Below are 55,951 nucleotides of genomic sequence, written 5' to 3'. Positions count from 1 at the left end.
GGTGGTCTTCGTGCACGAGGGTGCTGTCGCCGGGACCGGCCCGCACCGTGAGCTGCTCCACGGCGACGCCCGGTACCGCGCGGTCGTCACCCGCAATCCCGACGAAGGAGCGGATGACGGCGCGGACAAGTCACCAGGTGCCGCCTCCCCCACCCCAACAGCCCCCACCGCCCCGCAAGCTTTCGCAGACATCGAGGAGTCGGCATGATCGGCGTCGCGCCCCCGGCCTACGACCCGGCGGCACCGGAGACGGCGACCACACTGCCGGTCGGCACGCCCACGACGGTACGGACGTACGTACGCGAGCTGCTGGGGCGCCACCGGCGGGCGTTCGCCGTGCTCATCGGGGCCAATGCCATCGCCGTGATCGCCTCGCTGGTCGGCCCGTACCTCCTGGGCGGTCTCGTGGAGGACCTGTCGAACGGCAGGCACGACCTCCATCTCGGCCGCGTCGCATTGGTGTTCGCGGTCGCCCTGGCCGTCCAGACCCTTTTCGTACGGTTGGTGGGGCTGCGCGGCGCGATGCTCGGCGAGGAGATGCTGGCCGACCTGCGCGAGGACTATCTCGTACGGTCGGTCGCGCTGCCGCCTGGCGTCCTGGAACGGGCCGGTACCGGTGACCTGCTCTCGCGTATCACCACCGACATCGACCGGCTCGCGAACGCGATGCGCGAGGCGGTGCCCCAGCTGGCGATCGGCGTGGTGTGGGCGGGGCTGCTGATCGGCGCGCTGGCCGTGACCGCGCCGCCCCTCGCGCTCTCCGTGCTGGTCGCGCTGCCGGTGCTGCTTGCGGGGTGCCGCTGGTACTTCAAGCGGGCGCCGTCCGCCTACCATTCGGAGGCCGCCGGGTACGCGGCGGTCGCCGCGATGCTCGCCGAGACCGTGGACGCGGGCAGGACCATCGAGGCGCACCGCCTCGGCGGGCGCCGGGTGGCGCTCTCCGAGCAGCGGGTCAGGGAGTGGACCGCCTGGGAGCGGTACACGCTCTGGCTCCGGTCGGTTCTCTTCCCGGTCATCAACGTCACCTACGTGACCATCCTCGGCGCGGTGCTGATGCTCGGCGGCGTCTTCGTGCTCCAGGGCTGGATCAGCGTCGGCCAGCTCACCACGGGGGCGCTCCTCGCCCAGATGATGGTCGACCCGGTCGGGCTCATCCTGCGCTGGTACGACGAACTCCAGGTCGCCCAGGTGTCGTTGGCCCGGCTCGTGGGTGTGCGAGAGATCGAGCCGGACGCGGGTGACGGGGCGATCGGTCCGGACGGGCGTGCGGTGCGCGCCGACACGGTGCACTTCGGGTACCGGGAGGGTGTCGACGTACTGCACCGGGTGACCCTTGATGTGGCTCCCGGCACCCGGATGGCACTGGTCGGGCCGTCCGGCGCCGGCAAGTCCACACTGGGGCGGCTGCTGGCCGGGATCTACGCGCCGCGCACCGGCGAGGTCACACTGGGCGGCGCCGAGTTGTCCAGGATGCCCGCGGAGCGCGTACGGGAACATGTGGCACTGGTCAATCAGGAGCACCACGTCTTCGTGGGTTCCCTGCGCGACAATCTGCTGCTGGCCAGGGCGGGTGCGGACGACGCGGAGCTGTGGAATGCGCTCGGCGCGGTCGACGCGGACGGCTGGGCCGCCGCGCTGGACGGGGAACTGGACACCGAGGTCGGCTCGGGGGGTCTGGCCCTCACCCCGGCGCAGGCCCAGCAGATCGCGCTGGCCCGGCTGGTGCTCGCCGATCCGCACACCTTGGTGCTGGACGAGGCGACGTCGCTGCTGGACCCACGGGCTGCCCGCCATCTGGAGCGTTCGCTCGCCCGGGTGCTCGACGGGCGCACCGTGGTGGCGATCGCGCACCGGCTGCACACCGCGCACGACGCGGACGTGATCGCGGTGGTCGAGGAGGGCCGTATCAGCGAGCTGGGCAGCCATGACGAGCTGGTCGCGGCGGACGGCGCGTATGCGGCGCTGTGGCGGTCCTGGCACGGGTGAGCGCGGGGGCCGGGGGCGGAGAAGCCCCCGGCCCCGGTTCACGGCCCGCACCTCACGGCGCTCAGGGCACAGCCCGCGGACCGGGCTCGCGGCCCGCTCAGACGACGCCGAGCGCGAACGCGCAGCTGACTCCGCCCACCACCATGAACATCGGCATCAGCACCTTGAGTTCCACCCAGCTGCCCGCGCGGAACCTCATGAACTTGGGCGGGCCCACATGGCGCCAGTGCTTGCGGCCGAGCGGTATCGGCCAGAAGATCGGGCAGCCCGAGACCGTGATGGCGTCGCCGAGGTCGTGGATGATGGCGCCCAGCACGATCGGCAGGCCCAGCCACATGTACTGCTGGGGCTCCCCCAGCCACAGGAAGTGCTGGCCGGGGTCGGTGAAGAACCAGTCGGAACCGTTGCCCGGCTCGTTCAGTATCTCGGCCAGGATCCACGCACCGGCAGCGCCGAGCAGCCACACCAGTACGGTGCTGCTGGACGGACGTGAGGCCCGCCAGAGCAGTCCCTCGATGGCGAGTACCACATGGACGAAGAGAATGCCGAGCACGGCCCAGCGACCGCCGTAGATCGCCAGGGCGGAGGCTCCGATGCCCAGCAGGACCGCCCACACCCCGGTGTGTGTGAGGGTCCGGTGACCGCCGCCCTTGCGGGGGTCCCCCTTGCCCCTCGTCGCCTTGTACACGAGGGTCGCCAGCGCGTCCACGAGGACGCACAGCCCGTGCGACAGCGGGCCGAACGCGTTGGATATCGTCGCGGCCTTGTGATCAAGGTCCGGCGCCAGCGCCGCCCCGGCGCTGATCAGCGCTCCGACGACGAGGACCGGCCACGGCATCGGATGCCCGTACGCCGTCGCCGCCGCCCCCACCCCCAGCCAGGCTGCTGCTCCTGACAGCGAGTGCGCCGGTCCCATCATGGTTCGTTCCGCCCCGTTTTCCGTTGCGCTGAAGCCCAGTTGAGGGCTGTTCGAGAGGGAAGCGTATCGCTCGTGATCTTCACGCGGGCAGCCGGTTCCCCCTTGGCGGGGTAAGGCAGGCAAGATGGAGGCGTGACCCTTATCGATCAGCTCCCCACGACCGCCGATCCCGATGCTCTCTTCGAGGCTTTCTCGTCGTGGGCGGAGGGTCAGGGCATCACGCTCTATCCGGCTCAGGAGGAGGCGCTGATCGAGGTGGTGTCCGGGGCCAACGTGATCCTCTCCACCCCCACCGGCTCGGGAAAGAGTCTGGTGGCGGCCGCTGCGCACTTCACGGCGCTGGCCCACGACAAGGTCACCTTCTACACCGCGCCGATCAAGGCCCTGGTCTCGGAGAAGTTCTTCGACCTGTGCAAGCTCTTCGGCACCGAGAACGTCGGGATGCTCACCGGCGACGCGTCGGTGAACGCGGACGCCCCGGTCATCTGCTGTACGGCGGAGGTGCTGGCCTCGATCGCGCTGCGCGACGGCAAGTACGCCGACATCGGCCAGGTCGTGATGGACGAGTTCCACTTCTACGCGGAGCCCGACCGGGGCTGGGCCTGGCAGATCCCGATCCTGGAACTGCCGCAGGCGCAGTTCATCCTGATGTCCGCGACCCTCGGTGACGTCTCCCGGTTCGAGGAGGACCTGACGCGGCGCACCGGCCTCCCGACCTCCGTGGTCCGCTCCGCGACCCGCCCGGTCCCGCTCTCGTACGAGTACCGCCGGACGCCGATCACCGAGACGCTGACAGAACTGCTCGAAACCAAGCAGTCGCCCGTGTACATCGTGCACTTCACCCAGGCCGCGGCGGTCGAGCGCGCCCAGTCGCTGATGAGCATCAACATGTGCAGCCGGGAGGAGAAGGACCGGATCGCCGATCTCATCGGCAACTTCCGCTTCACCACCAAGTTCGGCCAGAACCTCTCGCGTTACGTGCGCCACGGCATCGGCGTCCACCACGCCGGCATGCTCCCCAAGTACCGCCGACTGGTCGAGAAGCTGGCGCAGGCGGGCCTGTTGAAGGTCATCTGCGGCACGGACACCCTTGGCGTGGGGGTCAACGTCCCGATCCGCACCGTGCTGTTCACGGCGCTGACGAAGTACGACGGGACACGTGTCCGCACGCTCCGAGCCCGTGAGTTCCACCAGATCGCGGGCCGCGCGGGCCGGGCCGGGTTCGACACGGCGGGCTTCGTCGTCGCGCAGGCACCCGAGCACGTCGTCGAGAACGAGAAGGCGCTCGCCAAGGCGGGCGACGACCCGAAGAAGCGCCGCAAGGTGGTCCGCAAGAAGGCGCCGGAAGGCTTCATCGCCTGGAGCGACACCACCTTCGAGAAGCTGATCGCCGCCGATCCCGAGCCCCTGACCTCGCGGTTCCGGGTCACCCACACCATGCTGCTGTCGGTGATCGCCCGGCCGGGCAACGCGTTCAAGGCGATGCGCCATCTCCTGGAGGATAACCACGAGCCGCGCAAGGCGCAGCTGCGGCACATCCGCCGCGCCATCGCGATCTACCGCTCGCTGCTCGACGGCGGTGTGGTGGAGCAGCTGGACACGCCGGACGCCGAGGGCCGCATCATCCGGCTCACCGTCGACCTCCAGCAGGACTTCGCGCTCAACCAGCCGCTGTCCACGTTCGCGCTGGCCGCGTTCGACCTGCTGGACGCCGAGTCCCCGTCGTACGCACTGGACATGGTCTCGGTGGTCGAGTCGACGCTGGACGACCCGCGGCAGATCCTCGCCGCCCAGCAGAACAAGGCGCGCGGCGAGGCGATCGGCCAGATGAAGGCCGACGGGATGGAGTACGAGGAGCGCATGGAGCGGCTCCAGGAGGTCACGTACCCCAAGCCGCTCGAAGAGCTGCTGGTGCACGCGTACAACGTCTACCGCACGAGCCACCCGTGGGTCGGCGACCACCCGGTGTCGCCGAAGTCGGTCATCCGTGACATGTACGAACGGGCCATGACCTTCACCGAGTTCACCTCGCACTATGAGCTCGCCCGTACCGAGGGCATCGTGCTGCGGTACCTCGCGGGCGCGTACAAGGCGCTCGACCACACCATCCCGGACGACCTGAAGTCCGAGGACCTCCAGGACCTCATCGCCTGGCTGGGCGAGCTGGTCCGCCAGGTGGACTCCAGCCTGCTCGACGAGTGGGAGCAGCTGGCCAACCCGGAGGTGGAGACCGCGGAGCAGGCCGCCGAGCGTGCCGACCAGGTCAAGCCGGTCACCGCCAACGCCCGGGCCTTCCGGGTGCTCGTGCGCAACGCCATGTTCCGCCGGGTCGAGCTGGCGGCGCTGGACAACGTGGCCGCGCTCGGCGAGCTGGACGGTGACGCGGGGTGGGACGAGGACGCCTGGGGCGAGGCGATGGACGCCTACTGGGACGAGTACGACGACCTGGGCACAGGACCGGACGCCCGCGGCCCGAAGCTGCTGATCATCGAGGCGGACGAGGAGGACACCTCGCACGGGCTGTGGCGCGTGCGGCAGATCTTCGCCGACCCGAACGGCGACCACGACTGGGGCATCAGCGCGGAGGTGGATCTCGCGGCCTCCGACGAGGAGGGCCGCGCGGTCGTCCGCGTCACCGCCGTCGGCCAGCTGTGAGCCGGGCGGCCACCGTGCCCCGGCAAGACACTGTGACCCGGGAAGCCCCTGTGACCTGGGAATCCGCCGTGACCTGGGAGGGCACCGTATGACGAACCCCACCGAGAAGCTCATCGATCTGCTCGACCTGGAGCAGATCGAGGTCGACATCTTCCGCGGCCGCAGCCCGCACGAGTCCCTGCAGCGGGTCTTCGGCGGGCAGGTCGCGGGGCAGGCCCTGGTGGCGGCGGGCCGTACCACCGACGGCGAGCGGCCGGTCCACTCGCTGCACGCGTACTTCCTGCGTCCCGGCAGGCCGGGGGTGCCGATCGTCTACCAGGTGGAACGTGTCAGGGACGGGCGCTCCTTCACCACCCGCCGGGTGACGGCGGTCCAGCAGGGCCGCACCATCTTCAACCTGACGGCGTCCTTCCACCGGCCGGAGGAGGGCAGCATCGAGCATCAGGCGCCACCGGCCCGCGACGTCCCGGACCCCGAGTCGCTGCCGACGATCTCCGACGAGCTCCGTGAGCATCTGGGCAAGCTGCCCGAGGCGCTGGAGCGGATGGCCCGCAGGCAGCCCTTCGAGATTCGTTACGTGGACCGGCTGCGCTGGACCCCTGACGAGATCAAGGGCGCCGATCCGCGCAGCGCGGTGTGGATGCGGGCGGTCGGCCCGCTCGGCGACGACCAGCTGATCCACACGTGCGCGCTCACCTACGCCAGCGACATGACGCTCCTGGACGCGGTCCGTATCCCGGTCGAGCCGCTGTGGGGGCCGCGCGGATTCGACATGGCTTCGCTGGACCACGCCATGTGGTTCCACCGCCCGTTCCGGACGGACGAGTGGTTCCTCTACGACCAGGAGTCGCCCATCGCGACGGGCGGCCGGGGACTGGCCCGCGGCCGGATCTTCGACCGCGCGGGGAATCTGCTGGTCTCGGTCGTGCAGGAGGGACTGTTCCGCAGGCTCGGCGCCTGACCGGGCCCCGGGGCCTGTCCGGTCGGGCTAAGCCACGGAGCGGACATTCCGGTCTTCTCCTACGGTGTGATCATGTCACAAGCGATGTGGTGTTCTGTCAGGATCCGTGCGGCCGTGGCCGTTTCCCTGCCCGCACTGGTACTCGCCTCTCTGTCGTCGGCCGCGCGGGCCGACAGCCCGCCCACGCCCCGACCGGCCGCGGACAGCGGGCAGTCCGCGCTGTACCGCACCGGCGTCCAGGTCTCCCCCGGAGCCGCCAGACCGCCCGCGGCGACAGCCCTGTCGTGGATGGTGACCGATCTGCGGACCGGCAAGGTACTGGCGGCCAGGAACGCGCACCGGCAGCTCCCGCCCGCCAGTACGCTCAAGACGCTCTTCGCGCTGGCCGTGCTGCCGAAGTTCCCGCCGAAGGAGGTGCACCGGGTGGCGGAGACCGACATCACCGGGCTCCAGCCGGGGAGCAGCATGGTCGGGGTGAAAGAGGGCACCCGGTACACGGTCGCCGATCTGTGGCGCGGTGTGTTCCTGGCGTCGGGCAACGACGCGGTGCACACCCTGGCGATGATGAACGGCGGTTTACCGGCCACCATCAAGGACATGCAGGCCGCCGCCCGCCGGATCGGGTTGCGGGACACCGTCGTGAAGTCCGCCGACGGATACGACACCCCGGGGCAGCACTCCTCCGCGTACGACCTGTCCGTGATCGCCCGTGCGGGTATGGCGAATCCGGAGTTCCGGCAGTTCGCCTCGACCAGGACGGCCCGGTTCCCGGCCTCGGGCGGCCCCGGCGCGTTCGGCATCCAGAACACCAACCGGCTGCTTGTGGGGTCGCACGGTGTCGAGCAGTACCCCGGCCTGCTCGGGGTGAAGAACGGGTACACGACCCAAGCGGGCAACACCCTGGTCACGGCCGCCCAGCGGAACGGGCGCACGCTCCTGGTGACCGTCATGAACCCGCAGTCGGGCCAGCCGAACGACGCCTACAACGAGACGCGGTCCCTGCTGGACTGGGGGTTCGCCACCTCGCCCACCGCGACCCCGGTGAGCGTGCTGCCCGGCGTCCGCCCGGCCCACCCCTCTGCACCCGCCGCCACGCCGGCGTCGGCCGAGCGCACGCCCCCGGTCGCGGCGTCGCAGAGTTCGCACATCTCGGTCTCCGGCTGGACGGCGTTCCTCTTCGCGGGCGGAGTGGCCGCCGCCGCGCTGGCCGGCGCCCTGCTGGTCGCGCGGCGCCGGGCGCGCAGGCAGGACGGGCCGGCCTGAGGCGGTGGTCGCCCGCAGGCCGGGGCCGTCGCCCGGGTGTCCGCAGGTCTCTGGAACAGTACGTACCACTGACCTACGACAGGAGCTGGCGATGAGCCTGTACGACATCCCCCTGCGCACCCTGACCGGCGACGCGACGTCCCTGGCCGACTACCGGGGCAAGGCGGTGCTGCTGGTGAACGTGGCGTCCAAGTGCGGCCTCACTCCGCAGTACGCCGGTCTGGAAAAGCTTCAGCAGCAGTACGGGGAGCGCGGTTTCGCCGTCATCGGCGTGCCGTGCAACCAGTTCGCCGGCCAGGAGCCGGGCAGCGCCGACGAGATCCAGACCTTCTGCTCGGCCACCTACGGCGTGACGTTCCCGATGCTGGAGAAGACCGACGTCAACGGTGCCGGGCGGCATCCGCTGTACGCGGAGCTGACGCGGGTGGCCGACGAAGCCGGTGAGGCCGGGGACGTCCAGTGGAACTTCGAGAAGTTCCTGATCTCTCCGGCGGGCGAGGTCGTCTCCCGGATCCGCCCGCGTACCGAGCCGGACGCGCCGGAGGTCGTGGCGGCCATCGAGGCGCAGCTCCCGGCCTGACACACCGGCACGGCCGGACACCGGAACAGGCCCGCGGGGTACGCCTCCGCGGGCCTGTTCCAATGTCCTGCCGGTCAGATCGGATCAGGTCAGGCCGGATCAGCGGATCGGCATCCCCGACAGGGTCCGGGCGATCACCAGGCGCTGGATCTCGCTGGTGCCCTCGAAGATGGTGTAGATCGCGGCGTCGCGGTGCATCCGCTCGACCGGGTACTCACGGGTGTAGCCGTTGCCCCCGAGGATCTGGATGGCCTGGGCCGTGACCTTCTTGGCAGTCTCGCTCGCGTACAGCTTGGACATGGAGCCCTCGGCCGCGGTGAACGGCTTGTTCGCCGATGCCATCCAGGAGGCGCGCCAGACCAGCAGGCGGGCCGCGTCGATCTGCGTCCGCATGTCGGCGAGCTGGAAGGCGACGCCCTGGTTGTCGATGATCGGGCGGCCGAACTGGCTGCGGGTCTTCGCGTAGTCCAGCGCGACCTCGTAGGCGGCCCGTGCGGTGCCGACCGCCATGGCGCCGACCGCGGGCCGGGATGCCTCGAAGGTGGCCATAGCCGCGTTCTTCACACGATCGCCGCCGCCCTGCTTCGCGCGCTCCCGGGCACGGGCCAGCCGCTCGTCGAGCTTCTCCTTGCCGCCGAGCAGGCAGTGGCCGGGCACCCGTACGTCCTCCAGGACGACCTCGGCCGTGTGGGAGGCGCGGATGCCGTGCTTCTTGAACTTCTGGCCCTGCGAAAGGCCCGGCGTCCCCGGCGGGACGATGAACGAGGCGTGCCCCTTGGAGCCTGCGGCGGGGTCGACCACGGCGACCACGACATGGACGTTGGCGATGCCGCCGTTGGTCGCCCATGTCTTGGTGCCGTTGAGCACCCACTCGTCCTTGGCCGCGTCGTACACCGCACGGGTCCGCATCGCCGCGACGTCCGAACCGGCGTCGGGCTCGGACGAGCAGAAGGCCGCGACCTTGACGTCGACGGCGTCGCCGTACATCTGCGGGATCCAGGTGCCGATCTGCTCCTCGGTGCCGTTGGCGAGGACACCGACGGCGGCCAGACCCGTACCGACGATCGACAGCGCGATGCCCGCGTCACCCCAGAAGAGCTCCTCCATCGCCATGGGGATTCCGAGACCGGTCGGGTCGAAGAACTGCTGGGCGTAGAAGTCGAGCGAGTAGATGCCGACCTTGGCGGCCTCCTGGATCACCGGCCAGGGCGTCTCCTCACGCTCGTCCCACTCGGCGGCAGCCGGGCGGATGACGTCCGCGGCGAATCCGTGGATCCAGTCGCGGACCTCCTTCTGGTCATCGTTGAGTTCGAGCGTGAACTCGGCCATGTCCCCTCCAGCACTGCGTTCCAGCGAATTGTTACTTGCGGTAACCACAGTCTGTTACTGGCAAGTAGGACCTGTCAACCTCCACGATCGCCCCCGGCGCCGGCCCCCGGCCGGGTGTTACGTTTTCGGCGGGGCCGGATCAATCGGCGGACGCAGCACGGGTCCGTGTCACAGAGCGAGAATCGCAGGGCGGGGAAGAGTTACTCATGGGGACCACACAGACCGCACAGCAGCGGTCGGCACACAATCGCCGCCGGGAACTGCTGGAGGCCGCCGACCGGGTCGTACTGCGGGACGGCCCGAAGGCGTCCATGAACGCCATCGCCGCCGAGGCGGGGATCACCAAGCCGATCCTCTACCGGCACTTCGGTGACAAGGGCGGCCTCTACCGGGCGCTCGCCAAGCGCCACACCGACGCGCTGCTGAGCGCGCTGCGGGCCGCGCTGGACGCTCCGGCCGGGCGCCGCGAGCGCGTCGAGGCCACGCTCGACACCTATCTCGCGGCGATCGAGGCCAGACCGCAGGTCTACCGCTTCCTGATGCACCCGGCCGACGACGGCCAGCAACCCGAGCAGGCCTTCGACGTGGGGCTGCACTCCGCGCCGCTGCTGCGCAGACTCGGCGAGGAGCTGGCCAAGGTCATCGCCGAACGCGTCGACCTCGGGCCCGACAGCGAGCAGCTGGCGCGGGTCTGGGGCCATGGCATCGTCGGCATGATGCATGCGGCGGGCGACTGGTGGCTCGGTGAACGCCCCTGCTCCCGGGCGCAGTTGGTCAGCAGCCTCGCCGATCTCCTCTGGGGGAGGCTCGCCCTGGCCAACGACCGTGTGGGCGGACCGGGCTTCTGAACAACGGGATGAAGTCCCGGACCGGCGCCGGAGCGGATGTTCCGAGGGGGCCTGACGGGCCTGTGGGACGCGGGGGCCTGCGCGACCCGTGGGCCTAGCGGACCTGTTCGGCTTTACGGGCCTGTTCGGCTTTACGGACTGCCCGCAGCGCCCTGCCGCGGCGCAGGCCCGACAGCCGGTCGGTGTACATCAGCCCTTGGAGGTGGTCGCACTCGTGCTGGAGACAGCGTGCGAAGAATCCGGTCCCGCTGACCGTGACCGGCTCGCCTGTCACGGAGAAGCCCTCCACGACGGCGTGGTCGAAGCGCGGGGTGCCCGCCTCGATGCCGGGCAGCGAGAGGCAGCCCTCGGCGCCGCGCACGGTGACCCCGTCCGCCTCCACCAGCCGGGGGTTGACCAGGTGCCCGAGATGGCGGACGTCCTCGTCGTCCGGGCAGTCGTAGACGAAGACCCGCGACCCGACGCCGATCTGATTCGCAGCGAGCCCGACACCCCGCGCCGCGTACATCGTCGCGAACATGTCCTCGACGAGCCGGGCGAGCGAGGCGTCGAAAGCGGCCACGGGCTCGCAGGGCGCGTGCAGCACGGGATCGCCGTGCGGACTCATCGTCCGCACGGCTCCGGAACTGCCGGGGATCGGGCGGTTTCGCATGGCGGCAAGCGTACGTTCCCACCGGAACGGCGCTCCCCCGGCGGTGCCGAGGTCCGGCGCACGGCCGGATCTCGATAGGCTGAGCCCCGCGCCGACGCAAGGAGGATCTAGGACGATGGACGGCAACACGGAGCCGCTGTCGCCGCGGGCCAAGCTGGCCGTGACGGCAGGCAAGGCCGCGGCAGCGGTATCGCGCGCCGCGGGGCGCGGCAGCGGGTCGGTGATCGGCGGCAAGGTCGCGCTGCGGCTCGACCCCGACCTGCTCGGGCGTCTCGCCCAGCATCTGGACGTGATCCTGGTCTCGGCGACGAACGGCAAGACGACCACGACCCGGCTCATCGCCGAGGCGCTGCGGGCCGCGGGACCGGTCGTGTCGAACGCCCTGGGTGCCAACATGCCGGCAGGCATCACCTCCGCGCTGGCCGGCGGTTCCGACGCGCGTTTCGGCGTGATCGAGGTCGACGAGAAGTACCTCGCCGGGGTCGCGCGCGACACGACGCCCAAGGCGATCGCCCTGCTGAACCTCTCCCGGGACCAGCTCGACCGGGCGGGCGAGACCCGCATGCTGGCCGAGAGGTGGCGCGAGGGGCTGGCCGGGACGAAGGCCGTGGTCATCGCCAACGCCGACGACCCGCTCGTCGTGTGGGCCGCCTCGTCCTCCCCCACCGTGGTCTGGGTCGCGGCCGGCCAGGAGTGGAAGGACGACGCCTGGTCGTGCCCGTCCTGCGGCGGTGTGCTCCAGTGGCCGAACGACGAGTGGTTCTGCGCAGACTGCGGTTTCCGCCGTCCGATGCCCAGTTGGGCGCTCTCCGGCGACTACGTACTCGACCCGCACGGCTCGGCCTGGCCGATCCACCTCCAGCTGCCGGGCCGCGCGAACAAGGCGAACGCGACGACGTCGGCGGCTGTCGCGGCGACCTTCGGCGTGCCGCCGCAGGTGGCCCTGGAGCGGATGTACGGGGTGCAGGCCGTCGCCGGGCGCTACGACGTGGTGTCGTTCCTCAACCGCGAGGTGCGGCTGCTGCTCGCCAAGAACCCGGCGGGCTGGCTGGAGACGTTCTCGCTGATCGACCCGCCGCCCACGCCGGTGATCCTCGCCGTCAACGCCCGCGGCGCCGACGGCACGGACACCTCCTGGCTCTGGGACGTCGACTACACCCGGCTGTCAGGCCACCCGATCTTCGTCATCGGCGACCGCAAGCTGGATCTCGCGGTACGGCTCGAAGTGGCCGGTCTCCAGTTCCAGGTCTGCGAGACCGTGGACGAGGCGGTCCAGTACGCGCCGCCCGGCCGGATCGAACTGATCGCCAACTACACCGCGTTCCAGGACGTGCGCCGCCGCGTCGGCAACTGACCTCAGAGGAAACGATGATGAGCGACAACAGCCTGCGCCTGGTGTGGGTCTACCCGGACCTGCTGAGCACCTACGGCGACCAGGGCAACGCCCTGGTCGTGGAGCGCCGGGCCCGCCAGCGCGGCCTCGACGTGACCCGTATCGACGTGCGCAGCGACCAGCCGGTGCCGACATCCGGTGACATCTATCTGATCGGCGGCGGCGAGGACCGCCCGCAGCGGCTGGCCTCCGAGCGGCTGCGCAGGGACGGCGGCCTCAGCAGGGCGGCCTCCAACGGCGCGATCATCTTCTCGGTCTGCGCCGGTTACCAGATCCTTGGCCACGAGTTCATCAACGACCTCGGCGAGCGCGAACCGGGGCTGGGGCTCCTTGACGTGATCTCGACCCGCGGTGAGGGCGACCGCTGCGTCGGCGATGTGTACGGGGACATCGACCAGCGGCTGGGCCTGCCGCCGCTGACCGGCTTCGAGAACCACCAGGGCATCACCCATCTGGGCCCGACCGCCCGCCCGTTCGCCCGGGTCCAGCTGGGCCGGGGAAACGGGACCGGCGACGGCACCGAGGGCGCGTACAACGACACCGTCTTCGGTACGTACATGCACGGCCCGGTACTGGCCCGCAACCCGCAGATCGCCGATCTGCTGCTCAAGCTGGCCCTGGACGTCAACGCGCTGCCCCCGACCGACGACCGCTGGTACGAGGCGCTGCGGACCGAGCGGATCGCCGCGGCGACACAGCCCGCATGAGGCCCGATACGTACATCTGAGCGGCGTCCAGCAGGCGGACGCCCGCTACGTCACTTTCACCCTCCGCCGGTAGGGTGACGGGGAACCAGCCCGGACGACGTGGTCCGGTCACAAGCCCACGTTGCAAAGGTAAGTCGGGCAATGCGAATTGGTGTGCTCACCTCCGGCGGCGACTGCCCCGGCCTGAACGCCGTCATCCGCTCGGTCGTGCACCGCGCCGTCGTCGACCACGGCGACGAGGTCATCGGCTTCCACGACGGATGGAAGGGCCTGCTCGAGTGCGACTACCGCAAGCTCGACCTCGACGCGGTGGGCGGCATCCTGGCACGCGGCGGCACGATCCTCGGCTCGTCGCGGGTACAGCCCGCGCATCTGCGCGACGGCGTGGAGCGCGCCCGGGGCCATGTCGCCGACCTGGGGCTCGACGCGATCATCCCGATCGGCGGCGAGGGCACGCTGAAGGCGGCGCACCTCCTCTCCGAAGCGGGGCTGCCGATAGTGGGCGTGCCGAAGACCATCGACAACGACATCGCGTCGACCGATGTCACCTTTGGCTTCGACACGGCCGTCGGGGTCGCGACCGATGCGCTCGACCGGCTGAAGACCACCGCCGAATCGCACCAGCGGGTGCTGATCGTGGAGGTCATGGGGCGCCACACCGGGTGGATCGCCCTGCACTCGGGCATGGCGGCGGGCGCGCACGCCATCGTCGTACCGGAGCGTCCCTTCGACATCGGTGAGCTCACCGAGCTGGTCGGGCGACGCTTCTCGGCGGGCAAGAAGTTCGCGATCGTGGTGGTCGCCGAGGGCGCGAAGCCGCGCGAGGGCTCGATGAGCTTCGACGTGGGTGTCAAGGACATGTACGGTCACGAGCGGTTCGCCGGTGTCGCCAGGCAGCTCTCCATCGAGCTGGAGCAGCGCCTCGGCAAGGAGGCCCGTCCGGTGATACTCGGTCATGTGCAGCGCGGCGGTACCCCCACCGCGTACGACCGCGTCCTGGCCACCCGGTTCGGCTGGCACGCCGTGGAGGCCGCGCACCGCGGGGCCTTCGGCATGCTGACCGCGCTGCACGGCACGGAGATCACCATGGTGCCGCTCGCCCAGGCGGTGGAGACGCTCAAGACCGTGCCCGCCGAGCGGTACGCCGAAGCCGAGTGCGTCCTCTGACCGTTCCCCATTCGCCCGATACAGTACGAACTGCCCCCGGCCGCAGCTGCGGTCGGGGGCAGTTCTACGCTGGTGCGGCGACATCGGGCACGAATCAGGAGTGAGTGGATGGACCACAGCGGGCACGGCATGCCCATGGGCGGCATGACCATGGATCTGCCGCCGTTCACGCTGGGACGGGGGCTGGGTTTCTCCGCGGACCCGTTCTTCCTGATCGGCTGTCTGGTGGGACTCGCGCTGTACGGCTGGGGCGTGGTGCGGCTGCGCCGGCGCGGCGACAGCTGGCCGGTCCACCGGATCGCGCTCTTCGTCATCGGGGTGCTGACCGTCGGTCTCACGATGTGCACCAAGCTGAACGACTACGGCATGGTCATGTTCAGCGTGCACATGGTGCAGCACATGATCATCAGCATGCTCTCCCCCATCCTGCTGCTGCTCGGCGCGCCGGTGACGCTGGCCCTGCGCGCACTGCCCGTCGCAGGCCGGGGCAACCGCAAGGGGCCGCGGGAGGTGCTGCTGATGCTGCTCCAGAGCCGCTACATGCGGATCATCACGCATCCCGCCTTCACCATCCCGCTGTTCATCGCCAGCCTCTACGGCCTGTATTTCACGCCGCTCTTCGACTTTCTGATGGGCTCGAGGACCGGGCACATCGCGATGATGGTGCACTTCCTCTTCGTGGGTCTGGTCTTCTTCTGGCCGATCATGGGCATCGACCCGGGCCCGCACCGGCCGGGCTACGTCATGCGGATGCTGGAGCTCTTCGCCGGGATGCCCTTCCACGCGTTCTTCGGTATCGCGCTGATGATGGCGAGCGAGCCGATGGTGCAGGTCTACAAGCACCCCTCCGCCTCGCTGGGGATCGACGCGCTCTCCGACCAGGAGGCCGCGGGCGGCATCGCTTGGGCGTTCAGCGAGATCCCGTCCGTACTGGTCCTGATCGCCCTGGTCTTCCAGTGGTACAGCTCCGAGCAGCGTGTCTCACGCCGCTCCGACCGGGCCGAGGACCGCAACGGCGACAAGGAGCTGGCCGCTTACAACGCCTACCTGGCGTCACTCCAGGCACGCGGCCAGTAGCGGAGAAGGCCCCTGGCGGGCGACGATGGCCCTCCACCCCCGAGGAGGAGGGCCATGCCCGGTTCTGTGAAAGCGATGGGTGTCATCACCGTGGGAGCCCTGGTCACGGTGACGGGATACACGGTTGTACTCGGCAGCAACGGCTGGCTGTGGTTCGGCTGGGTGGTCCTGGGGCTGGTGACCGTCGGCATGATCGCGTCGCGCGGCAGTGGCTGAGCGGCGGGGCACGACCGCTCAGCGGCTCGGCCGCTCAGAAGCGGAAGACCGGGCCGGTCGCCGCGTCGAGCGAGCAGGCGTTGGCGAACGTCCGGTCCCAGTGGGTGGGGCGGCCGCCCCAGGTCCCGCCGACGGTGACCGTGACCGGGTCGGACTGCCGGGTGCAGGGCCGGGGCTCCCCGTCGAGGCGGTCGAAACTGCCGCCCGCCCGGTCGAGTGCCCGGCAGGCCGCTGCGGCGTCCGGGTGCGAGCCGTCGCTCCCCTCCGGTGCGCACCGGAGCAGCACGCTGCGGTCCCGGTCGGGGTGCGACTGCGAAGCGACGGTGAGGACGAGTCCGGCCGGGCGGATGGGCGGCGTTGCGGCAGCCTGCGCGGGCACAGCGGCGGCGCAGGCGAGCAGGGCCGCTGCGGCGGACATCGTACGGGGGCGCATCCGGCCTCCTGGAACTCGGCACGAGGGTGGGAGGCCACAGCACCCGGCCGCCCGGCCCGGCGGCAAGTCGCCACGCCGCCCGGCCACCCGTACGGACGCGGCTCCCCGCTCCCGCACGGGTTCCGCAGCGGGTGGTCGGCGGCTACTGTGCGTGGGCACGGGACGACGGGGAGGCGGTACCGCGATTGTTCTACTACATCCTGAAATATGCCCTGCTCGGGCCGCTGCTGAGGCTGCTGTTCCGGCCCAGGATCGAAGGGCTCGAACACATCCCGGAGGACGGCGCCGCGATCATCGCGGGCAACCACCTGTCCTTCTCCGACCACTTCCTGATGCCGGTCGTCCTCAGCCGGCGCATCACCTTCCTCGCCAAGCAGGAGTACTTCACCGGGCCGGGCATCAAGGGCCGGCTGACGGCCGCCTTCTTCCGCAGCATCGGCCAGATCCCGGTGGACCGGTCGGGCCGGGAGGCGGGCAGGGCCGCGGTCCGTGAGGGGCTCGGCGTGCTCGGCAGGGGCGAACTGCTGGGGATCTACCCCGAGGGCACCCGCTCGCACGACGGCAGGCTCTACAAGGGCAAGGTCGGGGTCGCCGTGATGGCCGTCAAGGGCCGGGTTCCGGTGGTGCCGTGCGCCATGGTGGGCACCTTCGAGATCCAGCCGCCCGGCCGGCGGATGCCGAAGATCAAGCGGGTGACGATCCGCTTCGGGGAGCCACTGGACTTCAGCCGCTACACGGGGCTGGAGAACGAGAAGGTGGCGCTGCGGGCGGTCACCGACGAGATCATGTACGCGGTCCTCGGGCTCTCCGGCCAGGAGTACGTCGACGCGTACGCCGCGGACGTGAAGGCCGCGCAGGCGAAGAATCCGCCGGGGAAGCCGCACTGACACCGGATCGGCTGTGGGCAGAACCGTCTGGCCCGGACCGGAGCACGGCCGTGGCGTCGGCGGCGGTTCGCTGCCCGCGACCGTGGAGTGGATCACTGACCGGCTCCGGGGCCGGGACTGGCGCGAGGCCTTCCCAGCGATGGCGAAGACCTACGACCCGCATCTCGATCTCTTCGACTACGCGGCGGAGGATGCCTGGCTGGGGGAGCCGCTGACCACGCGGCCCCCCAGCGTGGGCTGTTACGGCGTCGGTGTGGCGTGCGGGGCGCACGTCACATCGTGGCGGTCGGTGCTGCCGGTGAGCAGATAGCTGTCCACCCGGGTGTTGATACACGGATTGACCAGACCGGTCACCCCGTGCGATCCGGCGCCCTTCTCGATGATGAGACGGGAGCCCTTGAAGCGCTGGTGCAGGTCGACCGCGCCCGGGAACGGCGTGGCCGCGTCGCGGGTCGACTGCACGATCAGCACCGGCGGGAGCCCCTTGCCCGTGTGGACGTTCACCGGGGTCTGCTGCTTCGCGGGCCAGGTGGCACACGGCAGGTTCATCCAGGCGTTGGACCAGGTGAGGAACGGGTAGTCCTTGTTGAGCCGGGTGTTGTCCCGGTCCCATGTCCGCCAGTCGGTCGGCCACTTGGCGTCGGCGCACTCGACCGCTGTGTAGACGGCTGTGCCGTTCTCGGCGGAGATATTGCCCGCGGTGTCCGACATATCGGGCCCCGCTGCCTTGATCAGCGGCTGCGGATCACCAGCGAGGTACTGGCTCCAGGCCTTGGCGACCGGCGCCCAGGAGGAGTCGTAGTACGGGGCGTTCTGGAAGAACCCGAGCAGTTCGGCCGGCCCCACGACCCCGCCGATCGGACGCTTCTTCGCCGTGGCCCGCAGCTTCACCCACTGCTGCTCGACGGCCGCCGCCGTCTTCCCGATGTGGAAGGCGGCGTCGTTGGCGGCGACCCAGTTCTGCCAGTCGTTCCAGCGGCCCTGGAAGGCGACGTCCTGGTTGAGGTTGGCCTGGTACCAGATGTTCGACTGCTTCGGGTCGACGACACTGTCCACGATCATGCGGCGGACATGACCCGGGAAGAGCGTTCCGTACACGGCGCCGAGATAGGTGCCGTAGGAGACTCCCAGGTAGTTGAGTTTCTTCTCGCCGAGCGCCGCCCTGATGACGTCGAGGTCGCGCGCCGTGTTCGGCGTCGTGAGGTACGGCAGCATCGCACCGCTGCGCTGCTCGCAGCCGTCCGCGTACTGCGCCGCGAGCTTGCGCTGGACCTGCTTGTCGGCCTCGCGGTCCGGGACCGGATCGGCCTTGGGGGCGCTGACGTACTTCTGCGGGTCCATGCAGGAGACCGGCGCCGAGTGGCCCACACCGCGCGGGTCGAACCCCACGAAGTCGTATGCCTTGGCGGTGTTGACCCAGAGCGCGCTCCCGGTGGTGGACCTGGCGGGGAAGCGCATGCCCGAAGCGCCGGGGCCTCCGGGGTTGTAGACGAGGGAGCCCTGCCGCTGCGACTTGGTGCCGGAGCTCAGGGCCCGGTCCACCGCGAGCTCGATTGTCCGGCCGTCCGGGTGCGCGTAGTCGACCGGCACGGTCACCCAGCCGCACTGGATCGGCTTCGCGAGGGCCCAGTCCGCAGGACAGTCCCGCCAGTCGATCCCCGCCTTCGCCGCCCGCGCGGCGGCCGCGGCCACGCCGTGCGCCTCCGGGCCTGCGTGGCCGCGGCCGTCGGCGGTGGCCGACGGCGCCGCCATGGCGCCCGCTATGAGAGTCGCCGCGGCCAGAGCGCCGGCCGAGCCGAGCACTGCGGTGCGTCTCACGTGGTACCTCCCCCTGTGCGAAGCGCCGTTCGTCCGGCGCTCTCCAGTACGTACCGGGGATCCTTTCTTGTGAACGGTCCCTGACAACAGGGTGCATGAGCGTTCTTTGCCAACCCGAAATGCGGTGAGACCGGTCCCGGTGAGCGGTGCAACGCGCGCGGATGACCGCTGGCAGTCAACGCGGAACGGGGGTGGAGAAGTTGACCGGGCGCAGGTGAACTCGGAACGGCCTGGACCGAGTTGCCGATTACGGTGAACTCGCCGCCTCAGGGCGCACGACGGGGCGGACGGTGCGTCAACCCTGCTGCGGGCGTGCCGACATCACCGACGCCCGGACCACGACGCCTTCGCACGGCATCCGCGCGGTGCCTTGCATGGGGGAAACCGGACCCGGATCCGTCTTTCGTGCGATTGCCAGTACACCGATGGGCGCCCCCCGGAAGGCGTAGACACGCGGAGATCCAGTGGCAGCGCCGAGTTGCGCACCGCGCCCGCACTCGGCCCGGCGCCCCTGCTGCGCCCCAGGTGAGGGCCGTGCGCCGGCGGAATCCCCGGCCCGGCGCCGGTGGCATCCACTCGAACAGGCCAGTGCCCCCGAATCATCACAAATCGGCGCGGTAAGCCGGAAATCCGCCATGCCATGGGTGAAGATCCGGGAGACGACAAGCCCCCGCCACCACGGCGGGGCGGTCCGGGCGGACGCCGAGTCCTGCCGCCGTACCCGGATGTCTGGTCGACACGAGTGGATCGGCAGGAGTGGAGGACCCAGGCAGTCCGGGGCGACAGCGACGTCGCCCCTCGGGGTGAAGCCGCCTGGCGGGACGGCCGACTTGATCAGTCGGTCACCCCGCCGGGCGGCCGGGCAAACTTCGCCGGCCCGAACCCGACAGGTCATCCTTCACAGGCGGTTTGCGAAGGGTTGCGCATGACTGCGCAGATTCATATCCCGTCTCTGCTCACCCGGGCCGGTACAGCCTCGGCCCTCGCGCTCGCCGCTGTCGCGGGGACCTCTCTGGCACCGGGCGCCACCACGGAGGCACAGGCCGCCGCGCACGCCGCCGAGGCCGTGCAGATCGCGGCCTCGAAGAAGGGCTCGCCCTATCAGTGGGGGGCGGCAGGACCGTCCCGGTTCGACTGCTCGGGGCTGACGCTCTACTCGTACAAACAGGCGGGCAAACAACTGCCCCGCACCGCCCAGGCGCAGTACAACCGCGTACGCCATATCCCGCCATGGGGTCGGCACCGCGGCGACCTGGTGTTCTTCCACTACGGCCGGAGCGTCTACCACGTCGGTATCTACGCCGGCCACGGGAAGATCTGGCACTCCCCCAAGACGGGCGCGGTGGTCAGGCTGGAGAAGATCTGGTCCCACAGCGTCTGGTACGGCCGGGTGGGCTGAAGCCGACGGTACAGCGGGTTCGTTCAGCCCTGGACCATGGCGGTCCAGGGCAGGGCGATCCAGACGGTCTTCCCGCCGTCCCGGGTCGGGGTCACCGACAGCCGGCCGCCGTTCTCGGCCGCCAGCCAGCGGATGATGACCATGCCCCGGCCGTTGTCCTGCTGCACCGCAGCGGGCAGCCGCTGGGGCCAGCGCGGATGGCTGTCGGTGACGCCGACGCACAGCCGCTCGTCACGCTCCAGGACGGCCTGCACCGTGAAGGTGGGGGACGTGCCGAAAGTGTGCTGCACCGCGTTGGTCGCGAGCTCCGAGACGATCAGCCGGATGGTGTCCGCCAGCTCCGCGTCGGGGGACAGCCCCCAGCCGGTGAGCACACGGGCCACGAACGTCCGGGCGGCCGGGACCGAAGCCGGCTCGCTCGGCAGCGTAACTGAAGCTTCCTGGTGGTCTGCCATGACGGCCTGTCCCTTTCCCACCGCTGCCGGCGCGGATCTCGTGACGGATGCACTTCGAGACGGCCTCAGGTGGCGCTTCGTGCGAGCGTGACACTCATAGTGACCGCAGCACCGACCATCCACAAAGAAGTGCATATATCTGTCGCTCAAAGTGATGAACTCTGCGACGGAAGACCGTATTTGACGGCCGGAATGGCACGTTTGCAGAAACGGCCGACCGGAGGGAGAACGCGGTGCGGAGCAGCCCCGCGGTGCGCCGCGTCAAACTCGGTGCCGAGCTGCGCCGGCTGCGTGTCCTGGCTGGTCTGACCAGTGCGGCGGCGGCCGGGCTCGCGGGCTGGCACCAGTCGAAGGTGAGCAGGATCGAGACCGGGCGCAGTGGTGTGAGGTCGTCCGATGTGGCCCTGCTGCTCGATGCGTACGGCGTGCGGGACGCGGCGCAGCGCGAACTCCTGGAGGCGCTGTGCGGCGCGGGAGCCGACGAGAGCGCCGGCTGGTGGCACACCTACCGGCGGCTGCTGCCCGCCCAGTACCGGGACTTCATCAGGCTGGAGGCCCAGGCGTGCACGGCGCACACCTTCGAGACATCCGTGGTGCCCGGCCTGCTGCAGACGCCCGGCTACGCGAAGGCGGTCACCCGGGCCTCGCTCGACGGGCTGCCGGCCCGGACCGTGGACTCGCTGGTCGATGTGCGGCTGGCACGGCAGCGGGTACTGGACGCGGATCCGCCGCTGGAGCTGAGCGCGGTCGTCGACGAGGCGGCCCTGCACCGCCGGATCGGCGGGCGCGGGGTGATGGCGGAGCAGTTACGGCATGTACGGGAGGTCGCCCGGCTGCCTCATGTGCGGTTGCAGGTCATGCCGTTCGCCGCCGGAGCGCACCTCGGACTCACTGGCTCTTTCACAATCTTCTCTTTTTCGAACATCATTGATTTGGATGTGGTCGTTCTCGACCATTTGATGAGTAGCCGTTATCTGGAACGGAAAGAAGAACTCAAGGCGTACAGCGCCGCGTTCCGCAGGATCCAGGCGCGGGCTCTTTCACAGCAGGAATCGTTGGATCTCATCGCCGGGATCGGTGACGGCGTCTAAGGGCTGTCCCGCAATTCCTGGTGGATCAGCGCGCGGCGACAGATGCGGTGCATCGCAAGGCGGAGGGACGTCCGCATACTGGATGTATGTGGACGTTCCGACAACGCGGCGAGGTGCCGTAGCTGTCGTCGCGCGCCCGCCGGGAATTGCGGGACAGCCCTTAGGGAGGCACCATGTCCGCACGTCCTGCGAACGTCCCTTCCAGTACTTCTCTGAACGGCGCGCGGTGGCGGCGCAGCAGCCGCAGCACCGGAATGAACAACTGTGTCGAGGCCGCGTTACTCGACAGCGGTCTGCTGGCCGTACGTGACTCCAAGCGCGTGAACCACCCTGCGCTGCTCTTCGAAGCAGGCGCCTGGACCTGCTTCCTGGCCTCGGTGCCCGAAGCCGCAGTGCCGGGCACCGGGGGGCCCGGCACGGCGAGCCGTTGATCAGCGGATCGGCGGGCAGCAGAGAACGGCAGCGGATGCCCGTCATCCGGTGGGCGCGGTCCGCAGCACCGTGTCCACCGCCCACTCGATCTGTTCGGCCGTCAGGTCGGCGCGTGCGGTGAGCCGCAGCCGTGAGATGCCGTCCGGCACCGAAGGCGGACGGAAGCAGCCGACCACGAGACCCGCCGCACGGCAGTCGGCCGCCCAGCGCACCGCCTGCAGGGGCGAGGGCGCGAGGACGGAGACGACAGCGGCCTGCGGGCGTACCGCGCTGAGTCCCCCCGCGGTCAGACGTGTGTGCAGGGTGTGCGCCACCGTACGGGTGCGGCCGGCGAGCAGGGGATCGTCACGCAGCAGCCGCAGGCTCGCCAGCGCGGCGCCCGCCGCCGCGGGCGCCAGGCCGGTGTCGAAGATGAACGGGCGTGCCTCGTTGATCAGATGGTCGATGACCCGGGCGGGCCCGAGCACCGCGCCGCCCTGACTGCCGAGCGACTTCGACAGGGTGACCGTGGAGACCACGTCGGGAGCGCCCGCGAGTCCCGCCGCGTGCACGGCGCCGCGTCCGCCGTCGCCGAGCACGCCGAATCCGTGCGCGTCGTCCGTGATCAGCGCCGCTCCGTACGTACGGCAGACCTCGGCCAGCTCCGGCAGCGGCGCGGCGTCGCCGTCGACCGAGAAGACCGAGTCGGTGACCGCGACGGCCCGGCCGCCGTCATACGCGCCGAGCGCCTTGGCGACGGCCTCGGGGTCGCTGTGCGGGACGACTTCGGTCGCCGCTCTGGAGAGCCGGCAGCCGTCGATGATCGAGGCGTGGTTGGCGGCGTCCGAGACGATCAGCGAGTCACGGCCGGTCAGCGCGGTGAGCACGGCGAGGTTGGCCGCGTATCCGGAGGAGAAGACCAGTGCCGCCTCGAAACCGCTGAACTCCGCCAGCTCCCGCTCCAGTTCGGCGTGGAGCGCGGTGGAGCCGGTGACCAGCCGGGACCCGGTGGCGCCCGCACCCCAGCGGCGGGCCGAATCGGCGGCGGCTCCGGTGATCTCGGCTCGGCGGCTCAGCCCCAGGTAGTCGTTGCTCGCGAGGTCCAGCACATCCGCGGACGCGGCGCGCGGCCGGAGCGCGCGCACCAGCCCGGCCTCCGCCCGGCGGTGCGCCGCTGCGTCGGTCCACTCGAAGGGCTCGCGGGGAACGGCTGGAGTCATGGTCGATCCCTTTTTGTAGGCAGTTCACAGACCCTAGCCGGGGCGATGCGGGGTCAGGGTGTGGCAATACACACACCCCTGGGCTGCTCTGTTGTTCAGTTCCTCCTTGGCCGGAGGCGGTGCGGTAGGCCAGGATCACCCCTATGGACCTGCTGAACACGCTGGTGGACAAGGGGCTGCGGCGCGAACTGCCGACCCGTGAAGAGGCTCTCGCCGTGCTGGCGACGACCGACGACGAACTGCTGGACGTGGTGGCGGCGGCCGGAAAGGTGCGCCGCAAGTGGTACGGGCGGCGGGTGAAGCTCAACTATCTCGTCAATCTCAAATCGGGCCTCTGCCCGGAGGACTGCTCGTACTGCTCGCAGCGGCTGGGCTCCAAGGCGGAGATCCTCAAGTACACCTGGCTGAAGCCGGACGAGGCGTCGAAGGCGGCTGCGGCCGGAGTGGCGGGCGGGGCGAAGCGGGTCTGTCTGGTCGCCAGCGGCCGCGGGCCGACGGACCGCGATGTCGACCGCGTATCGGAGACGATCGAGGCGATCAAGGAGCAGAACGAGGACGTCGAGGTGTGCGCCTGCCTCGGGCTGCTCAAGGACGGCCAGGCGGAGCGGCTGCGGGCTGCGGGCGCCGACGCGTACAACCACAATCTCAACACGTCCGAGGCCACCTACGCCGACATCTGCACCACCCACGACTTCTCCGACCGGGTCGATACGGTCCAGCACGCCCAGGCCGCCGGTCTCTCGGCCTGCTCGGGGCTGATCGCGGGGATGGGTGAGAGCGACGCCGACCTGGTCGACGTGGTCTTCGCGCTGCGCGCCCTCGACCCCGACTCGGTGCCGGTGAACTTCCTGATCCCCATGGAGGGCACCCCGCTGGCCGGGGAGTGGCATCTGACCCCACAGCGGTGTCTGCGCATCCTGGCGATGGTGCGGTTCGTCTGTCCGGACGCGGAAGTACGGCTGGCGGGCGGACGCGAGGTGCATCTGCGCTCCCTGCAGCCGCTCGCCCTGCACCTCGTCAACTCCATCTTCCTCGGCGACTATCTGACGAGTGAGGGCCAGGCGGGCCGGACCGACCTGGACATGATCGCGGATGCCGGATTCGAGGTGGAGGGCTCGGACACGACGACACTGCCCGAACACCGCGAGGGCCTGGTGTCGGTCCGCCGCAGGGGCGCCGGAACGGATCTCGCGCCCAATGCCTGACTCCGCCGAGCTGCTCGAACTCGACCGGCGCCATGTCTGGCACCCGTACGGACCGATGCCCGGCCGGCAGGAGCCGCTGCTCGTCGAGTCGGCGTCCGGTGTCCGGCTGCGGGTCGCCGGTACGGGTGAGCTGGTGGACGGCATGTCGTCCTGGTGGTCGGCGATCCACGGCTACAACCACCCGGTGCTGAACGAGGCCGCACGCGGCCAGCTGGACCGGATGAGCCATGTGATGTTCGGCGGGCTCACCCATGAGCCCGCCGTCCGGCTCGCGGCGAAGCTGGTGGAGATCACTCCGGAGCCGCTCCAGCATGTGTTCCTCTCCGACTCGGGTTCGGTGTCGGTCGAGGTCGCCGTCAAGATGTGCCTGCAGTACTGGCGCTCCGTGGGCCGTCCCGCCAAGCAGCGGCTGCTGACCTGGCGGGGCGGCTACCACGGGGACACCTGGCAGCCCATGTCGGTGTGCGACCCCGAGGGCGGGATGCACGACCTGTGGTCGGGGGTGCTGCCGCGGCAGGTCTTCGCGGACGCGCCGCCCGCGGAGTACGAGCAGGGGTACGCCGACCACCTCCATGAGCTGATCGGCCGTCATGCGCATGAGCTGGCAGCGGTGATCGTGGAGCCGGTGGTCCAGGGCGCGGGCGGGATGCGTTTCCACTCCCCCGCGTATCTGCGGGTGCTCCGCGAGGCGTGCGACGCGCACGGTGTGCTGCTGGTCTTCGACGAGATCGCCACCGGCTTCGGCCGTACGGGCAAGCTCTTCGCCGCGGACCACGCCGGGGTCGCGCCGGACGTGATGTGTGTCGGCAAGGCCCTGACCGGGGGCTATCTGACCATGGCGGCGACGCTCTGTACCCCACGGGTGGCCGAGGGCATAGCGCGGGGCGAGGTGCCTGTGCTGGCGCACGGGCCGACGTTCATGGGCAATCCGCTGGCCGCCGCGGTGGCCTGCGCCTCGGTCGGGCTGCTGCTCGGGCAGGACTGGGAACGGGAGGTCAAACGGCTGGAGACTGCCCTGCTGGACGGTCTGTCCGGGGCGGCGGAGCTGCCGGGCGTCCGGGATGTGCGGGTACTCGGTGCGATCGGGGTCGTCCAGCTGGACCACGAGGTGGACATGGCGGCGGCGACCCGGGCGGCCGTGCGTGAGGGCGTCTGGCTGCGGCCGTTCCGCGATCTCGTCTACACCATGCCGCCGTACGTCACCGGCGATCAGGACGTGGCACGGATCTGCCGTGCGGTGTGCGCGGTGGCGAGGGAGGCATGACATGACGATTCTCGTGGTGACGGGGACCGGCACCGAGATCGGCAAGACGGTGGTGACGGCCGCGGTGGCGGCCGCCGCGCACGGCCGGTCCGTCGCCGTTCTGAAACCCGCGCAGACCGGGCTGCTGCCCGGCGAGCACGGCGACGCTGCCGAGGTGGCACGGCTGGCCGGAGCGGTGACCGCTGTCGAACTGGCGCGATTCCCTGACCCGTTGGCCCCTGCCACGGCCGCCCGGCGAGCGGGGCTCGCCCCACTGGGGCCGCGGGACGTGGCGGACGCGGCGCAGAAGCTGGCCACCGAACACGATCTGGTGCTGGTCGAGGGCGCGGGCGGGCTGCTCGTACGGTTCGACGAAGAGGGCGGCACCCTCGCGGACGCCGCCCGGCTGATGGGGGCGCCGGTGCTGGTGGTCGCCCCCGCCGGTCTCGGCACGCTCAACGCGACCGCGCTGACCGCCGAGGCGCTGCGAGCCCGGCGGCTGGACTGTGCGGGCGTCGTGATCGGCAGCTGGCCCGCCGAGCCCGGTCTGGACGCCCGGTGCAATCTGCTGGATCTCCCGGAGGTCGCCGAGGCTCCGCTGGTCGGCGTGGTGCCGGAGGGTGCGGGCCGACTGGCGCCGGCCGTCTTCCGTGACCGGGCGCGCAGCTGGCTCGCGCCCGGCCTGGGCGGGACCCGGGGCACCCCGTCGGGCTGAACGGCCCGCTTACGGGGGTGTCCGCTACGCTGCCGGGAATCTTCCGCGGCTCCCGGAGTGCGCCGGGCCATCCTGGGCATGAGCGGGGCGGGCAGGGAGACCATCACCGTGTACCCCTGCCGTCCCGTCCGCCGGAGGAGACCCGCGATGCCGCTGCGCAGTAGCAAGATCCCGAGCGACACCGTGCACCATCCGCTGTTCGCCCGTTTCTACGCCCGGTTCAGTGTCAACGCCGACCGCACGGCGGGGGTGGCGGCCCACCGCGCCGAACTGCTCGGGGGCCTCTCCGGCCGTGTGATCGAGATCGGCGCGGGCAACGGGCTGAACTTCGCCCACTATCCGGCAACGGTCTCGGAGGTGGTGGCCCTCGAACCGGAGCGCACCCTGCGGCAGTTGGCGGTGCGGTCCGCGATGCGCGCCCCTGTGTCGGTGGACGTGATGCCGGGGACGGCGGAGGCCCTTCCCGTGCCGGACGAGACGTTCGACGCGGCGGTGGCGTCGCTGGTGCTGTGCACCGTACGCGATCTGCCCCAGGCACTCACCGAGATCAGGCGGGTGCTGCGGCCTGGCGGTGAACTGCGGTTCTTCGAGCACGGTCTGGGCCAGGGGCCTGCGATGGCCGCGACCCAGCGGGCCCTGGACCGTACGGTCTGGCCGCTGCTCTTCGGCGGCTGTCACACAGCGCGGGACACCCTGGCCGCGATCGAGGCGGCGGGTTTCGAACTCGGCGCCTACCGGCGGCTGAACGTACCGGAGACCGGTCTGCGGCTGCCTTCCTCACCCTGCGTACTGGGCAGGGCACGGCGGCCGGATCCCGTGGTGACTTCGTGAGGGTCGGTGCGGTTGGCTTTGTGTATCTCCAGGGACAGCGAATGCGGGGTGGTGTGGGAGGCAGTTGGTGATCGCTCGTTGTCTGGATCTCGATGAAAAATGACGGCGCTGTCCCTCGGGATGCCGTGCTTGCTCAGCGCGTCGAGGTGAAGCGGCGATAGGGCGTGGCGTCCTCGCCGACCGATCCGCGTCGAGTAGCGGCGCTTAGTACTTGGATTTTCCAATGATTGGATTCTCCATGTATATTGGGATCATGGATGACCGGCAGCTGAACGAAGAGCTCCACGACTGTCTGTTCGCGATTCGTGCCCGTGTGCATACCGAGCTCAAGGAGCTGGCCCGGGAAGCGGGATTGACCGATACCCAGACCGATGCGCTGTGGAGGCTGAGTCGCGGGCAGGAGATGACCGCGCGCCGACTGGCCGACCGTTTGCAGTGCGACGCCTCGACCGCCACATCGATGATTGACCGGCTGGAGAAGCGTGGCCTGGTCCGCCGCGTGCCCCACCCCACCGATCGCCGCGTGAAAGTCATCCAGCTCACCTCCGAGGGGTGCGCGCTGCGTGATCGCGTCATCCAGCACACCACTGAGCACTCACCCTTCGCCCGCCTTGACCGCGAGAGCAGGCTGCGTCTGCACGCGCTTCTCCGCCAAGCGATCGACCACACCCACTCGACAGGTGAGACCGCCAACGTCATGGTCACCCCGGAAAAGGAGCAGCGATGAGCAGGAAGACCGCGGTCATCACGGGCGGGGCCTCGGGGCTGGGTTCGGTGACGGCACGCGAAATGGTCAAGGCCGGGTACAGCGTCGTCCTCGTCGGCCGGGACGCGACGCGCACCCGGGACGCTGCTGAACGCCTGCGTGGCTTGGCCCCTTCGGACAGTGAGGCGGCCCCGCCGAGGACGTACACCTGCAACCTGGAGAAGTGGTCGCAGGTACGGGCGCTGGCCGCGGAACTGGCCGCCGACAGCCACCCAGTGGACATCCTCATCAACAACGCAGGAGCAGCCTTCCCGCGGTACGAGCAGACAGCGGACGGCGCGGAACGCACCTACGCGCTCAATCACCACGCTCCGTTTCTGCTCACTCACGCCTTGCTGGCCGAAGGAGCGCTTACACCCCAGGCTCGGATCATCAACATGTCCTCGTTTGTGGAAAAGCGAGGCAACCTCGACGCGGACGATCCGGATGTGGCGGGAACCTCGTGGAGCAACCGTCTCTACAACCAGATCAATGTCTACGCGACGAGCAAGCTCGTCAGCCTCCTGGCGGCGCGAGAACTGGCACACCGCCTGCCCGACGGTATGAGCGTTTACAACGCCAATCCCGGCATGGTCAAGGGCACCGCGATGAACAGCAACGCCGGCGGGCTGATGCGGTTGACCGCCCCTCTGTTCCGACCGTTCTCCATCACCCCGGACGAAGGGGTGCAGACCCCTGTCTGGCTCTCCACCGCCTCGCCCGCACCACACCCCAGTGGGGGTTTCTTCACCAAGTCCCGGCCGCACACCCCTTCGCGCCTAGCTCTGAACGACGCCCTCGCCAACACCGTGTACACCAAGACCGCAGCCCTCCTCGGTGTGGTGCCCCTCACGAGGTAAGCCCGGCCGGGCCCGCGAAACACCCACCGCGCTCTGCGACTGCATCTTCGGCGTGCCCTCGTTGCACTCCTGCAAGCTCACCGCCGCGAGCTGCGCGGATACGCCTCGGCCGAGACATGCCTGACGAACGCGCCACAACCCGATGGTTTCACAGGCGGCGATTCACAGGGCGCGATTCACAGGGTGGGTGCGGTGCACAGGGCGCTCACAGGCTCCACTGGCGCAGTTCGTCCGCGATGGCCCGGACATCCGCCTTGTCCTGCTTGACCAGCTGCGCAAGATCTCTGACCTGCTCGGGCGAGGTGACGATCTTCAGCCCGCAGGCGACGAGATAGCCGTAGGCGACGGCCGAGGCGAACATCGCATTGGAGTGCTCCAAGGCCGGTACGTGCAGCAGCAGTTGCAGCAGAGCGGCGGCGCGCGCGTACGGGTCGCTGTAGACGGGGACCCCGAAAACCTCCGCATCGTGCCGGCTGACGGCCGCCACCAGCGCGCCCCAGTCGATGACGGGCGGGTCCCCGGGGGTCCGGTGCTCGGCGACCATGAGCAGCCAGGCCAGATCGATCTTGAGGTTCAACGGCTGCCTTTGCGGCGCTTGCCCTCCGCGGCGGGCTCGTCCGCGAACACCGACGCGTACTGCTTCATGAAGTCGGCGGCCGCCTCGACGAAGGTGTGCCCCACCTCGCCCGCGTCCTGGTTTACCAGCTCCTCGATGTAGCGGTTCACGCTCACACCGCGCTGGAGGGCGCGTTGGCGCGCCGCTTCGGCGGTCGCTTCATCCACGCGGACGTTCAGCTGAGTTTTGGCCACGTGACCACGCTAGCGCGCAGGCGCTAGCACCGGCAAGAGCGGCGCGGGACGGCTGCCGTCGCGCGGCACCCGGCGTCAGGCGGACAACCCGGCCGGCTCATGGCGAAACCGGTCGCCGGGCGGGCGGGCGTTCTGGTTGGCTCAACCCATGAGTGATCTTCACATCCGCTGTGCCACCCTCTCGGACCTCGAAGCCGTACTGCAGTTCTGGCGGCTCGCCGCGGAAGGAACCAGCGTCAGCGACGACCACGACGGAGTGGCCCGCCTCGTCACCCGGGACCCCGGAGCCCTCCTGATCGCGGAGCGCGACGGCCTCCTCGCGGGCACCGTGATAGCCGGTTTCGATGGATGGCGCTGCTCGCTCTACCGCCTCGCCGTAAACCCGGACTGCCGCCGGCAGGGCATCGCCACCACCCTCCCGGAGGCAGCGGAAAAGCGATTCGCCGCCCTGGGCGGACGACGGGGCGACGCCATGGTCCTGGAGGACAACGAACGGGCCCACCGCACCTGGGCCACCGCTGGCTACCATCGCGAGGACCACTGGCGACGGTGGGTCAAGCCGCTGTAGCCATGGACAGGACCGCCGGAAGGTTGCGATCAGCCGGACCGGGCACCGGAGACAGCAGAGGTGAGAGCGGCCGGCCGGACTCGGGGCGACCCGCCCTTTGCCCTTCCTTTACGATGGCTGTCCGCCGTACCACCAACCGGAAGGTGTGAGCGTCCGCCCATGGGCGAGCCCCCCAGTAGCGACATCTCAGTAGCCGACATCGCGCACTCCTCCCCTCCCTGGCCGATCATGGGACCGAGGTGAACCGATGACCGAGGTGCTTCTGCTCATCGTGGCGCTGCTGCTCTCGCTGGCCTGCTCGGCCTTTGTTGCGGCGGAGTTCTCGCTCACGACCGTCGAGCGCAGCGAACTCGAAGCGGCCGCGGAACGGGGGGAGCGCGGCGCGACGAGCGCCCTGCGGGCCGTACGCGGCCTCACCTTTCAGCTGTCGGGCGCCCAGCTCGGTATCACCGTCACCAACCTGGTCATCGGGATGCTCGCCGAGCCCTCGATCGGGAAGCTGCTGCGCGGGCCCATCGAGTCGCTGGGCCTCCCGTCCGGTGCGGCCTCATCGCTGGGCCTGGTGATCGGTACCGCCCTCTCCACCGTCTTCCTGATGGTGGTCGGTGAGCTGGTACCGAAGAACTGGGCGATTTCCTCCCCGCTGGCCGTGGCCAAGGTGGTGGCCACCCCCCAGCGGTACTTCAGCGCCCTTTTCCGCCCGCTGATCGGCCATCTCAACAACACCGCCAACAGGCTGCTGCGCCGGCTCGGCATGGAACCGACGGAGGAGCTGGCCTCGGCCCGGTCGCCCCAGGAGCTGGTCGCGCTGGCCCGGCACTCGGCCAAGGCGGGCGCGCTGGAGGAGGACACAGCGGAGCGGTTCGTCCGCACGCTCAACCTGGCGGATCTGACCGCCGAGAACGTGATGACCCCCAGAGTCCAGGTGGTGGCGCTCGATGTGCAGGCCAGCGCTGAGGACGTCGCCAACGCCACCCGCGCCACCGGCCTGTCACGCTTCCCGGTCTACCGGGGCAGCCTCGACCAGGTCGTCGGCGTCGCCGACATCAAGGACGTGCTGGCGCTCCCGGTGGAGCGCAGGCCGCGCTTCCCCGTCTCCGAGCTGCTCCGCGAGCCCCTGCTCGTACCCGAGACGCTGACGGTGGACCGGCTGCTCGACCGGATGTACGGCAAGCGCACGATGGCCGTGGTGATCGACGAGTACGGCGGCACGGCCGGTGTCGTCACGCTGGAGGACATCGTCGAGGAGGTCGTCGGCGAGGTGCGCGACGAGCACGACCCGCACGAGACGCCCGATCTCGCCGCCGCGGGCGATGACGCGGACGGCCGGCCGGTCTACTCGGTCGATGGAGCTGCCAGGACCGACCAGCTGGAGACGATCGGCCTGCGGGTCGCCGAAGGGCCGTACGAGACTCTGGCGGGCCTGGTCGCCACCGAGCTGGGGCGTATCCCGGCCGAGGGCGACAGCGTCGACGTGGCCGGCTGGCGGATCGATGTGGTGGACGCGAGCGGACGGCGCGCCGCCCGGCTGCTGCTGCACGCACCGGTGGCGGCCGGTGGCGATGACGACGGCACAGACGGCAGAACAGACAGCAAGGACCACGGAGAGGACTCGCGATGACCGTGGTCCAGCTGTTCATCGGGCTGCTGACGCTGGTCGTCAACGCCTTCTTCGTCGGCGGCGAGTTCGCCCTGATCTCCGTCCGGCGAAGCCAGATCGAACCGGCGGCGGATGAGGGCGACCGGCGGGCCCGGAGCGTGCTGTGGGGGCTGGAGCATCTGGCGGCGCTGATGGCGGCGGCACAGCTCGGCATCACGCTCTGCACGCTGGTGCTCGGTGTGGTCGCCGAGCCGGCCATCGCCCATCTGCTGGAGCCCGTCTTCCACACGGTAGGGATGCCCGGCGGGCTGATCCACCCGCTCTCCTTCATCATCAGCCTCGTCGTGGCCACGTATCTGCACATGCTCTTCGGCGAGATGGTCCCGAAGAACATCGCCCTGGCCGGACCGGTGCGGGCGGCTCTGCTGCTCGGCCCGCCGCTGGTCGCACTGGCGCGTGCGCTGCGTCCGGTGATCTTCGCGATCAACTCCTTCGCCAATGCCCTGCTGAAGCTGCTGCGGGTCGAGGCGAAGAGCGAGGTCGCCGCGACCTTCACGGACGACGAGCTGGCCCGCCTGGTGACCGACGCCTCGGCGGCCGGACTGCTCGACGACCGGGCCAGCGAGCGGCTGCACGACGCCCTGGAGCTGGGCCGGAGGCCGGTGCGCGATGTGGTCGTACCGCTGGAGCAGGTGGTCTACGCGCGCCTCGGAACGACTCCGGAGAAGCTGGAACAGCTGTCGGTCGAATCAGGCTTCTCACGCTTTCCCGTGGTGGACGACAACCGCCGGATCCTGGGATATCTGCACGTCAAGGATGCTCTGGACGCGCTGCCGCGCGATCTGCCGTTCGCTGTCTCCGCGATGCGGGCCATCGCCCGGGTGCGTGCCGCCAGTCCGCTGGACGACGTACTGACGGCGATGCGCCGCAGCCGTACGCACCTGGCGGCCGTGATGGCCGACGACGGCACACTCGCCGGTCTGGTGACGATGGAGGATGTGCTGCGGGAACTGGTCGGGCCTCCGACGACGCCGGCCGGAACCGTCGACTGAGCGCGCGCACCGCTCTTTCCCGGCAGACCCGCTTGAAGATCCCCATGAAGCTCCCACCGGGAGGCAGCGGCGCGTCACGGTACGATCGCCCGGCGATGAAATTGAATGCCTCCTACACCAGTCTGGTCGCGGTCGGCGACTCCTTCACCGAGGGAATGTCGGACGGCCTGCCCGACGGCTCGTACCGCGGCTGGGCCGACCTGCTCGCCGCGCGCCTGGCCACACGGACCACCGGCTTCCGGTACGCGAATCTCGCCGTACGCGGAAAACTGATCGGCCAGATCGCCGACGAGCAGGCGGAAGCGGCGGCGCAGCTCCGGCCTGATGTGGTGACGCTGGTCGGCGGCCTCAACGACACTCTGCGCCCCAAGTGCGACATGGGGATGGTGCTCGGGCGGCTTGAGGAGGCGGCAGGACGGCTGGCTCCCGCCTGCGGACAGCTGGTGCTGATGCGCAGCCCGGGCCGTAACGGACCGGTGATGGAACGCTTCCGCCCGCGTATGGAGGAGCTGTTCACCTTCATCGACGACCTGGCAGCGCGGCACGGCGCGCTGGTCGTCGACCTCTATGGGGCCCCGGCGCTCGGGGATCAGCGGCTGTGGGACGTGGACCGGCTGCATCTGACAGCCGAGGGCCACCGCCGGGTGGCCGAGGCGGTGTGGCAGACGCTGGGACTGGCGCCGGAGGACGACTGGCGGGCGCCGCTGCCCCCGGCCTCGGCGGCCCGGTGGATGGCGCGGCGGAGCAGTGACCTTCGGTTCGCGCGCGAGCATCTGGTGCCGTGGATAGGGCGGCGGCTGACGGGACGCTCATCGGGTGACGGGCGCAGCGGTGCCCAGTTCTGCCCCGACAGCGGAAAGGCGTTCTGGATCACGCCTGCGGACGACGGGTCCCCCGGCCCCGTGACCGGCTGGCGGCGGCTGGAGGCAGCTCCGGACGTGCCGTAGGAGCGGGGGTGTCGCAGGTGCGGGGACGTCATGGCCGCATCACAGAGCGACCGGGGCGAGCGCGCGGACCGTGGAAACGGTGTCCGCTTCGGCGGGGCCCTTGTCCTCGCGGTAACGGATGACGCGTGCGAAGCGCAGGGCGAGACCGGCCGGATAGCGGGGGCTTCGCTGCAGCCCGTCGAACGCCACCTCCACCACCAGCTCGGGCCGGACCCGTACGACATATCCGTCCCGGCTCACCTCGCGCGCCAGCAGTTCGCGGGTCTGCCAGGCCAGAAGTTCGTCGGTGAGGCCCTTGAACGTCTTGCCCAGCATCACCCACGGGCCGGGGTCCCCCTCCTCTCCGCGAGCGGCGAGATGGAGATTGCTGAGCACGCCCTGCCGCCTGCCATGCCCCCACTCCGCGGCCGTCACGACCAGGTCAAGCGTGTGCCGGGGCTTCACCTTGATCCACCCGGCTCCTCGGCGCCCCGCCGCGTACGGCGCTGCGGGATCCTTGACCATCACACCTTCCTGCCCCTGCGTGATGGCGTCCGCGAAGAACCGCTCGGCTTCGGCGGACTCGCCAGTGACCGTACGCGGAACACGCAGTTCAACGGGCACCACCGCGTCCAGTGCCTCCCAGCGGGTCTGTGCGGGCAGGTCGATGAGGTCGGCGCCGTCGCGGTGCAGCAGGTCGAAGAAGTACACCCGCAACGGCACGTCGGCACGCAGCCGGGCCGGGTCCTGCCGCGACGCGGTACGGGCGGCCGTCACCTGGAACGGCAGGGGGCGCCCGTCCGGTCCCAGCGCGATGGCCTCCCCGTCGAGCACCGCCGAGTCCACCGGCAACTCCCTTGCCGCCTCGACCACTTCCGGCACCCGCGAGGTGATGTCGTCCAGGCTCCGGGTGAAGACGGCCACTTCGCCGCCGTTCCGGTGGACCTGGACCCGGATACCGTCCAGCTTCCACTCCAGAGCGGCGGGCCGTACCCGCTCCAGGGCCGCGCCGACATCGGGCGCCCCCGCGGCGAGCATCGGCCGCACCGGCCTGCCCACTTCCAGGCCGAAGGCCCGCAACGCCTCCTGCCCGCCCGACAGAGCTGCAGCCGCCACGGCACGGGCGGAGCCGCGGAACATCAGGGCCCGCCGGACCTCCGCCGCTGCCACCCCTGCGGCCTTCGCCACCGCGTCCGCGACCACGGAGTCGAGTGCGCCCTGCCGCAGTTCACCGACGAGGACGGCGCCGAGAAAAGACTGCTCCGAAGCGGTGGCCCGGGAGAACAGCCCCCGGAGCAGGGCGCTCCGTTCGTCACGCGAACCGGGGCCGTGCACGGCGGCCAGCGCGGCCAGGGTGTCCTGGGTCTCCCGCACACCGAGCGACGGATCAGCCGCGGGCTCCGGAAGGTCGCGCAGAGCCGCGGGACCGACCCCGATCCGCATCCGCCGGGACTCACCGGAGAGCAGCGCCACCGCGGCAGGCAGATCGTCCGGTTCCAGGCTTCCGAAGTACTCGGCCAGCAGGGCGGTCTTCACGTTCCTGGCGGATTGCGAACCGACGGCGCGGGAGGTGGCGGCGAGTTCATGAAGCAGCATGGCGGGGCTCCGGGCCGGTGGAAGAGGCTGGGTGATGGCGGAGTATCCATACCCGTTTTCCACCGTGGTGTCCCGGCGCGGCACGGCGCGGGCCGGGCAGGGGCAGTACACCGCGGACCGGGTGCGGACCGGGACGGCACGGTGCGGACCGGGCGTAGAGACCTCCGTACGCTCGTGGGCTCGTCCGCCCGCGCGGCTCAGCGCACCCCGCGCGGGCGGAACTGCACGCTGATGCGCGGCCCCACGGGCTTGGCCGTCTTGAGGATGGCGTGCTCCCAGGTGCGCTGGCAGCTGCCGCCCATCACGATGAGGTCGCCGTGCCCGAGCGGCGTACGGACGGTGCCGCCTCCGCCGCGCGGCCGGAGCGTGAGGCTCCGGGGAGCGCCGAGCGAGAGGATCGCGACCATCGTGTCCTCACGGCTGCCGCGGCCGATGGTGTCACCGTGCCAGGCGACACCGTCCCGTCCGTCGCGGTAGAAGCACAGTCCGGCGGTGGTGAAGGGCTCTCCGAGCTCCTCGGCGTAGTGTGCCCCGAGCGCGTCACGGGCCTCGTCGAGCACGGGGTGCGGCAGGGGGTCGTCCGCGCCGAAGAACGACAGCAGCCTCGGCACTTCCACCACCCGCTCGTACATGACGCGCTGTTCCGCGTGCCAGGGGACGTCCCACACCAGTACGTCGAAGAGCGCGTCCGCCCCGGTGAGCCACTGCGGCAGTACATCGATCCAGGCGCCCTGCCCCAGGTGGCTGCGGTGGACTCCGGCCAGTGGGCGCAGACCGGTCGCGTCGCCCTGGTCGAAGAGGGAACTCTGCAGGTGGACAGCCATACCGCACAGCATACCCGAACGCACATTCGAACACGGTGACCCGCTCCGAACGCCGTAGCAAAGCACAAAGAGAACCGGGGCACGGACCTGCAGGAACCGCCAGTAGAATCACTTCACGTGACTGCAAAGCCTCGCATCCCCAACGTTCTGGCCGGCCGCTACGCCTCCACGGAGCTCGCTGTCCTCTGGTCCCCCGAGCAGAAGGTCAGGCTGGAGCGGCAGCTTTGGCTGGCCGTGCTGCGTGCCCAGCAGGATCTCGGGATCGAGGTGCCCGGGACCGCGGTCGCCGACTACGAGCGGGTGCTCGACCAGGTGGACCTGGCTTCGATCGCCGAGCGGGAGAAGGTCACGCGGCACGACGTGAAGGCGCGGATCGAGGAGTTCAACGCCCTGGCGGGACATGAGCAGATCCACAAGGGCATGACGTCGCGCGACCTCACCGAGAACGTCGAGCAGCTCCAGATCCGGCTCTCGCTCGAGCTGATGCGCGACCGGACCGTCGCCGTGCTCGCCCGCCTCGGCAGGCTGGCCGGTGAGCACGCGGAGCTGGTGATGGCCGGGCGTTCGCACAACGTGGCCGCGCAGGCGACGACGCTCGGCAAGCGCTTCGCGACGACCGCGGACGAACTGCTGGTGGCGTACGGGCGTCTTGAGGACCTGCTGGGGCGTTATCCGCTGCGCGGGATCAAGGGCCCGGTCGGCACCGCACAGGACATGCTGGACCTGCTGGGCGGCGACGAGTCGAAGCTGGCCGAGCTGGAACAGCGGATCGCTGGGCACCTCGGCTTCGCGCACGCCTTCACATCGGTCGGCCAGGTGTACCCCCGCTCGCTCGACTACGACGTGGTGACCGCGCTCGTACAGCTGGCGGGCGCGCCCTCGTCCCTGGCCAGGACGATCCGGCTGATGGCCGGGCACGAGCTGGTCACGGAGGGGTTCAAGCCGGGGCAGGTCGGCTCGTCCGCGATGCCGCACAAGATGAACACCCGCTCCTGCGAACGCGTCAACGGTCTGATGGTGATCCTGCGCGGTTACGCGTCGATGACCGGCGAGCTGGCCGGCGATCAGTGGAACGAGGGCGACGTGTCGTGCTCGGTCGTCCGCCGCGTCGCCCTGCCCGACGCGTTCTTCGCCTTCGACGGGCTGTTGGAGACCTTCCTGACGGTGCTCGACGAGTTCGGCGCGTTCCCGGCGGTGATCGCTCGCGAACTGGACCGCTACCTGCCGTTCCTGGCCACCACCAAGGTGCTGATGGGTGCCGTACGGGCGGGCGTCGGCCGCGAGGTGGCGCACGAGGTCATCAAGGAGCACGCGGTCGCGTCCGCGCTCGCGATGCGTGAGCAGGGCGCCGAGCGCAACGAGTTGCTGGACAAGCTGGCGGCCGACGAGCGGATGCCCCTCGACCGGGCGCAGTTGGATGCGCTGATGGCGGACAAGCTCTCCTTCACCGGCGCTGCGGGTGCCCAGGTGGCCGCGGTGGTCTCGCGGATCGAGGAGGTCTCCAAGCAGCACCCGGAGGCCGCTGCCTACACCCCCGGCTCGATCCTCTGACCCGCCGGTGAAGCCCGAAGAGCTCGAAGCCGCCCGCGACCGCATCGTCCCCGATGTGGTCGCGGAGGGCTTGAGCGTACTGTTCTGCGGGATCAACCCCGGCCTGATGACGGCCGCGACCGGCCATCACTTCGCCCGGCCCGGAAACCGCTTCTGGCCGGTGCTGCATCTGTCCGGATTCACGCCACGCAGACTGGCCCCTTCGGAGCAGGACGAACTGCTCGCGCTCGGCCTCGGCATCACCAATGTGGTGGCACGGGCATCGGCCCGCGCCGATGAGCTGAGCGCCGAGGAGTACCGCGAGGGCGGTCGCGTTCTGACGGCCAAGGTGGGGAGGCTCAGGCCGCGTTGGCTCGCCGTCGTGGGAGTCACCGCCTACCGCACGGCGTTCGGAGAACCCAAGGCACGGATCGGACCGCAGACGCGGACGATCGGCTCCACCCGGATCTGGACACTGCCCAACCCGAGCGGCCTCAACGCCCATTGGACCGCGGCCACGATGGCCGAGGAGTACGGCAGACTGCGCGAAGCCGCGCAACTCACGCCTGCGCAGCTCACATCTGCACAGCTCACGCCTGCACAGCTCACACCTACACAGACCGCACCTGGACGGACGGCGCCCGCCCGAGCCACGTCCGAGTCCGCGCGGTAACCCAGCCGACCGGGATCCGGCACACCGGGCTGAACACCGCCCCCACCCGGAGACGCTGAAAGACGCTGGGAGGGAGCCTCCCGGCACCCGGCACCCGGCACCCGGCACCCGGCACCCGGCACCCGGCACGATCCGATCCCACGGCCGGGTGGCGCGGGCTACGGCGGATCCACGTCGGTCACCGCAGCGACCAGTTGAGCCTCGTGCTCCTGGCTTCCGTGAACGGCACCGACGGCGATCCACCGTTCCTCGGCCCTCCAGAGATGGAGGGACGACATGGTGGTGCACAACTCGTCCCAGGGTTCCGGTATCTCCTCCCCCTCCATACGCCGGGTCAGCATGCTCCAGAGGCTGAACGCCTGCGCTTCGCCCCACCGCGCGTCGAGCACCGCCACAAGGGCCTCGTAGTCGGCCCCGAACTGGTCCTCCGCCTGCGCCTCCGGTGCGGAGGTGCCCCCGCGTCCCAGAAGCGTGTCGCGGGTGATCAGAGCAGCGAGGTGGTACCCGGGGCCGCCCGGACCGGTGTCCGACCATCCGCGCCGCGTGGGGAACGCACGGGTCCGCAGCCGGTCGATGGTGGCGACGTACTGAGCGGTGGTCATCACCTCAGTAAACCCTCCACCACTGACAGTTGGCCGCCGGGGCGGTCAGACGTCACGCCGGTGCAACGCCGCCCAGCCGGCACCCACCGCGACAGCCGCCCAGCCAGCGGTGACAGCGAGTCCGCTCCACGGCCCCAGCGACCCGGTCGAGTGCTGGAGCAGGACCTGCTGTCCGGCCCGGTCCGGCAGGAAGTCGGCAAGACCCGCGCCGTGATTCACGTCACCGATCACGAACGACACCAGGAGCAGGAAGGGTATGAGCGTCCCCATGACGGCGGGCCCGCTCCGAAGCACCGCCGCCAGGCCTGCGGCGAACAGCGTGATCAGCGTCAGATACAGAGCACAGCCCACTGCGGCGCGCAGCCCACCGGGGGCACCGATGCCGCCACCGGGAGCACCGATGAGAGCCTGCCCTCCGAGGAAGCAGGCAAGGCCGGTCATCAGGCCGACCGCACAGGCAAGTGCGCCGATGACGGAGAGTTTCGCCGCGTAGAAGAGGCCTCTGCGCGGAACAGCGGTGAGTGAGGTACGGATGGCGCCGGTTCCGTACTCACTGGTGACGGCTGTAGCCCCGAAGCAGATGGCGGCGATCTGACCGAAGTTGAGGCCGAAGAACGAGGTGTGGACCGGATCGAATCCAGGCTTGCCCGCATCCTCGTGCCCGATGGTGGCACTACCGAGGAGCGAGAAGGCCACCGTGGCGAAAAAGACGGCCAGTAGCGCACCTTCCAGGGCGCGCACGGAGCGGATCTTGATCCATTCCGCGTGGAGGACGGCAGAGAACGTCATGGCTCATACCCCCGGAGTGAGAGACGCAGGGCGGGCCGGGAATTGTGTCTCGCCGAGGGTGAGGTCGAGATATGCCTCTTCCAACGTGGCTTGCTCCGTCGCGAGTTCAAGAATCGTGATGCCCTCCTCGGCCGCGACACGACCGATGCCCTCGGCGCTCGCACCCTCGACGACCCAGCTGCCGTCTTCGCGTTCGGCCGGGATCAGTCCCTTGCGGAGCAGCAGGGATCGCAGTTGCTCACCACTGGTGCTCCGCAGCCGGACTCGTGGCCGGATCCGCGAGTCGATGAATTCCTGCATCGGGGTGTCGGCGAGAAGCCGTCCCTTGCCCAGGACCACGAGATGGTCCGCGAACGAAGCTGTCTCGTTCATGAGATGGCTGGACACGAGCACAGTCCTGCCCTCCGCGGCGAGGCGGCGCATCAGCTCCCGTATCCAGATGATCCCCTCGGGGTCGAGGCCGTTCGACGGTTCGTCCAGCATCACTACGGACGGGTCCCCCAGCAGAGCAGCGGCTATACCCAACCGCTGCCGCATTCCCAGCGAGAACGTCCTGATGCGATGGACAGCAACGCTCGCGATACCCGCCTCCTCCAGCACTTCGTCAACGCGCCGTCGCCCCATGCGATGGGTAACGGCCAGAGCCAGCAGGTGATCGCGTGCGGTGCGCGCACCGTGCGCGGCATTCGCGTCGAGGAGCGCGCCCGCCAGCCGCAGCGGCTCTCCGGCTTCCGCATACCGCCGTCCACCGACGGTGGCAGCGCCTGAGGAAGGGCGGTCGAGGCCGAGGACCAGCCGCATGGTCGTGGACTTGCCCGCGCCGTTCGGCCCGAGGAAGCCGGTGACCCGGCCGGGCAGGACGGCGAACGAGAGCCCGTCCACTGCCCGCTTCGAACCGTAATCCTTGGTGAGTTCGCAGACTTCGATACTGGTCATGGGTCCACCTTCCCGGTGGTCCACTGTCAGTGACTTCCCCCGCCCGGGGGGACCGGCTCCCCCATGCGGGGGAGCCGCCGGAGTGTGACCGGCTGGCACGATTACGGCATGTTCCGCCTCATTCGGCCACTGCTGCGCCCGGTCACCTACACACGATGGCTGCATGTCTGTGTGCCACTCGCGTTCGTCGCCGTGTGGCTGTTCATCAACATGAAGCAGTTCTACTTGCCGGTGTTCCTGGTCATTCCGCTCGGACTGATCCCTGCCGTCCGGCTGGAGGAGTCGCTGCAGGCCCAGTTGCTGCTCACGCCTGACGAACGGGGACGGCCCGAGGCATCCATCTCGGTCGCCCCGTCTCTGACATGGGCAGACCGCTGGCGTACCGTGCTGTGGCTCGAAGCGCGGCTGGCCTCCAGCGTCCTGGGGGCGATTGCTCCCGTGCAGCTGCTCTACCTCGCCCTCAGGCTCTTCGATGCCGCGCCCTGGTGGTGCTCCCTTCTCGCACCACTGCCGATCGTGGCGATACCGGTCTGTGTGGTCGCTTCCGGCGCACTGATCACAACCGTCGCCCGCCTGCTGCTCGGCCCTTCGCAGGGACAGCGGCTGACCGCGCTGGAGGAGCGTACGGAGCAACTCCTCGAACGGAACCGCATCGCGAGGGAGTTGCACGACTCCATTGGGCACGCCCTCACCGTGGCCGTGGTGCAGGCAGGTGCGGCGCGGGCCGCGAACGACCCGGTCTTCACCGACCGGGCCCTGGCCGCCATCGAGGAGACGGGACGGGAGGCATTGGAAGATCTGGAGCGCGTGCTGCTCATCCTGCGCGAGTCGGCGACCCCGCTGGGGCAGCGCCCGTCGCTCAGCGAGGCGGACCGGCTTCTGGAGTCGGCTCGCAGCTCGGGCGCGAAAGTGGATGCCGAGGTGAGTGGTCCGGTGGAGCTGGTGCCCGGTCCGATCTCACGCGAGGGATACCGCATGCTGCAGGAGGCGTTGACCAACGTGCTGCGTCACTCCGGCCCGGTGCCGGTGCGGGTACGGATCTCTGTCGTTGCCGGGCAGCTCAGCCTGGAGGTGACCAATCCGCTGAACAGTTCGGCTGGACGGTCCAGTGGCGGGAGCGGGTTGCGTGGCATACGGGAGCGCGCGGCGCTGCTCGGTGGTACAGCGGAGACGGGTCCGCACGGAGGCGATTGGAGGGTATATGCACGGTTGCCGCTCGACGGCCTAGGCTGACGGGGTGCCGATCTCTGTGCTGCTTGTCGACGATGAACCTCTCGTACGTGCCGGCCTGCGCGCCGTACTTGAGGCCCAGGGCGACATTCAGGTGGTGGGCGAGGCCGCTGACGGTGCGGCCGTGGTGCCGCTGGTGCGCCAGTTGCGCCCCGATGTGGTGGCTATGGATGTGCGGATGCCCCTGCTGGACGGCATCGCGGCCACCCGGGCAGTACTGCGGACCGTTCAGCCGCCGCCGAAGATCCTGGTCGTGACGACTTTCGAGAACGACGAGTACGTCTATCAGGCGCTGCGCGCGGGGGCGGACGGGTTCCTGCTGAAGCGGGCCCGGCCGGCTGAGATCGTCCACGCGGTGCGGCTGATCGCCGAGGGAGAGTCGCTGCTCTTCCCGGCAGCGGTCCGAGCGCTCGCCGCCGAGTACGGCAACAGCGCGGCGCGAGAAGCACTGGACCGGGCGGCTCTCACCGAACGGGAAGCCGCAGTGCTCCGGCTGATGGCACGCGGCCTGTCGAACGCGGAGATCGCAGCCCAGCTGATCATCGGTGTCGAGACGGTGAAGTCCCACGTCAGCGCTGTGCTGGCGAAACTGGGAGCTCGCGACCGTACGCAAGCGGTGATTGCCGCGTACGAGTCGGGGTTCGTCGCGCCCGCCTGACCCGCCACCGTCCCGGCAGCCACTCGCCGCCCGACCTGTCACCCGGTACCATCCGGCACACACGCACGAGCTGAGCTGGGAGGACAGACGTTGGGGCAGCTGACCGGCGGGGATCCCTCGTTGCTGCGACGGATCAACTCCTCCGTGGTGCTGCACGCACTGCGCGGCGAAGTGTTCCCGACCCTGACGGATCTCACCCGCATCACCGGCCTTTCGCGGCCGACGGTCGAAGGCGTGATCGAAGGACTGATCTCGGCCGGCCTCGTCGTCGAGGACGCCCCCGAGGAGGAGGGGGAGACCCGACGGCAGGGGCGTCCGGCACGGCGGTTCCGTTTCCGTGCGGAGGCCGGGCATCTGCTCGGCATCGAGATCGGCCCGCACCGGGTCGCCGCCCTGCTCTCAGGCCTCGATGGCGAGATCATCGGCGCCGGTTCCCGCAAGGTGCCGGAGACGGCGTCCGCGGACGAGCGGCTGGAGCGAGTACGGAGCACGGTGGCCGATGTGCTGCGCCGGGCCGGAGTCGCGCGCAGCACGCTGCGCGCTGTCGGGGTCGGCAGCCCGGGAATCGTGGAGGCCGACGGCACAGTCCGGCTCGGCACGGCGCTTCCCGAGTGGACCGGGCTCGCGCTGGGCGAGCGGCTGCGGCGGTCGTTCCGCTGCCCGGTCCTGGTCGAGAACGACGCCAACGCGGCGGCCGTGGCCGAACACTGGAAGGGCGCCGCGACCGATTCCGACGACATCGTTTTCGTGCTCGCCGGACTGAGTCCCGGTGCGGGTTCGCTGATCGGCGGGCGGTTGCACCGCGGTTTCGGCGGCGCGGCGGGCGAGATCGGCGCGCTGCATCTGCTGGGCCGCGGAGTCCGCCCCGAGAAGCTGCTCTCCACGACCGACGAGCCGCTCCACCCGCTGGACGAGCATGCGGTCGCCGAGGTCTTCACTCATGCCAAGGAGGGCGACACGCGGGCCCGGGCCGCCGTGGAGCGGTTCATTCAGCGGCTGGTCCACGATGTGGCGGCGCTGGTGCTGGCGCTCGACCCCGAGCTCGTGGTGATCGGCGGCTGGGCGGCCGGGCTCGACGGGGTACTGGAGCCGCTGCGGGGCGAGTTGGCGCGCTACTGCCTCCGTCCGCCCCGGGTCGCGCTGTCCGTGCTCGGTGAGGCCGCAGTGGCGACGGGCGCGCTGCGGCTGGCGCTCGACCACGTGGAGGAGGAACTCTTCGCGGTGGAGGGCACGGTGACGGCGCGCCGCTGATCGCGACGACGGGCCCCGTCACGCCATTGCGGCGGCGGACCGGTCACACCATCGCGGCGACGGAACCCGTCACGGGATGGCTCCGGGGGCAAGGACAACGGACGGCTGGGGCCAGCTCGGTCCGGACGATGGACGTCCGGATCAGGAGGCTTTCTTGCCGCCGGGCAGCTGGTCGCTGATCTCCAGGTCGCCCGAGTCACCGAAGGTGAGCCGGCAGGTGTCAGCCCGGTAGGTGGCCACCGACACCGCGACCGTCCTGCCGCCCGCGATGTACCGGGTGGTGACGACGAGCACCGGAGCACCGGGCAGCCGGTCGAGTTCCTTGGCGTCGTCGGCGCGGGCCGAACCGAGTTCGACTGCGCGGTCCTGGCCGTCAAGGTCGAGATGCTGGAGCTCACGCAGGACGGCGCGCGCACGGGCCGGGCCCGACGGAGCTTCTATGGCGGACAGTTCGGGCACGGAGGCAACCGGTACGTACAGCAGCTCCGTGGCGACGGACTGCCCCTGCGTCATCCTGATCCTGCGCACGGTGTGCACCGCGTCGTCGCTGTCCGCGTCGAGCAGCCGGGCCACGGCGGCCGGCGGGGCGGTGCTGCCGCACTCGACGGGCTGCCAGGCGTCGTCCGCCGCACCGGGCCAGGTCTGCTGCGAAGTCGACACGTCGACACCGACGCGCGGCGGGGCCACCGTGGTGCCGACCCCGCGGCGGCGCTGCAGACGCCCTTCCAGCTCCAGCTGTTCCAGTGCCTGGCGCAGCGTGGCGCGCGCGACGCCGAAGCGAGCGGCCAGTTCACGCTCGTTGGGCAGGATCTCCCCGACCGCGAATTCCGAGTCCAGCGCCTCGGTGAGCACGGACTTGAGGTGCCAGTACTTCGGCTCCGGCACCGATTCCAGCTGCGTGGTCCCCACCCTGATCCTCCGCAATCGCCGTACGCCCGGCGGCTTTTCCGTGCCCTTGTTTATTAAAGGTTCCTGCACTAACTCTGCGAGAGTAGGGCGGCACCCCTTCTTGGTCAAGACCAATCCTCGCCCGATAGCGGAACGGAGTCGAGTCATGACGCAGTGCGTTCACGGGAAGTTATCGGTCAGAGGGCCGCCACGCCAACCGGCAGCGGCAGCGGGCAGCAGGAAGTGACCAGCCGGAACCGAAAAGTCGAGCGCACCAAAGAGCCCCGCAGCACAGAAGAGCGCAGTCGGCGCAGAAAGCGCGCAGGGGCCCGGGGGCGAAAGCGTGCCCGGCAGACCAGGGCACACCCGGACGAGCGGACCGCCCCCCGGATCAGAGGGGCCGGAGAGCCCTACTCCGCGGATAGCAGCAGGAGTTTGTCAGGATTGCGCACGATATAGATCTCGGCGATCCTGCCGTCCTTGATCTCCACCTGCATCACGGTGTCCACGGTGCCGCCCGATAGCACAACGATCGCCGGGGCGCCGTTGAGCTCCCTGATGCGGAACTCGGCATCCTCTACGCCCTTCTCCGCGACGCCGAACAGGAAACGGCCCACCTTGTCCGCGCTCTCGATGACGCGCAGCGGCGCCTTGGACTTGCCGCCACTGTCCCCCACCAGGCGCACTCCGGGGGTGAGCAGGGCCAGCAACTCGTCCAGGTTCCCGCCCGACGCCGCCGCCAGGAACCGTTCGGTCAGAACGCGGCGTTCGGCCGGATCGACGTCGTACCGCGGCTTACGCTCGTCCACATGGCGCCGCGCGCGCCCGGCGAGCTGGCGCACGGCCGCCTCGCCGCGGTCGAGTACGACGGCGATCTCCGCGTACGGGAATCCGAAGGCCTCCCGCAGCACGAACACCGCACGCTCCAGCGGAGAGAGCGATTCCAGCACCACCAGCACGGCGAACGAGACGGACTCGGCGAGCACCGCCTGCTCCGCGGTGTCGGGAACGGACGCGCCGAAGTCCGTGGCGAGCGGCTCGGGAAGCCACGGCCCCACATATGCCTCGTGCCGCGACTGCACGTGCCTGAGCCGGTCGAGCGCCAGCCGGGTCGTGATGCGGACGAGGAAGGCACGCGGCTCGCGCACATCGCCGCGGTCGGCCGCCGACCAGCGGAGCCAGGCCTCCTGTACGACGTCCTCCGCGTCGGCGACGCGGCCGAGCATCCGGTACGCCACACCGGTCAGTACCGAGCGGTGTTCTTCGAAGAGGTCGGTTGCCGTGTCGATCGCCACTCCCCCATCCCAGCCGACCCGCACCCCGGTGTCCAGAAGGAATCGCCGGAAGGGACCCGATCCACTTCAGCGCCGCCCTCCCCGTCTCGCGCGGCCCGCACTTCACGCCACCCCCTCCTCGGGCCATCCGCCTCTCGCGCCACCCGTTTTCGCCCCGCCCCTTGAAGTACAAGCTACTGAAGGGTAATTGTTACTGACGCGACGTCTAAGTGCCGGTTCCTGCTCTCAGGGACCCCCACCCCAGGGAGCAGCAGCATGTCCGCCCAGGTCTCCTTCACGATCGACACGACGACGGGGCAGAAGCCGGTCTCGGTGGCGTACGAGCGCACCGGATCCGGCGCTCCGCTCCTGCTGCTGCACGGTATCGGCCACCACCGGCAGGCGTGGGACCCCGTGGTGCACATCCTGGCCGCCGAGCGCGAGGTCATCGCCGTTGACCTGCCCGGGTTCGGTACCTCGCCCGCGCTTCCCGACGGCGTGCCGTACGACCTCGCGTCGGTCGTGCCCGTCCTCGGCTCGATGTGCGAGGCGCTCGGCGTCGAACGGCCCCATGTGGCGGGGAACTCGCTGGGCGGTCTGCTCGCGCTCGAGCTGGGCAACAGGAAGCTCGTACGGTCGGTCACCGCCCTCTCACCGGCCGGATTCTGGACGCCGGGCGAGCGGCGGTACGCGTTCTCGACCCTGACGGCGATGAGGCAGGGCGCCCGGCTGCTGCCGCCCCCGGTGGTCGAGCGGCTGTCGCGCTCGGCGGCCGGGCGGGCGGCCCTCACCGGCACCATCTACGCCCGGCCGGGCCGCCGTTCACCGGAGGCCGTCGTCGCGGAGACCCGGGCGTTGCGCGGCGCGACCGGCTTCGACGAAACCCTCGCCGCCGGCCGGGACGTACTCTTCACGTCCGAAGTCAGCGCCGTACCCGTCACCGTGGCCTGGGGCACGAAGGACCGCATCCTGCTGCGCCGCCAGGGCATCCGCGCCAAGCGCACCATCCCCGGCGCCCGGCTGGTGCGGCTGCCCGGCTGCGGCCATGTCCCGATGAGCGACGACCCCGCCCTGGTGGCCCGCGTCATCCTCGACACCAGCCGCTGAGCGGGGTCCGCCCACCCCGGACCCGAGGGTCACGCCCACCGCGACCAGAGCGCTGCCCGCGGCCTGCGGCGCTCCGTAGCCCCCGGCGCCGACCAGGGGCGCGGTTAGCGCGGCGGCCACGGGGATCAGGCGCCCGAGAACAGCGTGGCCCGCTCGGCGCCGATCCGCTGCATCCCGCTGTACCAGCAGACGAACCCGATGACGGTGACCACCACCGCCTGCCAGCCGAGTGCCATCGCCTCCGCGGTGTCCGCCGCCCGGACGAAACCGGTTCCGTCCACCGCCACGCCGATCCCGGCCGATTCGACGGCCGCCACCGCGCACACCGTGGCGGACAGCAGCTTCGGACCGAGCGGCCGCAGCACCGGAGGGACGAGGACCGCGAAGCCCACCTCCCCCGCGAGCGCGCCCGCCGAGCAGCCGCTTCCCAAGGCGTCGGTGCGGCCCAGCCCTGGACCGCGAAGGCGCCCGCGGCCACCAGCAGTGCGCCGAGCAGAACCGGCCGGGCCGGTCGGCGCCCCCCGGCCAGCGGCACGAGTACGCCGCCGACGTCGCCCCGCCGGGCACGGCCGCGCATCGCACTGCCGGTTCACCGGCCTGGGAGCTGCTGCTGCCGGTCACGGCCGCGCCGTCCCGCCGCCGTGGCCGCCGGCTGCAGGAGGCGTTGCGCACCGCGGTCCGGACCGGCCGGCTTCCGGCCGGGACCCGGCTGCCGTCCAGCCGTGCGCTCGCGGCGTAGGCGCTGCTGGCCGAGTTCATCAGGGGCGGCGGCTACGACCGTCAGTTACGGCGCTGCCAGCGCGCCTACCGGGAGCGGCGGGACGCCCTGGTCCGGGCTTCGAAGAGCACATCCCCGGATCCGCGGTCAGCGGGATCGCCGCAGGACTGCATGTCATCGCGCGGCTGCCGGAAGCTCACGGCCCGGAGAGCCGGTTCCAAGAGCGGGCGGCCCGGGCGGGGGCCGCCGTGCGCCCGCTGTCCGACTACGGAACCGCCCGCCCCCGGGACGACGTCGTACGTCTGGTGCTCGGATACGCGCAACTGGCGCCGCCGGAGATCGAGCGCGGTATCCGGCTGCTGGCAGGAACCAATTGAGGCCCGCGTCGGTTCACTTGGGGTGAGGGGGTACGTGCAATGGCAACTGCATCACCATGGGGCACCGGACCGGACGCTTCGCGTCTTTTCCGGCAGGAAAAGGTTACCAATCAACCAAAATCACACTTAACCCATCAGTCACAGGGTGTTCGTGATCAGGCAACACCGCTCGGTCACAGTGAGGGCATGACCGATGTGAACCCCGCGAAGAGCACCCGTCGCCCGCACCACTGGCGCCGGGACCTCATCGAACTGGCCGCCCTGTTCACCGCCGTAGCGCTCGCCGACGCCGTCGCCAATCTCGTCGCGCACGGGCCCGACGGGCCCTTCCTCCTGGTCGCCGCCGCGGTGGCGCTCATCGGCACGGCGGCGTTCCACCTCTGGTGGGCCCAGCACCACAGCCACGCACCACCGTCCGGACGGTCGTCCGGACGGTCCGGCGCGAGCGACCCGGCCGGCACGCCCGCAGTGCCCCGCGACGACCACGCGCACGGCAACAGCAGCGACAGCAGCGACGCGAACGGGATGGCGCGGTCCGAGACCGTGCTGTGGCGGATGCGTACGACCGTACGGGACGAGCCCGGCAGCCTGGCCGCGCTGTGCACGGCGCTGGCCCGTCACCAGGTCGACATCCTGACGCTCCAGACCCACCCGCTCGCCGACGGTACGGTCGACGAGTTCCTGCTGCGCGCCCCCGCCGCCTTCCAGTCCCGGCAGCTCGGCCACGAGGTCGCGGCGGCAGGCGGGCACGACACCTGGATCGAGCGCGCGGACGCCCACGACCTGGTCGACGCACCGACCCGCGTGCTGGGCCTCGCCACCCGCACGGCCCTGGACGCCGCCGAACTCCCGCTGGCACTGCGCCAGTTGCTCGGCCGCTGCACCATCCACTCGCTGCCCGCGGTGTCGGCAGGCGACGCGTCCGCCGACGAGCCGACGCCCGCGGAGGGCGTTCTCGAGGAGCGGGTGATGCGGCTGCGTGACCCGTCCGGCGGCACGATCACCGTCGAACGGCCCCATCTGCCGTTCACCCCCACGGAGTTCGCCCGCGCCAGGGCCCTCATCGAACTCGACGCCCGCCTCGGCCCGAGGATGCCCCGCAGCAGGGATGTCTTCACCCTCCCCGAGGGCAACGAGATCACCGTGCGCAGGGCCGGGCCCGACGACGCGCAGGCAGCCCGGGCGATGCACGACCGGTGCACCGACCGGACCCTCGGCCTGCGCTACCACGGCCCGGTCGGCGACGCGGACCGCTACCTCGGCCATCTGCTGAGCCCCCGGTTCGGCCGCACCCTCGCCGTGCAGACCGCTTCGGGGCGCATCGTCGGCCTCGGCCACCTCCTGTGGGACGGCGACGAGACCGAGGTCGCGCTGCTCGTCGAGGACGCCTGGCAGCACCGCGGCATCGGCTCCGAACTGCTCGGCCGACTGGTGGCGCTGGCGGAGGAGACCGGGTGCGAGAGCGTGTACGCGGTGACGCAGGCGTCCAACACCGGCATGGTGGCGGCGATGCGCGGCCTCGGGCTGCCCCTCGACTACCAGATCGAGGAAGGCACTCTGGTGATCACCGCACGACTGGCGACGACACCCGCGCACTCCCGTCCGGCGCAGGACCTGCCGTACGGCCTTCCGCATGAACTGCCGTACGGGCCGAGCGAGCAGAGCGGCCACTGAGCGCCCCGTCCAGATCCGCCCAGAGGTCGTCCACGTCCTCCAGGCCCACCGACATCCGCAGCAGCTGCTCGCTCACGCCTGCGGACCGCCGGTCTCCCTCGGCCACAATGCGGTGGCTGATGGAGGCAGGGTGCTGGATGAGGGTGTCGACGCTGCCGAGGCTGACGGCCGGGGTGATCAGCCGTACGCCCGCGATCACCCGGTGCGGATCGCCGTGCACCTCGAAGGCCACCATGGCGCCGCCCAGCTTCGGATAGTGGACCGCCGCGATCCTCGGGTCGGCGGCCAGTCTGCGGGAGAGTTCAGCGGCCGTCCCGGCGGCGGCCCGCATCCTGACCGGCAGGGTCGAAAGACCGCGCAGCAGCAGGTACCCCGACAGCGGGTGAAGGACGCCGCCCGTCGCGAAGCGCAGCTGCCGCAGCACCCGTGCGAACTCCTCGTCGCAGGCCACCACCCCGGCCAGTACATCGCCGTGCCCGCCCAGATACTTCGTCGCGCTGTGCAGGACGATCCGCGCCCCGTGCTCCAGCGGCCGCTGGAGGACCGGGGTCGCGAAGGTGCTGTCGACGAGCAGCGGAACCGAGCCGCAGGAGTGCGCCAGCGCCCGGATGTCGATCTCGGCGAGGGTCGGGTTGGCGGGCGTCTCGACCATCACCAGGCCGGTCTCCGGACGGATCGCGTCGGCGACGCCCGCCGGGTCCGTCCAGGTCACCTCGGTACCGAGCAGCCCAGCGGTGAGCAGATGGTCGCTGCACCCGTACAGCGGGCGGACCGCGACGACATGGCGCAGCCCCTGGCTCGCACGGGCGAGCAGCACCGCGCTGAGCGCTGCCATTCCGCTGGCGAAGGCCACCGCGCTCGCGGCCCCCTCCAGCCGGGCGAGCGCCGTCTCGAAGCGCGCCGTGGTGGGGTTGTCGAGCCTGGCGTAGACCGGCGGCCCCTGCGGGCGGGCGCCGGTGGCGGCGAACTCGTCGATCCTGGCCGCCTCCTGCCTGCTGTCGTACGAGGGGTACGTGGTCGACAGATCGATCGGGACGGCGTGCAGGCCGAGACCGGCGAGGTCTTCGCGCCCGGCGTGCACGGCTTCGGTGGACAGGGCCCTGGATGTGGTCGAGGCATCGGATTCCATGCGGGAACCCTGAACACCTACCGGGCAGTTCAGGCCACATCCCGTGTTACGTTCGGCCGATGGCCGAATCTGTCGTAATCGACCCGGTCGATCTGCATCTGCTCCGCCTCCTGCAGAACGATGCCCGGACCACCTACCGGGAGCTGGCCGCCGAGGTCGGGGTCGCCGCGTCGACCTGCCTCGACCGGGTGGCCCGGCTACGCCGCTCCGGAGTGGTGCTGGGCCATCAGCTGCGGCTCGACCCGGCGAAACTGGGGCGGGGCCTCGAAGCGCTGCTCTCGGTCCAGGTACGGCCGCACCGCCGGGAGCTGGTCGGCCCGTTCGTGGAGCGGATCCGGGCGCTGCCCGAGTCACGGGCCGTCTTCCATCTGGCGGGGCCTGACGACTACCTGGTGCACGTGGCGGTGGCCGACACCGCGGACCTGCAGCGCCTGGTTCTGGACGAGTTCACGGCCCACCGCGAAGTGGCCCGGGTGGAGACCCGGCTGATCTTCCAGCAGTGGGACTGCGGGCCGCTGCTGCCCCCGGGGTGAGCAGCGGCCCGAGAGCGCCGTCCCGGAGAGTGACGACCCGGAGATCGATGGCGCGGAACTCCCCGCCGTACGAAGATGTCCGCATGTCACAGACTCTCACCAGCCCACTGCCCCGTCAGGTCGCCGACGCCTACGTCGACTCCCTGATCGCTCTCGACCCGATCACCGGCACCTATCTCGGAGTGCGCGAGAGCTCCGGCGCCCTCCCCGACTTCTCCCCCGCCGGGCAGGCCGCCCTCGCCGCGCTCGCGCGGACGACCCTGGCCGAACTCGACGCGGCGGAGCGCCGGCCGGGCGGGGGCAGTGACGCCGAGCGGCGGTGCGGCAGGCTGCTGCGTGAGCGGCTCAACGCCGAACTGGCCGTCCACGAGGCCGATGAGGCGCTGCGCGCCGTCAGCAACATCCACTCCCCGGCCCATGCCGTGCGCGAGGTGTTCACCGTGACTCCCACGGAGACCGACGAGGACTGGGCGGCCGTGGCCGAGCGCCTCGGCGGCGTGCCCGCCGCGCTCGACGGGTATCGCGAGTCCCTGGCCCTCGGGCTGGAGCGGGGGCTGCTCGGCGGTCCGCGCCCGACCGAGACCTTCATCGGTCAGCTCACCGAGTGGGCCGGCTCCGGCGGCGAAGGCACCGGCTGGTTCGAGGAGTTCGCCGCCGCGGGCCCGGATTCGCTGCGCAAGGAGCTGGACTCCGCTGCCCGTTCCGCGACCGCTGCGGTGGCCTCGCTGCGCGACTGGATGCGCGACGTCTACGCGCCCGCCGTCGAGGACGCGCCGGACACGGTCGGCCGCGAGCGGTACGCCCGCTGGTCGCGCTACTTCAACGGCACCGACCTCGATCTGGACGAGGCGTACGCGTACGGCTGGTCCGAATACCACCGGCTGCTGGCCGAGATGAGGACCGAGGCCGGGAAGATCCTGCCGGGGGCCAGTCCCTGGGAGGCGCTGGCGCACCTGGATGAGCACGGCACCCACATCGAGGGCGTGGACGAGGTCCAGAAGTGGCTCCAGGGGCTGATGTCGGAGGCGATGGACGCGCTCGACGGCACCCACTTCGAACTCGCCGAGCGGGTACGGAAGGTCGAGTCCCGGATCGCACCGCCGGGCGGCGCCGCCGCTCCGTACTACACACCGCCGTCCGAGGACTTCTCGCGGCCCGGCTGCACCTGGCTGCCGACCATGGGCGAGACCCGCTTCCCGGTGTACGACCTGGTCTCCACCTGGTACCACGAGGGGGTGCCCGGGCACCATCTCCAGCTGGCCCAGTGGGTGCACGTCGCGGACCAGCTCTCCCGCTACCAGGCGAGTGTCGGCATGGTCAGCGCCAACGCGGAGGGCTGGGCTCTCTACGCCGAGCGCCTCATGGACGAGCTGGGATTCCTGCCGGACGCGGAGCGCAGGCTCGGATATCTGGACGCGCAGATGATGCGCGCCTGCCGGGTGATCGTGGACATCGGCATGCACCTGGAACTGGAGATTCCGGCCGAGTCGCCGTTTCACCCGGGCGAGCGATGGACGCCGGAGCTGGCGCAGGAGTTCTTCGGGAACCACAGCGGGCGGCCCGCGGACTTCGTGGAGAGCGAGCTCATCCGCTATCTGTCGATGCCGGGCCAGGCCATCGGGTACAAGCTGGGCGAGCGCGCCTGGCTGCTGGGCCGCGAGAACGCCCGCAAGGCGCACGGCGACTCGTTCGACGCCAAGACCTGGCACATGGCCGCACTGTCGCAGGGGTCGCTGGGGCTCGACGACCTGGTGGACGAGATCTCGAAGCTGTAGCGACGGGTGTGCCGGCGCGAGTCGTCCGGCGCCGTACAGCGACCGCCGGGCCCGCGGGATGCGCGGGCCCGGCGGGGCTGCTCCGTACTGGACCACTGCTGCTGAATGGCTGCTTCTGGTTGGCAGTCGCCTACTTGGAGACTGCTTCCGCGGGGCCTGCTTCCGTACGGAAGGTCACCGCCCGGCCGCGTGGTGCCTGACCGCCGATCCGCTCTGCTCCTTGACGACCTCCAGCTGGGCCGGGATCCGGCGGCGCAGGTCGCCGACATGGCTGACGATGCCGACGCTGCGGTCCCGTTCGCGCAGGGAGTCCAGGACGTCGAGCACGTCGTCCAGCGTCTGGTCGTCCAGGCTTCCGAAGCCCTCGTCGATGAAGAGCGTGTCCAGCCGTATGCCGCCCGCTTCGTCGGTGACCACATCGGCCAGTCCCAGCGCGAGGGCCAGTGACGCGAAGAACGTCTCGCCTCCGGACAGCGTCGCTGTGTCGCGCTCCCGCCCCGTCCAGGAGTCCAGGACGTGCAGCCCGAGCCCGGAGCGGCCCCGGCCGCCAGCTCTCGCGTCGGAGTGGACCAGGGTGTAGCGCCCGGCCGACATCGTCTGCAGCCGGACGGTGGCCGCGGCGGCGACCTGCTCCAGGCGGGCGGCGAGGACGTACGACTCCAGGCGCATCTTGCGTTCGTTGTCGGCCGATGTCCCCGCGGCGAGCGTGGCGAGGCGGGCCACCCTGTCGTACTCGGCGCGCAGCGGACCGAGGCCGGTGAGCTCGTCGGCGGCCTGCTCGGAGAGGCGCCGGAGCGCGGTGCGGCGCTTGGCCGCGGCGTCCAGTACCGACGACGCCTCCAGGAAGTCGCGCTCCGCGGTGTCGAACTCCGCCCGGGCGGCGCCGGGATCGGCCGGCGGGCGGCCGGCGGCTTCGGCCGCGTCCTGCTCGGCGAGCCGCTCGGCGAGTGCGGCCTCCTCGGCCTGCCAGGCGTCGAGGCGCTGCTGCAGGCGGCGCTGTTCGCCGTCGCCGGTCAGTTCGGCGGCGGCCGCCTGCGGGGTGTCGAACCCCGCCCGGAAGGCGGCGTCGGCGAGCCGGTCGTCGGCCTCCTTGAGGCGCTGGGCGGTGGTGTCGACCGCGCGCACGGCATCGGCCGCCCGGTCCAGGAACCGCATCCGGTGCTCAAGCCGCGTGGCATGTTCGGCGACGCTGCCCGCCCCGCCGCGCGCCCGCACCAGCTCCTCCTCGATCGCGGACTGCTCCCGCTCCAGTGCCTCGCGCTGTGAGGTACGGGCGGCGGAGCGGCGTTCGGCCTGCTGCTGGGCGGCGGTCCGTTCGGTGTGTTCGCGCTCCGCCCGGCCGCGCTCCTCCCGGGCGGCGTGCATTCCGGCGGCCGTGGCGTGGGCCTGAGCATGGTCGCGCTGCAACTGGTCGACCAGGTCGGCGAGTTCACCGGTGGTGGCGCTGCCCGCCCCCGCGCGCGCTTCCGCGACCGCCTCGCGGACGGTGCCGAGGGCGCGCTCCGCTTCGGCACGGTCCTCGTCGGCACGGGTGTGTGTCTCGTACGCCGCCTCCTCCGCGGCACGGTCCACATGACCTGCCCCGCGCCTGGCGGGTGATGGGTGCCCGACGGCGCCGCACACCGCGCAGGGCTCGCCGTCCCGCAGTCCGGCCGCCAGCTCGGCCGCGATACCGCTCAGACGGCGCTCCCGCAGGTCGAGCCAGGTCTCGTGCTCGGCGTTCGCCCGCTCGCGCGCCGTGCTCAGCCGTCCCTCCGCTGCCGCCGCTTCGGTGGTGAGCCGGTCACGGGCGCGCGCCGCCTCCAGCCGGCGGCGGGCCGGTTCGAGCTGTCCTGCCAGCTGCTCGGCGCGGGTCGCGGCCTCCTGCGCGGCGTCGATACGGTCCTGGCAGCGGCGCAGGACGGTGTCCCAGTCGGCCAGCCAGCCGGCGGTCTCGCGGATCAGCTCGTCATCGGCGTGCGCCTGGCGGTCCAGATCCGCGCGCTCGGCGGTGATCTCCGCGCTGCGCCGCTCGGCCCGCCGTGCAGCGTCCAGCGCCCCGAGGTCCTGGCGGAGCCTGCGCTCCAGGGCGTGCAGCTGGTCGGCGCCCGCGTCGGCCAGCTCGGCGGGAAGCTCGCGCCGTGCGCGCTCCCGGGCGGCCACCGCGTCGCGGTGCTCCCGGGCCGCTTCGTCGCGCTGCGTCAGCGCGTCGCCGACTCGTTCGGCCCGGCGCGCGCGGTCCAGCCTGGCGCGTACCTCCGCGCGCTCGCCACTGCGGTTCGCCAGCTCATCGGCGCGGCGGCGCGTCTGCTCGTACCGCTCCTGGAGTCTGGCCAGTTCGCGCTGGTCCTCCAGGGCGGTCCGGGCCGCGGCCTGCCGGCGCTCC

The 55,951-nt window shown here is 70.7% G+C and carries 53 protein-coding genes and 3 pseudogenes (2 of these 56 only partly in view); 37 read left to right on the top strand and 19 right to left on the bottom strand.

The annotated features are described in order from the left end of the window. Both OG452_RS31585 and OG452_RS31580 read left to right on the top strand, forming a co-directional pair. Positions 1-208: the end of an ABC transporter ATP-binding protein gene (locus tag OG452_RS31585; RefSeq protein WP_327298955.1), read on the top strand. 1,664 nt of this gene lie to the left of the window's left edge; 208 of the gene's 1,872 nt are visible here — the last part of the coding sequence; its start codon lies beyond the left edge, outside the window; it ends in the stop codon at positions 206-208. Beyond that, complete coding sequence (locus tag OG452_RS31580; protein ID WP_327298954.1) at positions 205-1,986, top strand: ABC transporter ATP-binding protein; 1,782 nt, start codon at positions 205-207, stop codon at positions 1,984-1,986. The genes OG452_RS31585 and OG452_RS31580 overlap by 4 nt, the downstream gene beginning before the upstream one ends. A 97-nt stretch (positions 1,987-2,083) precedes the next feature. On the opposite strand, the gene OG452_RS31575 is transcribed toward OG452_RS31580, so the two are convergent. After that, complete coding sequence (locus OG452_RS31575; protein ID WP_327298953.1) at positions 2,084-2,905, bottom strand: metal-dependent hydrolase; 822 nt, start codon at positions 2,903-2,905, stop codon at positions 2,084-2,086. A 132-nt stretch (positions 2,906-3,037) separates the two neighbouring features. Between OG452_RS31575 and OG452_RS31570 the strand changes: the two genes are divergently transcribed. The 4 genes from OG452_RS31570 (at position 3,038) to OG452_RS31555 (ending at position 8,364) form a co-directional block, all read left to right on the top strand. After that, the gene (locus tag OG452_RS31570; RefSeq protein ID WP_327298952.1) at positions 3,038-5,560 is read left to right on the top strand and encodes a DEAD/DEAH box helicase; all 2,523 of its coding nucleotides are present in this window, start codon (positions 3,038-3,040) and stop codon (positions 5,558-5,560) included. Positions 5,561-5,648: 88 nt separating this feature from the next. Beyond that, positions 5,649-6,521, top strand: coding sequence for an acyl-CoA thioesterase (locus OG452_RS31565; protein WP_327298951.1), 873 nt, complete (start codon positions 5,649-5,651; stop codon positions 6,519-6,521). A 114-nt stretch (positions 6,522-6,635) separates the two neighbouring features. Beyond that, positions 6,636-7,784 carry a D-alanyl-D-alanine carboxypeptidase family protein gene (locus tag OG452_RS31560; RefSeq protein ID WP_327298950.1) on the top strand — a complete coding sequence of 383 codons (1,149 nt, stop codon included), beginning with the start codon at positions 6,636-6,638 and terminating at the stop codon, positions 7,782-7,784. 91 nt (positions 7,785-7,875) lie between these two features. Beyond that, a complete protein-coding gene (locus OG452_RS31555; RefSeq protein ID WP_327298949.1) occupies positions 7,876-8,364 on the top strand; it encodes a glutathione peroxidase in 489 nt (162 codons plus the stop codon). A gap of 99 nt (positions 8,365-8,463) precedes the next feature. Here the strand turns inward: OG452_RS31555 and OG452_RS31550 are convergent, their stop codons facing one another. After that, entirely contained in the window at positions 8,464-9,693 is a 1,230-nt protein-coding gene (locus OG452_RS31550; protein WP_327298948.1) for an acyl-CoA dehydrogenase family protein, read from the bottom strand. Between the two features lie 206 nt (positions 9,694-9,899). Between OG452_RS31550 and OG452_RS31545 the strand changes: the two genes are divergently transcribed. Continuing rightward, the gene (locus OG452_RS31545; protein ID WP_327298947.1) at positions 9,900-10,541 is read left to right on the top strand and encodes a TetR family transcriptional regulator; all 642 of its coding nucleotides are present in this window, start codon (positions 9,900-9,902) and stop codon (positions 10,539-10,541) included. Positions 10,542-10,635: 94 nt separating this feature from the next. Here OG452_RS31545 and def read toward each other — a convergent pair whose 3' ends face one another. Beyond that, positions 10,636-11,193, bottom strand: coding sequence for a peptide deformylase (def, locus tag OG452_RS31540; protein WP_327298946.1), 558 nt, complete (start codon positions 11,191-11,193; stop codon positions 10,636-10,638). A gap of 115 nt (positions 11,194-11,308) precedes the next feature. On the opposite strand from def, the gene OG452_RS31535 reads away from it, so the two are divergent. The 5 genes from OG452_RS31535 (at position 11,309) to OG452_RS31515 (ending at position 15,753) form a co-directional block, all read left to right on the top strand. Continuing rightward, positions 11,309-12,547, top strand: a complete 1,239-nt coding sequence (locus OG452_RS31535; protein ID WP_327298945.1) for a MurT ligase domain-containing protein — start codon at positions 11,309-11,311, stop codon at positions 12,545-12,547. Positions 12,548-12,564: 17 nt separating this feature from the next. After that, positions 12,565-13,293 (top strand): type 1 glutamine amidotransferase, encoded by a 729-nt coding sequence (locus OG452_RS31530; RefSeq protein ID WP_164265137.1) that lies wholly within the window; start codon positions 12,565-12,567, stop codon positions 13,291-13,293. A 141-nt stretch (positions 13,294-13,434) separates the two neighbouring features. Beyond that, entirely contained in the window at positions 13,435-14,460 is a 1,026-nt protein-coding gene (locus tag OG452_RS31525) for a 6-phosphofructokinase (protein WP_327298944.1), read from the top strand. Positions 14,461-14,568: 108 nt separating this feature from the next. Next, positions 14,569-15,537, top strand: coding sequence for a cytochrome c oxidase assembly protein (locus OG452_RS31520; protein WP_327298943.1), 969 nt, complete (start codon positions 14,569-14,571; stop codon positions 15,535-15,537). A 54-nt stretch (positions 15,538-15,591) separates the two neighbouring features. Next, positions 15,592-15,753, top strand: coding sequence for a hypothetical protein (locus OG452_RS31515; protein WP_327298942.1), 162 nt, complete (start codon positions 15,592-15,594; stop codon positions 15,751-15,753). Positions 15,754-15,787: 34 nt separating this feature from the next. Here the strand turns inward: OG452_RS31515 and OG452_RS31510 are convergent, their stop codons facing one another. Beyond that, entirely contained in the window at positions 15,788-16,186 is a 399-nt protein-coding gene (locus OG452_RS31510) for an SSI family serine proteinase inhibitor (protein ID WP_327298941.1), read from the bottom strand. A 185-nt stretch (positions 16,187-16,371) separates the two neighbouring features. Between OG452_RS31510 and OG452_RS31505 the strand changes: the two genes are divergently transcribed. Together OG452_RS31505 and OG452_RS31500 are read left to right on the top strand one after the other, a co-directional pair. Beyond that, positions 16,372-17,073, top strand: a complete 702-nt coding sequence (locus tag OG452_RS31505; RefSeq protein ID WP_327298940.1) for a lysophospholipid acyltransferase family protein — start codon at positions 16,372-16,374, stop codon at positions 17,071-17,073. Between the two features lie 67 nt (positions 17,074-17,140). Then, a pseudogene (locus OG452_RS31500) lies at positions 17,141-17,275 on the top strand (NAD(P)-dependent oxidoreductase); the annotation flags it as partial. 38 nt (positions 17,276-17,313) lie between these two features. Here OG452_RS31500 and OG452_RS31495 read toward each other — a convergent pair. Continuing rightward, entirely contained in the window at positions 17,314-18,825 is a 1,512-nt protein-coding gene (locus tag OG452_RS31495; protein WP_327299847.1) for an alpha/beta hydrolase, read from the bottom strand. A gap of 991 nt (positions 18,826-19,816) precedes the next feature. On the opposite strand from OG452_RS31495, the gene OG452_RS31490 reads away from it, so the two are divergent. Continuing rightward, a complete protein-coding gene (locus OG452_RS31490) occupies positions 19,817-20,290 on the top strand; it encodes a C40 family peptidase (RefSeq protein WP_327298939.1) in 474 nt (157 codons plus the stop codon). A gap of 23 nt (positions 20,291-20,313) precedes the next feature. Here the strand turns inward: OG452_RS31490 and OG452_RS31485 are convergent, their stop codons facing one another. Next, entirely contained in the window at positions 20,314-20,745 is a 432-nt protein-coding gene (locus OG452_RS31485) for an ATP-binding protein (RefSeq protein ID WP_327298938.1), read from the bottom strand. A gap of 233 nt (positions 20,746-20,978) precedes the next feature. On the opposite strand from OG452_RS31485, the gene OG452_RS31480 reads away from it, so the two are divergent. Next, positions 20,979-21,836 carry a helix-turn-helix domain-containing protein gene (locus OG452_RS31480; RefSeq protein ID WP_327298937.1) on the top strand — a complete coding sequence of 286 codons (858 nt, stop codon included), beginning with the start codon at positions 20,979-20,981 and terminating at the stop codon, positions 21,834-21,836. A gap of 173 nt (positions 21,837-22,009) precedes the next feature. Further along, positions 22,010-22,267, top strand: coding sequence for a DUF397 domain-containing protein (locus OG452_RS31475; RefSeq protein ID WP_327298936.1), 258 nt, complete (start codon positions 22,010-22,012; stop codon positions 22,265-22,267). 42 nt (positions 22,268-22,309) lie between these two features. On the opposite strand, the gene OG452_RS31470 is transcribed toward OG452_RS31475, so the two are convergent. Then, positions 22,310-23,467 carry an 8-amino-7-oxononanoate synthase gene (locus tag OG452_RS31470; RefSeq protein WP_327298935.1) on the bottom strand — a complete coding sequence of 386 codons (1,158 nt, stop codon included), beginning with the start codon at positions 23,465-23,467 and terminating at the stop codon, positions 22,310-22,312. A gap of 143 nt (positions 23,468-23,610) precedes the next feature. Here OG452_RS31470 and bioB point away from each other — a divergent pair, with 143 nt between their 5' ends. The 6 genes from bioB (at position 23,611) to OG452_RS31440 (ending at position 29,066) form a co-directional block, all read left to right on the top strand. Next, positions 23,611-24,672, top strand: coding sequence for a biotin synthase BioB (gene bioB / locus OG452_RS31465; protein WP_327298934.1), 1,062 nt, complete (start codon positions 23,611-23,613; stop codon positions 24,670-24,672). After that, a complete protein-coding gene (locus OG452_RS31460) occupies positions 24,665-25,936 on the top strand; it encodes an adenosylmethionine--8-amino-7-oxononanoate transaminase (protein ID WP_327298933.1) in 1,272 nt (423 codons plus the stop codon). The genes bioB and OG452_RS31460 overlap by 8 nt, the downstream gene beginning before the upstream one ends. A gap of 1 nt (position 25,937) precedes the next feature. Continuing rightward, positions 25,938-26,630, top strand: a complete 693-nt coding sequence (bioD, locus tag OG452_RS31455) for a dethiobiotin synthase (protein ID WP_327298932.1) — start codon at positions 25,938-25,940, stop codon at positions 26,628-26,630. 147 nt (positions 26,631-26,777) lie between these two features. Next, positions 26,778-27,461: a class I SAM-dependent methyltransferase gene (locus OG452_RS31450; protein WP_327298931.1), complete on the top strand. Its 684-nt coding sequence runs from the start codon at positions 26,778-26,780 to the stop codon at positions 27,459-27,461. 253 nt (positions 27,462-27,714) lie between these two features. Next, positions 27,715-28,188, top strand: a complete 474-nt coding sequence (locus OG452_RS31445) for a MarR family winged helix-turn-helix transcriptional regulator (RefSeq protein WP_327298930.1) — start codon at positions 27,715-27,717, stop codon at positions 28,186-28,188. Further along, a complete protein-coding gene (locus OG452_RS31440; RefSeq protein WP_327298929.1) occupies positions 28,185-29,066 on the top strand; it encodes an SDR family NAD(P)-dependent oxidoreductase in 882 nt (293 codons plus the stop codon). The genes OG452_RS31445 and OG452_RS31440 overlap by 4 nt, the downstream gene beginning before the upstream one ends. Before the next feature lie 205 nt (positions 29,067-29,271). On the opposite strand, the gene OG452_RS31435 is transcribed toward OG452_RS31440, so the two are convergent. Together OG452_RS31435 and OG452_RS31430 are read right to left on the bottom strand one after the other, a co-directional pair. Beyond that, the gene (locus OG452_RS31435) at positions 29,272-29,643 is read right to left on the bottom strand and encodes a fic family toxin-antitoxin system, toxin component (RefSeq protein ID WP_327298928.1); all 372 of its coding nucleotides are present in this window, start codon (positions 29,641-29,643) and stop codon (positions 29,272-29,274) included. Continuing rightward, a complete protein-coding gene (locus OG452_RS31430; protein ID WP_327298927.1) occupies positions 29,640-29,876 on the bottom strand; it encodes an antitoxin in 237 nt (78 codons plus the stop codon). Before OG452_RS31430 ends, OG452_RS31435 begins: the two co-directional genes overlap by 4 nt. Before the next feature lie 148 nt (positions 29,877-30,024). On the opposite strand from OG452_RS31430, the gene OG452_RS31425 reads away from it, so the two are divergent. The 4 genes from OG452_RS31425 to OG452_RS31410 all read left to right on the top strand — a co-directional run bounded on the left by OG452_RS31425 (position 30,025) and on the right by OG452_RS31410 (position 34,043). Beyond that, entirely contained in the window at positions 30,025-30,444 is a 420-nt protein-coding gene (locus tag OG452_RS31425) for a GNAT family N-acetyltransferase (protein ID WP_327298926.1), read from the top strand. Between the two features lie 247 nt (positions 30,445-30,691). Continuing rightward, positions 30,692-32,065, top strand: a complete 1,374-nt coding sequence (locus OG452_RS31420; protein ID WP_327298925.1) for a hemolysin family protein — start codon at positions 30,692-30,694, stop codon at positions 32,063-32,065. Then, complete coding sequence (locus OG452_RS31415) at positions 32,062-33,096, top strand: hemolysin family protein (protein WP_327298924.1); 1,035 nt, start codon at positions 32,062-32,064, stop codon at positions 33,094-33,096. Before OG452_RS31420 ends, OG452_RS31415 begins: the two co-directional genes overlap by 4 nt. A 95-nt stretch (positions 33,097-33,191) precedes the next feature. Next, on the top strand, positions 33,192-34,043 hold the full coding sequence (locus OG452_RS31410; RefSeq protein ID WP_327298923.1) for an SGNH/GDSL hydrolase family protein: 852 nt from the start codon (positions 33,192-33,194) through the stop codon (positions 34,041-34,043). A 39-nt stretch (positions 34,044-34,082) separates the two neighbouring features. Here the strand turns inward: OG452_RS31410 and OG452_RS31405 are convergent, their stop codons facing one another. Together OG452_RS31405 and OG452_RS31400 are read right to left on the bottom strand one after the other, a co-directional pair. Then, positions 34,083-35,618, bottom strand: a complete 1,536-nt coding sequence (locus OG452_RS31405; protein ID WP_327298922.1) for an ATP-dependent DNA ligase — start codon at positions 35,616-35,618, stop codon at positions 34,083-34,085. A 197-nt stretch (positions 35,619-35,815) separates the two neighbouring features. Further along, on the bottom strand, positions 35,816-36,442 hold the full coding sequence (locus OG452_RS31400) for an alpha-ketoglutarate-dependent dioxygenase AlkB (protein WP_327298921.1): 627 nt from the start codon (positions 36,440-36,442) through the stop codon (positions 35,816-35,818). A gap of 117 nt (positions 36,443-36,559) precedes the next feature. Here OG452_RS31400 and purB point away from each other — a divergent pair, with 117 nt between their 5' ends. Beyond that, positions 36,560-37,993 carry an adenylosuccinate lyase gene (gene purB / locus OG452_RS31395; RefSeq protein ID WP_327298920.1) on the top strand — a complete coding sequence of 478 codons (1,434 nt, stop codon included), beginning with the start codon at positions 36,560-36,562 and terminating at the stop codon, positions 37,991-37,993. Positions 37,994-38,000: 7 nt separating this feature from the next. Next, positions 38,001-38,531 (top strand): annotated as a pseudogene (gene mug / locus OG452_RS31390) (G/U mismatch-specific DNA glycosylase); the annotation flags it as partial. 272 nt (positions 38,532-38,803) lie between these two features. On the opposite strand, the gene OG452_RS31385 reads toward mug, so the two are convergent. Genes OG452_RS31385 through OG452_RS31375 form a run of 3 tightly spaced genes read right to left on the bottom strand, consistent with a single transcriptional unit; the run spans position 38,804 to position 40,972 of the window. Beyond that, positions 38,804-39,247 carry a hypothetical protein gene (locus OG452_RS31385; protein WP_327298919.1) on the bottom strand — a complete coding sequence of 148 codons (444 nt, stop codon included), beginning with the start codon at positions 39,245-39,247 and terminating at the stop codon, positions 38,804-38,806. A 45-nt stretch (positions 39,248-39,292) separates the two neighbouring features. Beyond that, complete coding sequence (locus OG452_RS31380) at positions 39,293-40,036, bottom strand: ABC transporter permease (RefSeq protein WP_327298918.1); 744 nt, start codon at positions 40,034-40,036, stop codon at positions 39,293-39,295. Positions 40,037-40,039: 3 nt separating this feature from the next. Continuing rightward, entirely contained in the window at positions 40,040-40,972 is a 933-nt protein-coding gene (locus tag OG452_RS31375; RefSeq protein ID WP_327298917.1) for an ATP-binding cassette domain-containing protein, read from the bottom strand. A gap of 108 nt (positions 40,973-41,080) precedes the next feature. Here OG452_RS31375 and OG452_RS31370 point away from each other — a divergent pair, with 108 nt between their 5' ends. The 3 genes from OG452_RS31370 (at position 41,081) to OG452_RS31360 (ending at position 44,111) form a co-directional block, all read left to right on the top strand. Next, the gene (locus OG452_RS31370) at positions 41,081-42,205 is read left to right on the top strand and encodes a sensor histidine kinase (protein WP_327298916.1); all 1,125 of its coding nucleotides are present in this window, start codon (positions 41,081-41,083) and stop codon (positions 42,203-42,205) included. A gap of 4 nt (positions 42,206-42,209) precedes the next feature. Continuing rightward, positions 42,210-42,860 carry a response regulator transcription factor gene (locus OG452_RS31365; RefSeq protein ID WP_327298915.1) on the top strand — a complete coding sequence of 217 codons (651 nt, stop codon included), beginning with the start codon at positions 42,210-42,212 and terminating at the stop codon, positions 42,858-42,860. Between the two features lie 90 nt (positions 42,861-42,950). Further along, positions 42,951-44,111 carry an ROK family protein gene (locus OG452_RS31360; protein ID WP_327298914.1) on the top strand — a complete coding sequence of 387 codons (1,161 nt, stop codon included), beginning with the start codon at positions 42,951-42,953 and terminating at the stop codon, positions 44,109-44,111. 141 nt (positions 44,112-44,252) lie between these two features. On the opposite strand, the gene OG452_RS31355 is transcribed toward OG452_RS31360, so the two are convergent. Next, a complete protein-coding gene (locus tag OG452_RS31355) occupies positions 44,253-45,020 on the bottom strand; it encodes a GntR family transcriptional regulator (RefSeq protein WP_327298913.1) in 768 nt (255 codons plus the stop codon). Between the two features lie 389 nt (positions 45,021-45,409). Then, a complete protein-coding gene (locus OG452_RS31350; RefSeq protein ID WP_327298912.1) occupies positions 45,410-46,294 on the bottom strand; it encodes an RNA polymerase sigma-70 factor in 885 nt (294 codons plus the stop codon). A gap of 255 nt (positions 46,295-46,549) precedes the next feature. Between OG452_RS31350 and OG452_RS31345 the strand changes: the two genes are divergently transcribed. Then, a complete protein-coding gene (locus OG452_RS31345; RefSeq protein WP_327298911.1) occupies positions 46,550-47,380 on the top strand; it encodes an alpha/beta fold hydrolase in 831 nt (276 codons plus the stop codon). A gap of 125 nt (positions 47,381-47,505) precedes the next feature. On the opposite strand, the gene OG452_RS35505 is transcribed toward OG452_RS31345, so the two are convergent. Beyond that, positions 47,506-47,811, bottom strand: coding sequence for a hypothetical protein (locus OG452_RS35505; protein ID WP_405559935.1), 306 nt, complete (start codon positions 47,809-47,811; stop codon positions 47,506-47,508). Positions 47,812-48,119: 308 nt separating this feature from the next. Between OG452_RS35505 and OG452_RS31335 the strand changes: the two are divergent. Both OG452_RS31335 and OG452_RS31330 read left to right on the top strand, forming a co-directional pair. Then, positions 48,120-48,475 (top strand): annotated as a pseudogene (locus OG452_RS31335) (PLP-dependent aminotransferase family protein); the annotation flags it as partial. Between the two features lie 186 nt (positions 48,476-48,661). Next, on the top strand, positions 48,662-50,149 hold the full coding sequence (locus OG452_RS31330; protein WP_327298910.1) for a GNAT family N-acetyltransferase: 1,488 nt from the start codon (positions 48,662-48,664) through the stop codon (positions 50,147-50,149). Here the strand turns inward: OG452_RS31330 and OG452_RS31325 are convergent. Then, on the bottom strand, positions 50,040-51,278 hold the full coding sequence (locus OG452_RS31325; protein WP_327298909.1) for a trans-sulfuration enzyme family protein: 1,239 nt from the start codon (positions 51,276-51,278) through the stop codon (positions 50,040-50,042). The genes OG452_RS31330 and OG452_RS31325 overlap by 110 nt on opposite strands. Positions 51,279-51,337: 59 nt before the next feature. On the opposite strand from OG452_RS31325, the gene OG452_RS31320 reads away from it, so the two are divergent. Together OG452_RS31320 and OG452_RS31315 are read left to right on the top strand one after the other, a co-directional pair. Then, positions 51,338-51,811, top strand: coding sequence for an Lrp/AsnC family transcriptional regulator (locus OG452_RS31320; RefSeq protein ID WP_327298908.1), 474 nt, complete (start codon positions 51,338-51,340; stop codon positions 51,809-51,811). A gap of 83 nt (positions 51,812-51,894) precedes the next feature. Beyond that, positions 51,895-53,586, top strand: a complete 1,692-nt coding sequence (locus tag OG452_RS31315) for a DUF885 domain-containing protein (RefSeq protein ID WP_327298907.1) — start codon at positions 51,895-51,897, stop codon at positions 53,584-53,586. Positions 53,587-53,760: 174 nt separating this feature from the next. Here OG452_RS31315 and OG452_RS31310 read toward each other — a convergent pair whose 3' ends face one another. After that, positions 53,761-55,951, bottom strand: partial view of an SMC family ATPase gene (locus OG452_RS31310; protein ID WP_327298906.1) — the 3' portion only. The gene runs 815 nt beyond the window's last position; the window shows 2,191 of its 3,006 coding nt (coding positions 816-3,006); its start codon lies off the right edge, out of view — the gene reads right to left on this strand; the stop codon is at positions 53,761-53,763.

Source organism: Streptomyces sp. NBC_01197, from assembly GCF_036010505.1.
GTDB lineage: Bacteria > Actinomycetota > Actinomycetes > Streptomycetales > Streptomycetaceae > Streptomyces.
The sequence above is the reverse complement of the archived record's forward strand: the minus strand, read 5'-3'. Positions and strand labels throughout refer to the sequence as shown.

Bases quoted from the DNA above. Each gene is read 5' to 3' on its own strand.
- OG452_RS31525 (WP_327298944.1), top strand. From the start codon at position 13,435: ATGCGAATTGGTGTGCTCACCTCCGGCGGCGACTGCCCCGGCCTGAAC.
- OG452_RS31345 (WP_327298911.1), top strand. From the start codon at position 46,550: ATGTCCGCCCAGGTCTCCTTCACGATCGACACGACGACGGGGCAGAAG.
- OG452_RS31580 (WP_327298954.1), top strand. From the start codon at position 205: ATGATCGGCGTCGCGCCCCCGGCCTACGACCCGGCGGCACCGGAGACG.
- OG452_RS31475 (WP_327298936.1), top strand. From the start codon at position 22,010: ATGTCCGCACGTCCTGCGAACGTCCCTTCCAGTACTTCTCTGAACGGC.
- OG452_RS31320 (WP_327298908.1), top strand. From the start codon at position 51,338: ATGGCCGAATCTGTCGTAATCGACCCGGTCGATCTGCATCTGCTCCGC.
- OG452_RS31440 (WP_327298929.1), top strand. From the start codon at position 28,185: ATGAGCAGGAAGACCGCGGTCATCACGGGCGGGGCCTCGGGGCTGGGT.
- OG452_RS31575 (WP_327298953.1), bottom strand. From the start codon at position 2,905: ATGATGGGACCGGCGCACTCGCTGTCAGGAGCAGCAGCCTGGCTGGGG.
- OG452_RS31545 (WP_327298947.1), top strand. From the start codon at position 9,900: ATGGGGACCACACAGACCGCACAGCAGCGGTCGGCACACAATCGCCGC.
- OG452_RS31450 (WP_327298931.1), top strand. From the start codon at position 26,778: ATGCCGCTGCGCAGTAGCAAGATCCCGAGCGACACCGTGCACCATCCG.
- OG452_RS31515 (WP_327298942.1), top strand. From the start codon at position 15,592: ATGCCCGGTTCTGTGAAAGCGATGGGTGTCATCACCGTGGGAGCCCTG.
- OG452_RS31510 (WP_327298941.1), bottom strand. From the start codon at position 16,186: ATGCGCCCCCGTACGATGTCCGCCGCAGCGGCCCTGCTCGCCTGCGCC.
- OG452_RS31315 (WP_327298907.1), top strand. From the start codon at position 51,895: ATGTCACAGACTCTCACCAGCCCACTGCCCCGTCAGGTCGCCGACGCC.
- OG452_RS31375 (WP_327298917.1), bottom strand. From the start codon at position 40,972: ATGACCAGTATCGAAGTCTGCGAACTCACCAAGGATTACGGTTCGAAG.
- OG452_RS31535 (WP_327298945.1), top strand. From the start codon at position 11,309: ATGGACGGCAACACGGAGCCGCTGTCGCCGCGGGCCAAGCTGGCCGTG.
- OG452_RS31420 (WP_327298925.1), top strand. From the start codon at position 30,692: ATGACCGAGGTGCTTCTGCTCATCGTGGCGCTGCTGCTCTCGCTGGCC.
- OG452_RS31485 (WP_327298938.1), bottom strand. From the start codon at position 20,745: ATGGCAGACCACCAGGAAGCTTCAGTTACGCTGCCGAGCGAGCCGGCT.
- bioB (WP_327298934.1), top strand. From the start codon at position 23,611: ATGGACCTGCTGAACACGCTGGTGGACAAGGGGCTGCGGCGCGAACTG.
- OG452_RS31550 (WP_327298948.1), bottom strand. From the start codon at position 9,693: ATGGCCGAGTTCACGCTCGAACTCAACGATGACCAGAAGGAGGTCCGC.
- OG452_RS31565 (WP_327298951.1), top strand. From the start codon at position 5,649: ATGACGAACCCCACCGAGAAGCTCATCGATCTGCTCGACCTGGAGCAG.
- OG452_RS31490 (WP_327298939.1), top strand. From the start codon at position 19,817: ATGACTGCGCAGATTCATATCCCGTCTCTGCTCACCCGGGCCGGTACA.
- OG452_RS31555 (WP_327298949.1), top strand. From the start codon at position 7,876: ATGAGCCTGTACGACATCCCCCTGCGCACCCTGACCGGCGACGCGACG.
- OG452_RS31425 (WP_327298926.1), top strand. From the start codon at position 30,025: ATGAGTGATCTTCACATCCGCTGTGCCACCCTCTCGGACCTCGAAGCC.
- OG452_RS31530 (WP_164265137.1), top strand. From the start codon at position 12,565: ATGAGCGACAACAGCCTGCGCCTGGTGTGGGTCTACCCGGACCTGCTG.
- def (WP_327298946.1), bottom strand. From the start codon at position 11,193: ATGCGAAACCGCCCGATCCCCGGCAGTTCCGGAGCCGTGCGGACGATG.
- OG452_RS31415 (WP_327298924.1), top strand. From the start codon at position 32,062: ATGACCGTGGTCCAGCTGTTCATCGGGCTGCTGACGCTGGTCGTCAAC.
- OG452_RS31520 (WP_327298943.1), top strand. From the start codon at position 14,569: ATGGACCACAGCGGGCACGGCATGCCCATGGGCGGCATGACCATGGAT.
- OG452_RS31380 (WP_327298918.1), bottom strand. From the start codon at position 40,036: ATGACGTTCTCTGCCGTCCTCCACGCGGAATGGATCAAGATCCGCTCC.
- OG452_RS31385 (WP_327298919.1), bottom strand. From the start codon at position 39,247: ATGACCACCGCTCAGTACGTCGCCACCATCGACCGGCTGCGGACCCGT.
- bioD (WP_327298932.1), top strand. From the start codon at position 25,938: ATGACGATTCTCGTGGTGACGGGGACCGGCACCGAGATCGGCAAGACG.
- OG452_RS31460 (WP_327298933.1), top strand. From the start codon at position 24,665: ATGCCTGACTCCGCCGAGCTGCTCGAACTCGACCGGCGCCATGTCTGG.
- OG452_RS31470 (WP_327298935.1), bottom strand. From the start codon at position 23,467: ATGACTCCAGCCGTTCCCCGCGAGCCCTTCGAGTGGACCGACGCAGCG.
- OG452_RS31330 (WP_327298910.1), top strand. From the start codon at position 48,662: ATGACCGATGTGAACCCCGCGAAGAGCACCCGTCGCCCGCACCACTGG.
- OG452_RS31325 (WP_327298909.1), bottom strand. From the start codon at position 51,278: ATGGAATCCGATGCCTCGACCACATCCAGGGCCCTGTCCACCGAAGCC.
- OG452_RS31495 (WP_327299847.1), bottom strand. From the start codon at position 18,825: ATGGCGGCGCCGTCGGCCACCGCCGACGGCCGCGGCCACGCAGGCCCG.
- OG452_RS31410 (WP_327298923.1), top strand. From the start codon at position 33,192: ATGAAATTGAATGCCTCCTACACCAGTCTGGTCGCGGTCGGCGACTCC.
- OG452_RS31370 (WP_327298916.1), top strand. From the start codon at position 41,081: ATGTTCCGCCTCATTCGGCCACTGCTGCGCCCGGTCACCTACACACGA.
- OG452_RS31445 (WP_327298930.1), top strand. From the start codon at position 27,715: ATGGATGACCGGCAGCTGAACGAAGAGCTCCACGACTGTCTGTTCGCG.
- OG452_RS31400 (WP_327298921.1), bottom strand. From the start codon at position 36,442: ATGGCTGTCCACCTGCAGAGTTCCCTCTTCGACCAGGGCGACGCGACC.
- OG452_RS31405 (WP_327298922.1), bottom strand. From the start codon at position 35,618: ATGCTGCTTCATGAACTCGCCGCCACCTCCCGCGCCGTCGGTTCGCAA.